The 55822-nt window shown below is 73.0% G+C and carries 55 protein-coding genes and 1 riboswitch (2 of these 56 cut by a window edge); of the genes, 25 read left to right on the top strand and 30 right to left on the bottom strand.

What is annotated here, in order from left to right:
- The 4 genes from gltB to HP550_RS21295 form a co-directional block, all read left to right on the top strand.
- Positions 1–2477, top strand: the 3' portion of a protein-coding gene (gltB, locus tag HP550_RS21310) for a glutamate synthase large subunit (RefSeq protein ID WP_175349681.1). It extends 2089 nt beyond the left edge of the window; the window shows 2477 of its 4566 coding nt (coding positions 2090–4566); its start codon lies beyond the left edge, outside the window; its stop codon occupies positions 2475–2477.
- Positions 2470–3936, top strand: coding sequence for a glutamate synthase small subunit (locus HP550_RS21305; protein WP_175349680.1), 1467 nt, complete (start codon positions 2470–2472; stop codon positions 3934–3936). Before gltB ends, HP550_RS21305 begins: the two co-directional genes overlap by 8 nt.
- A 95-nt stretch (positions 3937–4031) precedes the next feature.
- A complete protein-coding gene (gene pyk / locus HP550_RS21300) occupies positions 4032–5468 on the top strand; it encodes a pyruvate kinase (RefSeq protein ID WP_175349679.1) in 1437 nt (478 codons plus the stop codon).
- 234 nt (positions 5469–5702) lie between these two features.
- Positions 5703–6011 (top strand): hypothetical protein, encoded by a 309-nt coding sequence (locus HP550_RS21295; protein ID WP_175349678.1) that lies wholly within the window; start codon positions 5703–5705, stop codon positions 6009–6011.
- Here the strand turns inward: HP550_RS21295 and HP550_RS21290 are convergent.
- Complete coding sequence (locus HP550_RS21290) at positions 5986–6588, bottom strand: TetR/AcrR family transcriptional regulator (RefSeq protein WP_175349677.1); 603 nt, start codon at positions 6586–6588, stop codon at positions 5986–5988. The two genes, HP550_RS21295 and HP550_RS21290, sit on opposite strands and share 26 nt — an antisense overlap.
- A gap of 111 nt (positions 6589–6699) precedes the next feature.
- Between HP550_RS21290 and HP550_RS21285 the strand changes: the two genes are divergently transcribed.
- The 4 genes from HP550_RS21285 to HP550_RS21270 all read left to right on the top strand — a co-directional run bounded on the left by HP550_RS21285 (position 6700) and on the right by HP550_RS21270 (position 12026).
- Complete coding sequence (locus HP550_RS21285) at positions 6700–7059, top strand: cupin domain-containing protein (protein ID WP_175349676.1); 360 nt, start codon at positions 6700–6702, stop codon at positions 7057–7059.
- A 5-nt stretch (positions 7060–7064) separates the two neighbouring features.
- Complete coding sequence (locus tag HP550_RS21280) at positions 7065–7448, top strand: nuclear transport factor 2 family protein (protein ID WP_175349675.1); 384 nt, start codon at positions 7065–7067, stop codon at positions 7446–7448.
- Positions 7449–7487: 39 nt separating this feature from the next.
- Positions 7488–10322 carry an AfsR/SARP family transcriptional regulator gene (locus HP550_RS21275; protein WP_175349674.1) on the top strand — a complete coding sequence of 945 codons (2835 nt, stop codon included), beginning with the start codon at positions 7488–7490 and terminating at the stop codon, positions 10320–10322.
- Between the two features lie 69 nt (positions 10323–10391).
- Entirely contained in the window at positions 10392–12026 is a 1635-nt protein-coding gene (locus HP550_RS21270; protein ID WP_175349673.1) for an MFS transporter, read from the top strand.
- 5 nt (positions 12027–12031) lie between these two features.
- Here the strand turns inward: HP550_RS21270 and HP550_RS21265 are convergent, their stop codons facing one another.
- Positions 12032–13168, bottom strand: a complete 1137-nt coding sequence (locus HP550_RS21265) for a class I SAM-dependent methyltransferase (RefSeq protein WP_175349672.1) — start codon at positions 13166–13168, stop codon at positions 12032–12034.
- 80 nt (positions 13169–13248) lie between these two features.
- Entirely contained in the window at positions 13249–14004 is a 756-nt protein-coding gene (locus HP550_RS21260) for an alpha/beta hydrolase family protein (RefSeq protein ID WP_175349671.1), read from the bottom strand.
- A 51-nt stretch (positions 14005–14055) separates the two neighbouring features.
- Here HP550_RS21260 and HP550_RS21255 point away from each other — a divergent pair, with 51 nt between their 5' ends.
- On the top strand, positions 14056–14637 hold the full coding sequence (locus tag HP550_RS21255) for a DinB family protein (RefSeq protein ID WP_175349670.1): 582 nt from the start codon (positions 14056–14058) through the stop codon (positions 14635–14637).
- On the opposite strand, the gene HP550_RS21250 is transcribed toward HP550_RS21255, so the two are convergent.
- The 5 genes from HP550_RS21250 to HP550_RS21230 form a co-directional block, all read right to left on the bottom strand.
- The gene (locus HP550_RS21250) at positions 14624–14950 is read right to left on the bottom strand and encodes a hypothetical protein (protein ID WP_175349669.1); all 327 of its coding nucleotides are present in this window, start codon (positions 14948–14950) and stop codon (positions 14624–14626) included. The two genes, HP550_RS21255 and HP550_RS21250, sit on opposite strands and share 14 nt — an antisense overlap.
- A 36-nt stretch (positions 14951–14986) precedes the next feature.
- The gene (locus tag HP550_RS21245) at positions 14987–15349 is read right to left on the bottom strand and encodes a hypothetical protein (RefSeq protein WP_175349668.1); all 363 of its coding nucleotides are present in this window, start codon (positions 15347–15349) and stop codon (positions 14987–14989) included.
- A 35-nt stretch (positions 15350–15384) separates the two neighbouring features.
- Positions 15385–16056 (bottom strand): hypothetical protein, encoded by a 672-nt coding sequence (locus tag HP550_RS21240; RefSeq protein ID WP_175349667.1) that lies wholly within the window; start codon positions 16054–16056, stop codon positions 15385–15387.
- A 42-nt stretch (positions 16057–16098) separates the two neighbouring features.
- Complete coding sequence (gene gtfA, locus HP550_RS21235; RefSeq protein WP_175349666.1) at positions 16099–17604, bottom strand: sucrose phosphorylase; 1506 nt, start codon at positions 17602–17604, stop codon at positions 16099–16101.
- A gap of 85 nt (positions 17605–17689) precedes the next feature.
- On the bottom strand, positions 17690–18124 hold the full coding sequence (locus tag HP550_RS21230; RefSeq protein ID WP_343048312.1) for a MarR family winged helix-turn-helix transcriptional regulator: 435 nt from the start codon (positions 18122–18124) through the stop codon (positions 17690–17692).
- 70 nt (positions 18125–18194) lie between these two features.
- Between HP550_RS21230 and HP550_RS21225 the strand changes: the two genes are divergently transcribed.
- Together HP550_RS21225 and HP550_RS21220 are read left to right on the top strand one after the other, a co-directional pair.
- Positions 18195–18821: a maleylpyruvate isomerase family mycothiol-dependent enzyme gene (locus HP550_RS21225; protein WP_175349665.1), complete on the top strand. Its 627-nt coding sequence runs from the start codon at positions 18195–18197 to the stop codon at positions 18819–18821.
- 11 nt (positions 18822–18832) lie between these two features.
- On the top strand, positions 18833–19207 hold the full coding sequence (locus HP550_RS21220) for a DUF1304 family protein (protein ID WP_175349664.1): 375 nt from the start codon (positions 18833–18835) through the stop codon (positions 19205–19207).
- A gap of 6 nt (positions 19208–19213) precedes the next feature.
- On the opposite strand, the gene HP550_RS21215 is transcribed toward HP550_RS21220, so the two are convergent.
- The 8 genes from HP550_RS21215 to HP550_RS21180 all read right to left on the bottom strand — a co-directional run bounded on the left by HP550_RS21215 (position 19214) and on the right by HP550_RS21180 (position 26469).
- On the bottom strand, positions 19214–20536 hold the full coding sequence (locus tag HP550_RS21215) for an NAD(P)/FAD-dependent oxidoreductase (protein WP_175349663.1): 1323 nt from the start codon (positions 20534–20536) through the stop codon (positions 19214–19216).
- Positions 20537–20584: 48 nt separating this feature from the next.
- Entirely contained in the window at positions 20585–21511 is a 927-nt protein-coding gene (locus HP550_RS21210) for an RNA polymerase sigma-70 factor (RefSeq protein ID WP_343048311.1), read from the bottom strand.
- A gap of 16 nt (positions 21512–21527) precedes the next feature.
- Positions 21528–22268, bottom strand: a complete 741-nt coding sequence (locus HP550_RS21205) for an SDR family oxidoreductase (RefSeq protein WP_175349662.1) — start codon at positions 22266–22268, stop codon at positions 21528–21530.
- 81 nt (positions 22269–22349) lie between these two features.
- Positions 22350–23594 (bottom strand): YibE/F family protein, encoded by a 1245-nt coding sequence (locus HP550_RS21200; RefSeq protein ID WP_343048310.1) that lies wholly within the window; start codon positions 23592–23594, stop codon positions 22350–22352.
- A gap of 31 nt (positions 23595–23625) precedes the next feature.
- Positions 23626–24546, bottom strand: coding sequence for a S1C family serine protease (locus HP550_RS21195; RefSeq protein ID WP_175349661.1), 921 nt, complete (start codon positions 24544–24546; stop codon positions 23626–23628).
- Between the two features lie 61 nt (positions 24547–24607).
- Positions 24608–25423, bottom strand: coding sequence for a class I SAM-dependent methyltransferase (locus HP550_RS21190; RefSeq protein ID WP_175349660.1), 816 nt, complete (start codon positions 25421–25423; stop codon positions 24608–24610).
- Between the two features lie 92 nt (positions 25424–25515).
- Entirely contained in the window at positions 25516–25656 is a 141-nt protein-coding gene (locus HP550_RS21185) for a hypothetical protein (protein ID WP_175349659.1), read from the bottom strand.
- 84 nt (positions 25657–25740) lie between these two features.
- Positions 25741–26469, bottom strand: a complete 729-nt coding sequence (locus tag HP550_RS21180; RefSeq protein ID WP_175349658.1) for a DUF72 domain-containing protein — start codon at positions 26467–26469, stop codon at positions 25741–25743.
- A 96-nt stretch (positions 26470–26565) separates the two neighbouring features.
- On the opposite strand from HP550_RS21180, the gene HP550_RS21175 reads away from it, so the two are divergent.
- The 5 genes from HP550_RS21175 to HP550_RS21155 all read left to right on the top strand — a co-directional run bounded on the left by HP550_RS21175 (position 26566) and on the right by HP550_RS21155 (position 29452).
- Entirely contained in the window at positions 26566–26829 is a 264-nt protein-coding gene (locus HP550_RS21175; RefSeq protein WP_146845046.1) for a GlsB/YeaQ/YmgE family stress response membrane protein, read from the top strand.
- A gap of 199 nt (positions 26830–27028) precedes the next feature.
- The gene (locus tag HP550_RS21170) at positions 27029–27829 is read left to right on the top strand and encodes an SDR family oxidoreductase (protein WP_175349789.1); all 801 of its coding nucleotides are present in this window, start codon (positions 27029–27031) and stop codon (positions 27827–27829) included.
- Positions 27830–27868: 39 nt separating this feature from the next.
- The gene (locus HP550_RS21165; protein ID WP_175349657.1) at positions 27869–28051 is read left to right on the top strand and encodes a hypothetical protein; all 183 of its coding nucleotides are present in this window, start codon (positions 27869–27871) and stop codon (positions 28049–28051) included.
- A 19-nt stretch (positions 28052–28070) separates the two neighbouring features.
- Complete coding sequence (locus HP550_RS21160; protein ID WP_175349656.1) at positions 28071–28259, top strand: hypothetical protein; 189 nt, start codon at positions 28071–28073, stop codon at positions 28257–28259.
- A 59-nt stretch (positions 28260–28318) separates the two neighbouring features.
- Positions 28319–29452 carry an alpha/beta hydrolase gene (locus tag HP550_RS21155; protein ID WP_175349655.1) on the top strand — a complete coding sequence of 378 codons (1134 nt, stop codon included), beginning with the start codon at positions 28319–28321 and terminating at the stop codon, positions 29450–29452.
- Here the strand turns inward: HP550_RS21155 and HP550_RS21150 are convergent, their stop codons facing one another.
- The 4 genes from HP550_RS21150 to HP550_RS21135 form a co-directional block, all read right to left on the bottom strand.
- Positions 29453–30352 carry an ABC transporter permease gene (locus HP550_RS21150; RefSeq protein ID WP_175349654.1) on the bottom strand — a complete coding sequence of 300 codons (900 nt, stop codon included), beginning with the start codon at positions 30350–30352 and terminating at the stop codon, positions 29453–29455.
- Positions 30342–31067, bottom strand: a complete 726-nt coding sequence (locus tag HP550_RS21145) for an ABC transporter ATP-binding protein (protein WP_210768395.1) — start codon at positions 31065–31067, stop codon at positions 30342–30344. Before HP550_RS21145 ends, HP550_RS21150 begins: the two co-directional genes overlap by 11 nt.
- A 62-nt stretch (positions 31068–31129) precedes the next feature.
- A complete protein-coding gene (locus tag HP550_RS21140) occupies positions 31130–32254 on the bottom strand; it encodes an ABC transporter substrate-binding protein (protein ID WP_175349652.1) in 1125 nt (374 codons plus the stop codon).
- A 386-nt stretch (positions 32255–32640) separates the two neighbouring features.
- Positions 32641–33132 (bottom strand): GNAT family N-acetyltransferase, encoded by a 492-nt coding sequence (locus tag HP550_RS21135; protein ID WP_175349651.1) that lies wholly within the window; start codon positions 33130–33132, stop codon positions 32641–32643.
- Between the two features lie 129 nt (positions 33133–33261).
- Positions 33262–33382, top strand: a riboswitch (SAM riboswitch).
- Positions 33383–33635: 253 nt separating this feature from the next.
- On the opposite strand from HP550_RS21135, the gene HP550_RS21130 reads away from it, so the two are divergent.
- The 9 genes from HP550_RS21130 (at position 33636) to HP550_RS21090 (ending at position 42848) form a co-directional block, all read left to right on the top strand.
- Positions 33636–34790: an LLM class flavin-dependent oxidoreductase gene (locus HP550_RS21130; RefSeq protein WP_175349650.1), complete on the top strand. Its 1155-nt coding sequence runs from the start codon at positions 33636–33638 to the stop codon at positions 34788–34790.
- Positions 34790–36169: an NtaA/DmoA family FMN-dependent monooxygenase gene (locus tag HP550_RS21125; RefSeq protein ID WP_175349649.1), complete on the top strand. Its 1380-nt coding sequence runs from the start codon at positions 34790–34792 to the stop codon at positions 36167–36169. Before HP550_RS21130 ends, HP550_RS21125 begins: the two co-directional genes overlap by 1 nt.
- Positions 36170–36206: 37 nt before the next feature.
- On the top strand, positions 36207–37028 hold the full coding sequence (locus HP550_RS21120; protein ID WP_175349648.1) for a DUF1684 domain-containing protein: 822 nt from the start codon (positions 36207–36209) through the stop codon (positions 37026–37028).
- A complete protein-coding gene (locus tag HP550_RS21115; protein ID WP_175349647.1) occupies positions 37025–37594 on the top strand; it encodes a GNAT family N-acetyltransferase in 570 nt (189 codons plus the stop codon). The genes HP550_RS21120 and HP550_RS21115 overlap by 4 nt, the downstream gene beginning before the upstream one ends.
- Complete coding sequence (locus HP550_RS21110; protein ID WP_175349646.1) at positions 37591–38634, top strand: amino acid ABC transporter permease; 1044 nt, start codon at positions 37591–37593, stop codon at positions 38632–38634. The genes HP550_RS21115 and HP550_RS21110 overlap by 4 nt, the downstream gene beginning before the upstream one ends.
- A complete protein-coding gene (locus tag HP550_RS21105) occupies positions 38631–39395 on the top strand; it encodes an amino acid ABC transporter ATP-binding protein (protein ID WP_281362272.1) in 765 nt (254 codons plus the stop codon). The genes HP550_RS21110 and HP550_RS21105 overlap by 4 nt, the downstream gene beginning before the upstream one ends.
- 26 nt (positions 39396–39421) lie before the next feature.
- Positions 39422–40426 carry an ABC transporter substrate-binding protein gene (locus tag HP550_RS21100; protein WP_175349787.1) on the top strand — a complete coding sequence of 335 codons (1005 nt, stop codon included), beginning with the start codon at positions 39422–39424 and terminating at the stop codon, positions 40424–40426.
- Positions 40427–40521: 95 nt separating this feature from the next.
- On the top strand, positions 40522–41685 hold the full coding sequence (locus tag HP550_RS21095; RefSeq protein WP_175349645.1) for an FAD-dependent oxidoreductase: 1164 nt from the start codon (positions 40522–40524) through the stop codon (positions 41683–41685).
- Entirely contained in the window at positions 41682–42848 is a 1167-nt protein-coding gene (locus HP550_RS21090) for an LLM class flavin-dependent oxidoreductase (protein WP_175349644.1), read from the top strand. The genes HP550_RS21095 and HP550_RS21090 overlap by 4 nt, the downstream gene beginning before the upstream one ends.
- 100 nt (positions 42849–42948) lie before the next feature.
- Here HP550_RS21090 and HP550_RS21085 read toward each other — a convergent pair whose 3' ends face one another.
- The 10 genes from HP550_RS21085 to HP550_RS21040 all read right to left on the bottom strand — a co-directional run.
- The gene (locus HP550_RS21085) at positions 42949–43491 is read right to left on the bottom strand and encodes a flavin reductase family protein (protein ID WP_175349643.1); all 543 of its coding nucleotides are present in this window, start codon (positions 43489–43491) and stop codon (positions 42949–42951) included.
- Positions 43488–44057, bottom strand: coding sequence for an NADPH-dependent FMN reductase (locus tag HP550_RS21080; protein ID WP_175349642.1), 570 nt, complete (start codon positions 44055–44057; stop codon positions 43488–43490). The genes HP550_RS21085 and HP550_RS21080 overlap by 4 nt, the downstream gene beginning before the upstream one ends.
- Before the next feature lie 210 nt (positions 44058–44267).
- Entirely contained in the window at positions 44268–45656 is a 1389-nt protein-coding gene (locus tag HP550_RS21075) for a UDP-glucose dehydrogenase family protein (protein ID WP_175349641.1), read from the bottom strand.
- Entirely contained in the window at positions 45656–47200 is a 1545-nt protein-coding gene (locus tag HP550_RS21070) for a glycoside hydrolase family 26 protein (RefSeq protein WP_175349640.1), read from the bottom strand. The genes HP550_RS21075 and HP550_RS21070 overlap by 1 nt, the downstream gene beginning before the upstream one ends.
- On the bottom strand, positions 47193–48755 hold the full coding sequence (locus HP550_RS21065; RefSeq protein ID WP_175349639.1) for a glycosyltransferase: 1563 nt from the start codon (positions 48753–48755) through the stop codon (positions 47193–47195). Before HP550_RS21065 ends, HP550_RS21070 begins: the two co-directional genes overlap by 8 nt.
- 390 nt (positions 48756–49145) lie before the next feature.
- A complete protein-coding gene (gene ggt, locus HP550_RS21060; protein ID WP_175349638.1) occupies positions 49146–50921 on the bottom strand; it encodes a gamma-glutamyltransferase in 1776 nt (591 codons plus the stop codon).
- Between the two features lie 72 nt (positions 50922–50993).
- Complete coding sequence (locus HP550_RS21055) at positions 50994–51440, bottom strand: rhodanese-like domain-containing protein (protein WP_175349637.1); 447 nt, start codon at positions 51438–51440, stop codon at positions 50994–50996.
- Complete coding sequence (locus HP550_RS21050) at positions 51437–51946, bottom strand: cupin domain-containing protein (protein ID WP_175349636.1); 510 nt, start codon at positions 51944–51946, stop codon at positions 51437–51439. Before HP550_RS21050 ends, HP550_RS21055 begins: the two co-directional genes overlap by 4 nt.
- A gap of 247 nt (positions 51947–52193) precedes the next feature.
- Positions 52194–55157 carry a PQQ-dependent sugar dehydrogenase gene (locus HP550_RS21045; RefSeq protein WP_175349786.1) on the bottom strand — a complete coding sequence of 988 codons (2964 nt, stop codon included), beginning with the start codon at positions 55155–55157 and terminating at the stop codon, positions 52194–52196.
- A gap of 81 nt (positions 55158–55238) precedes the next feature.
- Positions 55239–55822 carry the 3' portion of an EamA family transporter gene (locus HP550_RS21040; RefSeq protein ID WP_175349635.1) on the bottom strand. The gene runs 388 nt beyond the window's last position, so 584 of the gene's 972 nt are visible here — the last part of the coding sequence; the start codon falls outside the window, past its right edge; the stop codon is at positions 55239–55241.

The following is a 55822-nucleotide window of genomic DNA, read 5'->3' as shown; positions in this document are numbered from 1 at the left end:
ACCTGGCGCGGCACGGCTACCTGCCCGGCGTCGCGCCGGAGAAGGCGGTCGCCAACCTGATCAAGGCGCTCGGCAAGGGCGTGCTCAAGGTCATGTCCAAGATGGGTATCTCGACCATCGCGTCCTACCGCGGCGCGCAGGTGTTCGAGGCCATCGGGCTCTCGCAGCCGCTGGTGGACAAGTACTTCACCGGCACCACCAGCCGCCTCAGCGGCATCGGGCTCGACGTCATCGCCGCCGAGGTGGCCGCGCGGCACGCCGACGCCTACCCGGCGAGCGGCAACCGGCAGGCGCACCTGCGCCTCGCGGTCGGCGGCGAGTACCAGTGGCGTCGCGACGGCGAGGACCACCTGTTCGACCCCGAGACCGTGTTCCGGCTCCAGCACTCGACCCGGACGCGGCAGTTCGACGTGTTCCAGCAGTACACCAACCGGGTGGACGAGCAGTCGTCCCGGCTGATGACGCTGCGCGGCCTGCTGGCGTTCAAGGACGGCGAGCGCCCGCCCGTGCCGCTCGACGAGGTGGAGCCGGTCAGCGAGATCGTCAAGCGGTTCAACACCGGTGCCATGTCGTACGGGTCGATCTCCATGGAGGCGCACGAGACGCTCGCGATCGCCATGAACAGCATCGGCGGCAAGTCGAACACGGGTGAGGGCGGCGAGGACCCGGAGCGCCTGCACAACCCGGCGCGCCGCTCGGCCATCAAGCAGATCGCCTCAGGCCGGTTCGGCGTGACCAGCGAGTACCTGACCAACGCCGACGACATCCAGATCAAGCTCGCCCAGGGCGCCAAGCCGGGCGAGGGCGGTCAGCTGCCCGGCAACAAGGTGTACCCGTGGATCGGGCGGACCCGGCACTCGACGCCCGGCGTCGGGCTCATCTCGCCGCCGCCGCACCACGACATCTACTCGATCGAGGACCTGGCGCAGCTGATCCACGACGCCAAGAACGCGAACCCGCGCGCCCGGATCCACACCAAGCTCGTCAGCGAGTTCGGCGTCGGGACCATCGCGGCGGGCGTCGCCAAGGCGCACTCCGACGTGGTGCTCATCTCGGGTCACGACGGTGGCACCGGGGCCAGCCCGCTCACGTCGCTCAAGCACGCGGGCACGCCGTGGGAGATCGGCCTGGCGGAGACCCAGCAGACGCTCGTGCTGAACAACCTGCGCGACCGCGTGGTCGTCCAGGTGGACGGTCAGCTGAAGACCGGTCGCGACGTGGTCATCGGCGCGCTGCTCGGTGCCGAGGAGTTCGGCTTCGCCACGGCCCCGCTGGTCGTGTCGGGCTGCATCATGATGCGCGTCTGCCACCTCGACACCTGCCCGGTGGGCGTCGCCACGCAGAACCCCGAGCTGCGCGCACGGTTCACCGGCAAGCCCGAGTTCGTGGTGACGTTCATGGAGTTCATCGCGCAGGAGGTCCGGGCCCTGCTCGCCCAGCTGGGCTTCCGCACGCTGCTGGAGGCGGTCGGCCACGTCGAGCTGCTGGACACCCGCGCGGCGATCGACCACTGGAAGGCCTCGGGCCTCGACCTGGCCCCGGTGCTCGCCGTGCCGACGCCTGTCGCGGGCTCGGAGCTGCACCGCACCAAGGACCAGGACCACGGCCTCGACCGCGCCCTGGACAACCGGCTGATCGCGCTCGCGCAGGACGCCCTGGAGCGCAGCGAGCCGGTCCGCATCGACCTGCCGGTGCGCAACGTGAATCGGACCGTCGGCACGATGCTCGGTCACGAGGTGACCAAGCGCTTCAGCGGTGCCGGCCTGCCCGACGACACGATCGACGTCACGCTCACGGGCTCGGCGGGTCAGTCGTTCGGCGCGTTCCTGCCCCGCGGCATCACGCTGCGGCTGTTCGGCGACGCCAACGACTACGTCGGCAAGGGCCTGTCCGGCGGGCGCATCATCGTGCGCCCCGACCGCAACGCGGCCCTGTCGAGCGAGCACAACGTGGTGGCCGGCAACGTCATCGGCTACGGCGCGACCACCGGGCAGATCTTCCTGCGCGGGCTGGTGGGCGAGCGCTTCGGCGTCCGCAACTCCGGCGCCACGCTGGTGGTCGAGGGCGTGGGCGACCACGGCTGCGAGTACATGACCGGCGGCACCGTCCTCGTCCTCGGCCGGACCGGCCGGAACTTCGGCGCCGGGATGTCGGGCGGCACGGCCTACGTGCTCGACCTGGTGCCCGAGCTCGTCAACACCGACGCCCTGCGGACGAACGAGCTGGCCCTCGACCCGCTCGACGACGAGGACGCCGCGCTGGTCGAGCGCCTGCTGCGAGCGCACCTCGACGAGACGGGCTCGCCCGTCGCCGCGCTGCTCCTCGAGGACCTCCCGTCCACGCGGGCGCGGTTCACGCGCCTGCTGCCCACCGAGTACGCCCGCGTCCGCCGCGCGCTCGCCCAGGCCGAGGCCGACGGTCTCGACCCGGCTGCTCCCGGCGTGTGGGACCAGATCCTGGAGGTGGCACGTGGCTGACCCCCGTGGCTTCCTGAAGGTGCGGGACCGTGAGCTCCCGCCCAACCGCCCCGTCGAGGTGCGTCTGCGTGACTGGAAGGACGTGCACGAGCACCTCCAGGACGGTCAGCCGTACCTCAAGGAGCAGGCGGGCCGGTGCATGGACTGCGGCATCCCGTTCTGCCACAACGGCTGCCCGCTCGGGAACCTCATCCCGGAGTGGAACGACCTGGTGTGGCGCGGCCAGTGGTCGGACGCGATCGACCGCCTGCACGCGACCAACAACTTCCCGGAGTTCACGGGACGCATCTGCCCCGCACCGTGCGAGTCCAGCTGCGTGCTGGGCATCAACCAGCCGCCGGTGACCATCAAGAACATCGAGGTCTCGATCATCGACGAGGCCTTCGCGCGCGGGTACGTGACGCCGCAGGTGCCGCAGCGCCTCACCGGGCACACGGTCGCGGTCGTCGGCTCCGGCCCGGCCGGCATGGCCGCCGCGCAGCAGCTGACGCGGGCCGGGCACACGGTCGCCGTGTACGAGCGCGACGACGCCATCGGGGGTCTGATGCGCTACGGCGTGCCCGACTTCAAGCTCGAGAAGATCCACATCGACCGCCGGCTGGCGCAGATGGAGGCCGAGGGCACGCGGTTCCGCCCGGGTGTCGAGGTGGGCCGCGACGTCACGTGGCCGCAGCTCCAGGCGCGGTACGACGCGATCGTCATCGCCACGGGGGCCACGGTCCCGCGCGAGCTCACCGTGCCGGGCAAGGAGCTGGGCGGCGTGCACGTCGCCATGGAGTTCCTGCACCAGGCCAACGCGGTCGCGGCGGGCAAGCCGGTGCCGGACCAGATCACCGCCGAGGGCAAGCACGTCATCATCATCGGCGGCGGCGACACCGGCTCGGACTGCCTCGGCACCGCGCTGCGCCAGGGCGCCGCCTCGGTGACCACTCTCGCGATCGGCAAGCGACCGCCGGAGGACCGCCCCGCGCACCAGCCGTGGCCGACGGACCCGATCCTGTTCGAGGTGTCGTCGTCGCACGCCGAGGGCGGCGAGCGGGACTACCTCGCCTCGACCGTCGAGTTCGTGGGCGACGAGTCCGGGAACGTCCGCGCCCTCCAGCTGGCCACGACGCAGTACCTGTCCGACGGCCGCCGCGTGCCGACGCCGGGCACGGAGCGCGAGATCCCCGCGGACCTGGTGCTCGTCGCGATGGGCTTCACCGGGCCCGAGATCGACCCGCTCACCGCGCAGATCGGCATCGAGCTCACCTCCCGCGGGCTGGTCGCGCGCACCGACGACTACTCGACGACCGTCCCGGGCGTCTTCGTCGCGGGGGACGCCGGCCGCGGTCAGTCGCTCATCGTGTGGGCGATCGCGGAGGGCCGCGCGGCCGCCGCCGCCGTCGACACCTACCTGTCCGGCAGCACGGAGCTGCCCTCCCCGGTCACCGCCAGCACCGTGGCGTTGCGCCCCTGATCCCCACCTGACCGCGGTCCTCTACCGGCCGGCCAGGGTGGTCGGACGGGACTTTCGGTCCGACCCAGAAACAACGGAAGGCATAGGCTCGCTTCATGCGTAGAGCAAAGATCGTCTGCACCATCGGCCCCGCCACAGAGTCCGCGGAGCAGATCCAGGCCCTCGTCGACGCCGGGATGGACGTGGCGCGACTGAACCGCAGCCACGGCTCGACCGAGGTCCACAAGGCGGTGTACGACAACGTCCGCGCCGCCGCGCAGGCGTCCGGTCGCTCCGTCGCGGTCCTCGTCGACCTCCAGGGTCCGAAGATCCGCCTCGGCCGGTTCATCGAGGAGAAGCACGACCTCGCGGTGGGCGACACGTTCACCATCACCACCGAGGACGTCCAGGGCACCAAGGAGCTCGTCTCCACCACCCACAAGGGCCTGCCCAACGACGCCCGCGTCGGTGACCCGATCCTCATCGACGACGGCAAGGTCCTGGTCCGCGTGACCGCCGTCGAGGGCCCCCGCGTGGTGACCCGCGTCGAGGTCGCCGGCCCGGTGTCCAACAACAAGGGCCTCAACCTCCCGGGCGTGGCCGTGTCGGTCCCCGCGATGAGCGACAAGGACGAGGAGGACCTGCGCTGGGCCCTCAACGTCGGCGCGGACATCATCGCCCTGTCGTTCGTGCGGTCCGCCGCCGACTACGACGACGTGCGCCGGATCATGGAGGAGGAGAACCGGGTCCTCCCGGTCATCGCCAAGATCGAGAAGCCGCAGGCCGTCGAGAACCTCGCGGAGATCATCGCCGCGTTCGACGGCATCATGGTCGCCCGCGGTGACCTGGGCGTCGAGCTGCCGCTCGAGCAGGTCCCGCTGGTGCAGAAGCGCGCGGTCGAGCTGGCCCGCCGGGCAGCCAAGCCGGTCATCGTGGCCACGCAGGTGCTCGAGTCCATGACGACGAACCCGCGGCCCACCCGCGCCGAGACGTCGGACTGCGCCAACGCGGTGCTCGACGGCGCGGACGCGGTCATGCTCTCGGGCGAGACGAGCGTCGGTGACTACCCGATCGAGACCGTGCGGACGATGGCCCGGATCATCGAGGCGACCGAGGACATGGGCCGGGAGCGCATGGCTCCCCTCGGCTCCACCCCGCACACCCGCGGTGGCGTGATCACGCGGGCCGCCGCCGAGATCGGCGAGGTGCTCGACGTCAAGTACCTGGTGACGTTCACGCAGTCGGGTGACTCGGCCCGCCGCATGTCCCGCCTGCGCTCGAACATCCCGCTGCTGGCCTTCACGCCGGCGGAGGACGTGCGCAACGTGCTCTCGCTCAGCTGGGGTCTGCAGACCTACCGCGTGCCGTCCGTCGACGACACGGACGCGATGGTCAACCAGGTCGACTCGACCCTGCGCGCCAACGGTCTCGCGGAGATCGGCGACTACGTCGTCGTCGTCGCGGGTGCCCCCGTCGGCGTCGTCGGCTCGACCAACTCGATCGTCGTGCACAAGATCGGCGACGAGGAGACCTCGAGCGGCCGCATCGCCTGACGCACGCCCCCGCACCACCTCGATCGGCCCCGGCGCACCGCGCCGGGGCCGATCGGCGTTTGCGGCCCGGGGACCCGAGCGGTCGACCCGGCGATCCCGTCGGCGCGCAGTCGCGGGGGACCCGATCCCCGCGCTCGTCGTGCTGGCCGTGGGCGACGGCCGCAGCAGAGCCACATCCTGGAGGAGTTCGCGGAGCTGCTGGAGCCGAACCCCCGCGCGACCAAGCGGTTCCTCATGGCCTACAACGTGGCCTTCGCGGCTCGCCTGACCGAGCTGGAGCCGCTGGAGCCCAAGACGCTTGCCCTGTGGACCGTCGTGACGACCCGGTGGCCCGCGCCCGCCGAGTGGATCCGCGGCGAGCTCCCGGACGGGGACCTCTCGCCGGTCGACGAACCGGGGCACCCGAGCGGGCTGCTCCTCGACCCCCAGGTGCGGCTGGTGGTGGGCTCCGACAGGGGTGGTCCACTCGACCGTGCGCGCGTGCTGCGGTGCTGCGGCTACGTCACCGAGCCCGGGCTCAGGCCAGCGACGCCGCCCCCGTGACGTCGGCGAGCAGGCGGCCGGCGGCGGTCTCGAAGCGCACCGGGTCCCCGTGGGAGCGGGCGACGAGCATGGCGCCCTCGAGGCCGCCGACGATGATGCGGGCGGCCTCGTCCGACGGGCCGGTGAGCCGCAGCGCGCCCTGCGCCCGGCCGGCGTCGAGCACCTGCTCGAGCCACGTCTCGTTGTCGTCGAAGAACGCGGTGACCGCCGCGCGCATGGGCGCGGGGAGCGTGGGGTACTCCGCGGCGAGCATGCCGCACAGGCACATCCGCTGGTCGCGCAGGACGTCGGTGTAGAGGGCCACGTAGGCGTCGAGCTTGTTGCGGGCGTCGTCGGGGCGGTCGGCGATCGAGACGAGAGCGGCGGCGAACCGCGCGGCGTAGCGGCGGATGAGGGCCTCGCCGAGGTCGGCCTTCGTCGCGAAGTGGTAGTGCAGGCTCGGCTTGGCGATGCCCAGCTCCGCGGCGACGTCGGCGTAGCTGAACCCGTTGAAGCCCCGCGTCTGGACGAGCCGCTCGGCGACGTCGAGGATCCGCGTCCGGGTGTCCGCTGTCGGTGGGGCGTCGATCGGGGCCATGACTGCATCCTCCGTCGGGTGAGAAGCGTTGACACCTACCTACTAGAAGGTCAGGATATCAGGAAGGGCCATACCGGGGCAGATCGCCCCGCCGACGAGGAGGTCGGACCGATGCAGGAGACAGCGCACAAGACGTTCCAGGCACCCGACGAGACGCGGGCTTTCCCGCACGGCAGGGCCGAGATCATCACGGTGGGAGACAGCGAGGTCGGCCGCCTGGCGTTCGAGCCGGGTTGGCGGTGGTCCGTCGACGTCCAGCCGATCGCGGGCACGCCCAGCTGCGAGGCGCCGCACTTCCAGTACCACGTGAGCGGTCGGATGGGGATCCGGATGGACGACGGCACCGAGATGATCGCCTCCGCCGGTGACGTCACCTCGCTGCCGAAGGGCCACGACGCCTGGGTGCTCGGGGACGAGCCCGTGGTCGTCGTCGACTGGTACGGCGCGAGCGACTACGCCAAGCAGCGGTGAGCCCGATGAGCGAGAGCGAGAACCGGGCCGTGGTCGAGCGGCTCATCCAGTGCCTCAACGACCACAAGATCGAGGTGATGGACGACCTGTTCCACGAGGACGCGGTGATGGACTGGCCGCAGTCGGGCGAGACGATCGTCGGCGGGGACGCCCGTCGCGCGGTCTACGGCGCGTTCCCGGTGCTGCCGACGATCACGCCCCGGCGGCTGCTCGCGGCGGGTGACCTGGTCGTCGCCGAGGCGACGTTGGACTACGACGGCCCCGTGTTCCACAGCACGTTCATCTTCGAGCTCCGCGACGGGAGGATCGCGCGGGAGACCGCGTACTGGGCGGAGCCGTTCGACCCGCCTGCGTGGCGCGCGCAGTGGGTGACGCTCGACGGCACATAAGGGCGGACAGTGGACAAACCGGCCTCGTAGCATCGGCGCATGGAGGTCGGGGTGCTCGGCCCGCTCGAGCTGCGCGAGGACGGCAGGACCGTCGAGGTGCTCGGGACCCAGCAGCGTGCGCTTCTCGCGGTGCTGGTGGCTCGTCGCGGCCGCGTCGTGCCCGCCGAGGTCCTCGTCGAGGCGCTGTGGGGGGAGGAGCCCCCGCGCACCGCGACCCACACGCTGCACACCCACGCCTCCCGGCTCCGCCGCTCCCAGGGGGTCCCCCTGCGGGCGGTCGACGGGGGGTACCTGCTGGAGCTCGAGGCGGAGCGGGTGGACGGTGCCCGGTTCGAGGCGCTCGTCGCGGGTGCGGCCGCTGGTCCCGCGACGGAGGCGGTGCGGCTGCTCGAGGAGGCGCTGGCGCTCTGGCGGGGCCCGGCGTTCGGTCGGGCGGCCGACCTTGTGGCGGTGCGCGGCGAGGCGCTCCGGCTCGACGAGTCACGGTCCGCAGCCCGCGAGCAGCTCGCTGCCGCGCTGCACGCCACCGGGCGCGCGGCCGACGCGGTGGCGGTCCTCGAGGCCTTGGTCGCGGACGAGCCCTATCGCGAGACCGCCTGGGCGCAGCTCGCCCGCGCGCTGACGGCGGCGGGCCGGCCCGCCGACGGCGTCGCCGCGGTGGCCAGGGCGAGCGCGAGCCTCGACGAGCTCGGGCTGCGGCCGTCGGCCGACCTGCGGGCCGCTCAGCAGGAGGCGCTGCGGGGCGGCCCGGCGCGGACGACCGCGCGCCCCTCGCTCCCCGTGCCCGCGTCGACGCTGGTGGGTCGCGACGAGGACGTCGCCGCGGTGGACGCCCTCGTCGGCACCGAGCCGCTGATCACGCTGCTGGGTCCGGGAGGCGTCGGCAAGACGCGACTGGCCCTGGAGGTCGCCCGCCGCCGGGCGCAGCGGCACCGGTCCGGGGTGCGGCTGGTGGAGCTGGCGACCCTCACCGACGGGGCGGCGGTGCCGGCCGCGACCGTGGCGGCGCTCGAGCTGTCGGGGGAGGGCGGCACGACGTCGACCATGCTGCGTCGCGCGGGCACGCTGGACCTGCTGGTGGTGCTGGACAACTGCGAGCACGTCATCGAGGCGGTGGCCGCGGTCGTCGAGGACCTGCTGGCCGCCGGGGGACCGCTGCGCGTGCTCGCGACGAGCCGGGAACGGCTCGAGGTGGCCGGTGAACGGGTGCACGCCGTGGCGCCGCTGGCGGTCGACGGCACCGACCCGGCGGCGCGCAGGCTGTTCGTGGAGCGAGCCCGGGCCGCGGGCGCGTGGACGACCGACCCCGAGCCTGCGGACGTGGACCGGGTGGTCCGGGAGCTGGACGGTCTCCCGCTCGCGATCGAGATGGCCGCAGCCCGGGCAGCGACCGTGGGTCTGGCCGACCTCGGGGACCAGCTGGAGGTCGATCTGGCCCGCCTCGAGCACCCGGGCCGGGGGTCGGCCGCGCGGCACCGCACGCTCGCGTCGGTGATCGCCTGGTCCTCGGCGCTGCTCGACGACGCCGAGCGCACGGTCCTCGCCGACTGGCCCGTGTTCGCCGGGCCGGTGCGCCCGGCCGACGCGGCGGCGGTGCTCGAGGCGGCCGCAGAGGTCCCGGACCGCCTCGTGCGGCGGTCCCTGCTCGCGCTCGACGTGCGCGACGGCCGCACGCGGTACCGGATGCTGCACACCGTGCGCTCCGCCGTGCTCGACTCCGCCCCCGTCCGGCCGGCGCTCCGGCGGCGGCACGCCGAGTGGTTCCTGGACGTGGCGCGCCAGGCCGACGCGGCCCTGCGCACGTCGGCCGAGCCCGAGGCCTGTGCGCTGCTGGCCGCCCAGGTAGCGGACCTGCGGGCCGCGCACGCGTGGGCCAGGAACACCGACCCCGCGCTGGCGGCGCGGCTGTCCGGGGCGCTGCACGTGCACGCCACGGGCACGATGAACGACGAGATCCTCGGCTGGGCCGCGCGCCTGGGTCCGGTGCTCGCCGACGACGACCCGCAGGGCGCCGCCGCGCAGGTCTCGGTCGCGGCGCGGCTGGTGGTCGGCGGCGAGCTGCGGGCGGGGGAGCACCGGGCGCGCCGGGCCCTGGAGGTGGCCTCCGACGACCGCGTCCGGATGACCGCCCTCGAGGTGCTGGGCGACGTGGCGCTGTACGACGGTCGGCTCGACGACTCGGCGGCGCTCGGCCTGCGCGTGGTCGAGCTCGCCCGGTCGCTGGGTGACCCGCACTACGTGATGACCGGGCTGAGCTACCCGATCCTCTGCGCGTCGTACGGCGGCCGGTACGACGAGGCGCGCGAGCTGCTGGCCCGCACGCGGGAGGAGATGGACCGGTTCCCGGACCTGGGGCCGACCGTCCTGGGCAACCTCGCCTACACGGCGGGCGAGATCGAGATCGAGCACCGCCCGGCGGTGGCCCTCGCGCACCTGGAGCGGGCGACGACCCTGGCCGAGCAGTCCGGCTGCACCTTCCTCGGCGGGGTCGCGCGTGTGTCGGCATCGTCGGTCCGCGCCCGGCACGGCGACCCGGCGGCCGCGATGGCCGCCTTCGACGAGGTGGTCCGCTGGTGGTTGGTGCGCGCGAACCGCACGCACCTGGTCACGACGCTGCGCAACCTCGTCGACCTGCTCGAGCGGGTCGGTGCCGACACCGCGGCCGCCGAGCTGTGGGGAGCGGTGGTCCTCGGGGGCGGGTCGGTGAGCTTCGGCGCCGAGCGTGCCCGGCTCGACGGTGCGCGCGAGCGTCTCCAGAGCCGGCTCGGGGCGGACCGGTTCGCCGAGCTCGCCGACGTGGGGGCGACGCTCGACCCGGAGACCGCGGCGCGGCACGCGTTGTCCGCGATGGCGTCGGGGCCCGCCGGGGCGTAGCGGTCGGCTCCTTGGTGGTGGTAGTCCTGGACAGCCCGGCAGCCCGCCGGAGAGGGGACACGGTGACCGATGGCCTCTCGCACCCGCGGGGCAGCGGGCCTCGTCCTGTTCACGCTCGCGACCGCGCAGTTCCTCATGACGCTGGACAGCTCGGTGATGAACGTGTCCATCGCGCAGGTCGCCGCGGACGTCGGGACCACCGTGACCGGCATCCAGACCGCCATCACGCTCTACACGCTGGTCATGGCGACCATGATGATCACCGGCGGCAAGATCGGGAGCCTGATCGGGCGGCGCAAGGCCTTTGCCATCGGCTGCGTGATCTACGCCTGCGGGTCGTTCGTCACCTCGATCGCCCAGAGCCTGCCGGTGCTGATCCTCGGCTGGTCGGTGCTCGAGGGCCTGGGCGCGGCGCTGATCATGCCCGCGATCGTTGCGCTGGTCGCCTCCAACTTCGCGAGCTCCGAGCGCCCGAGGGCGTACGGCCTGGTCGCGTCGGCCGGCGCGATCGCCGTGGCCGCGGGGCCGCTGATCGGCGGGTTCGTCACCACCTACTGGACCTGGCGCTACGTGTTCGCCGGCGAGGTCGTCCTGGTCGTCGGCATCCTGGCGCTCACCCGAAAGATCGCCGACGCCGAGCCGGAGGAGCGGTTCCGCCTCGACCTCGTCGGCTCCGCGCTGTCCGCCCTCGGACTCGGGCTCGCGGTGTTCGGGGTGCTCCGCTCGGGGGAGTGGGGCTGGGTGCTGACGCGCCCCGGCGGGCCGTCCTGGTTGGGACTGTCGCCCACCGTGTGGCTGGTACTCGCCGGCCTCGTCGTGCTCCGCCTGTTCGTCGCGTGGGAGCACCACGTCGCTGCGGCGGGCCGGGAGCCGCTGCTGCGCCTGGACCTGCTCCGGAACGCCCGGCTCGTCGGCGGACTGACGATGTTCTTCTTCCAGTTCATGATCCAGGCGGGACTCTTCTTCGTGGTCCCGCTGTTCCTGTCCATCTCCCTCGGCCTGACGGCGCTCCAGACCGGTGCGCGACTGCTGCCGCTGTCGGTGTCGCTGCTGATCGCCGCGGTTGGGATCCCGCGGTTCTTCCCCCGGGCCTCGCCCCGCGAGGTCGTGCGCTGGGGCCTCGCGGCGTTGCTGCTCGGCATCGTCGTGCTCATGGGCGCGCTCGAGGTGGGCGCCGGTGCCGAGATCGTCACGGTGCCGCTCCTGCTCGCCGGGTTCGGGGTCGGCGCGCTCGCGTCGCAGCTCGGCGCGGTCACGGTCTCGGCGGTGCCGGACGAGCTGAGCGGTGACGTGGGCGGCGTGCAGAACACGATGACCAACCTGGGCGCGTCGCTCGGCACCGCGGTGGCCGGCTCGATCCTCATCGCCACCCTGACGTCGACGCTCCTGACCGGGCTCGGCGACAACCCGCAGGTGAGCGCGGAGGTCACGGCCACGGCCGAGGTGCAGCTGGCCGGCGGTGTGCCGTTCGTGTCCGACGCCCAGCTGCAGACGGCGCTCGGCGAGGCCGGTCTCCCGCCGGACGAGGTCACGGCGATCACCGAGGAGAACGCGGCAGCCCGGATCGACGCGCTGCGCGCGAGCCTCGCCGTGCTGGCGATCGTGGCTGCGCTCGCGCTCTACTTCTCCCGGCTGATCCCCACGGTCCCGGTGGGCGCCGAGCCGGTGGCGGCTGCGTCACCACCACCGGCTCGTCGCACCTGAGACCGCTAGAGCCGGAGGCGGTAGAACCGGAAGAAGTCGTGCTCCACCGGGAGGATCTCGACCGCCGAGAACCCCGCCGCCCTGGCGTACTCCGTGAGCACGCTCGGCCGCATGACCGTGCCCGTGCCCACCCCGCCCGGGGTCGACAGCCCGTCGGGCAGGCAGCACAGGATCGAGAACCCGTAGAGGAGCCTCTCGGTCAGGTCGCCCGGTGCGGCGAACGTCTCGCCGGCGCGCTCGTCCATCACCAGGACGTAGCCGTCGTCGCGGACGATCTCCCGCATGGCCTCGAGGACGCCGACCGGGTCGGGCATGTCGTGCACGCACTCGTACGCCATCACCACGTCGAAGTCCCCGGACCGGGACTCGCGCAGGTCGGCGGCGTCGACGGTCGAGAACGTGACCCGGTCGTCGACGCCGTGCGCGCTCGCGTGCCGACGGGCGGCCGCCACCGACGGCTCGTCGACGTCGAACCCCTCGAACGTCGCCGACACGAACCCGCGGGCGAGCCCGATCGTCGACCAGCCCTCCCCGCTGCCGATGTCCGCCACGCGGGCAGGCCCGCACAGGCGCGAGTGGAGCTCGGGCAGCGCGGGCACGATCTCCTGCGCGAGCTGGTGCAGGAACAGGGGCCGGTTGAACGCGGCCTGCGCGGTCCGGGCGTCGGGTCCCAGCTGGGCCCAGCTGACGCCGCCGCCGTGGCGGTACGCCTCGACGAAGTCGTCGAACCGGCGGCCGGCCGCCACCGCGAACCCGGCGAGCGGGGCGGTGTGCGCGGGGCTGTCCGCGTCCGTGAGCACCTCGACGGCCCCCGGTGCGACGTGGAACCGACGCTCCGTGGGTGCGGCGGCCTCGTCGTCGACCAGGACGTATCCGGTCACCGCCTGCTGCTCGAGCCACTCGCGGGCGTAGCGCTCCTGCGTGCCGGTGCGGTACGCGAGCTCGACGGACGTGAGCGGTCCCTCGTCGATCAGCGCCTGGTACCAGCCGAGCGTGCGGCCCAGGTGCAGTGCGAGGACCTCCATCGCGCCGAGCGTGGCCGCGACGACGCGCGTCGAGAAGACCTCCGCGTCGGCGTCGGGGGCGGGTGTCTCGAACAGGTCGCTCATGCCGGCGGTGCTGGTCTGCGTGGTCGTGCTCATGGTTCCTCCCGGTCGGGTGCTGTGTGCGTTCCGCCAGGGTGCCGAGCGGTCCTCGCAGATCGCTCGCAGCCCGCTCGCGCTCAGCGCAGGACGTCCCGGAGCGACTCGAGGACGACAGGCCAGGCTCCCGACGCCGGGTCGATGAGCTCGAAGTGGCCGGCGTCCGGCACCTCGACCACGCGGACGCCGGTGCGGTCCCGGTAGCCGTGCGCGACGCTCACGGGGACGGTGTCGTCGAGCAGTCCGTGCACGACGACGGTGGCAGCCGCGGGGGCGCCGAGCGTGCCGGGGTCCGTCGCCGCGAACCGGGCGGGGACCGTGGCGGGCGTGCCACCCAGGAGCTCGGCGACGGCACCGCGGCCCAGGCCCAGCCGGTCGACGGCGGCCAGGTCGGCAGCAGGCGCCAGCGCGACGACCCCGCGGACGCGCGGCGGCCGGGCGGCTCGACCGGGGGCGTCGGTGGGCAACCGGTCGCGCAGCGCGGCCCAGAGCGCCAGGTGCCCGCCGGCCGAGTGCCCGACGTACGCGACGGAGTCGAGGTCGACGCGGTCCACGAGCTCCGCCTCCACGGCGTCGACCGCGGCCGCGACGTCGGTGAACGTCGCGGGCCACCCGCCGCCGCCCCCGACCCTGCGGTACTCGACGTTCGCCACCGCGTACCCCCGCGCGGTCAGGTCGTCGGCGACGACGCGCAGGTGCAGCCGGTCGTACGCGACCCGCCAGAAGCCGCCGTGCAGCAGGACGACGAGCGGGGGACGTGCCGCGCCCGTCGGGAACGTCAGGTCGACGACCTGCTCGGGGAGCGTTCCGTAGCGCAGGGTCTCGGGATCGGCCATCGACGGACAGTACCCAGGGACAGCACCGACGGGTCACGGCATAGTGGCGGGATGGACGACAAGGCGACCCTGCACCGCTACCTGCGCGCGCAGCGCACCAGCCTGCTCAGCAAGCTCGACGATCTCGACGAGTACGCGATCCGGCGGCCGATGACGCCGACGGGCACCAACCTCCTGGGCCTCGTCAAGCACGTGGCCAGCGTCGAGCTCGGCTACTTCGGCGAGGTCTTCGGCCGTCCGCCCGACCGCGAGCTGCCGTGGTTCGCCGACGACGCCGAGGTGAACGCCGACATGTGGGCGGCCCCGGACGAGACGCGCGAGGAGATCGTCGCGCTGCACCGCTACTCGGCCGAGCACAGCGACGCGACGATCGAGGCGCTGCCGCTCGACGCGCTCGGGGACGTGCCGTGGTGGGGGGAGAAGCGCCAGGTGACGCTGCACCAGATGCTCGTGCACATGAGCGTCGAGACCGCACGGCACGCCGGGCACGCGGACATCGTGCGCGAGCTGATCGACGGTGCGGTCGGCAGCCGGCGCGACGACCCCAACATCCCGGCCATCGACTGGCCGGCCTACCGCGAGCGGCTCGAGTCCGCCGCGCGGCAGGCCGGTCAGGCGGCTACACGTCCGTGAACTCGCAGGTGATGACGAAGCGGATCTTCTTGTCGAACGTGTAGGTGCGGTCGCCCTCGTTGGCGTCGCCCAGGTCGCTGACGAAGTACGTCTTCCCGGTCTTGATCACCACGAACGCCACCGGCGACGGCTTGGTGTAGGTGCGTACGCCGTGGCCGACGGCCGCCTTGGTGCAGTCGTAGACGCCGCCGTACTCCCACGTGGTCGGGTCGTCCCTCGGGTCGGTGGGACAGGCTGCGGCCGACCCGGCCGAACCGAGCACCGCGGCTCCGGCGAGCGCGACGGCGATGAGTGACGAGCGTGGACGAACCATGGAGTGCCCCCTCATGACGGACGGGCACCGCGCTGGTCACGGTGTCCGATTTGTCCACGTTAGGGGCTGGAGCGGTCGGTCGAGAACGTGGTCGGCGGGCGATTCCGCGGATTCACCCGCCAGGGCGTCCTGGCGGGAGCGGCGCAGCAGCCGGATCGCGAGGACGGCGAGCGGGATGTTGACCATCGCGGGGACCCCGACCCACAGGGAGCCCGTGAGCACGGCGTACGTCGCCCACAGGCTCTCCGTGACCAGCAGCACCACCTGCGTCGTGATCGAGATGCCGCCGAGCGCGGTCGCGTCGTTCCGGTGCCGCCACAGCCGCACAGCCTGCGGGCACCACAACGTCAGGGAGCCGGCGGATGCCAGCAACCCGACGTACTCGACCGTGGCGCTCATGCACTCCAGGGGTGCGCCACGCCCGGCGAGATACCTCAGCCCGGCCGGGGCGGCTCGGCCGGGCGGCCGCGTGCGGGGGTGAGCAGGATGGCGATGCTCAGGACCAGCACCCAGGCGGGGAACAACAGCTGCGCCCACTTCTGCGTGCCGGCGACCAGCAGGAGCACGAGCGCGACGGCGTAGCCGCTGAACGGGACCCAGCGCGGGACGGCCGCGGTCCGCAGCGCGACGGTGCTCACCGAGAGCGTGAACACGGCGGCCATCCGCATCGCGTACACCGACACGAGCGCCTCCGTCGCGCCGCGCCCGAAGGTCCAGATCCCCGCGTCGAGGCGCTCGCCCGGGATCATCTCGACGAGGCTGGTGACGGTCACGGCCCCTTGGAAGAGCATGCCGAGGAACAGCAGGCCGCTGCCGAGGAAGACGGTGGAGAAGAGCCGATCCTCGACCTCTCCCAGCTGGTCACGGACGACGCCGATGAACCAGAGGAACGCGATGCCGGCGAACGGCACGAGGTTCAGCGCGGTGCGGATCAGGGTCTGGCGGCGCGGGTCGGCCTCGAGCTGCTCGAGGCTCTCTCCGGCCACCGCGACCCGCATCATGGCGAGCGCGGCGACGAGCAGCACCCCGAAGAGGATTCCCGCGACCGCCGCGGACCGCCGGCTGCGCCATCGACGAGCGGTCACCCCCGACCCCGGGGCGGTCATCTGCCCATCCTGGCGGCGGGCCCGGCGGCGGACCGAGGTCGGCTACGCACGAGGGGGAGCGGCCAGCAGGTCGGACGTGCGACCCGAGGCGCCGTCGGCGGTCGTCCACCCGATCGTGGCGGACGCGTCTGCCAGGTCCACGGCGAGGTGGGCGGTCGCGGCGGGCTCGGCGACGCCGCGGCGGGTCATGCGCAGCACCGAGCCGACGAGCTCGACCTCCACGCCGCCGTCGAACGCGGGCAGGGTGTTGCGGAACCGGCACAGGTCGAGCAGCGCCGCCACGACGGGCCGGGCGAGCGCCGACTCGACCTCCGCGGGGGTGTAGTGGTGGCGGTTGATGTCCCGGCCCACCCCGGTGCGCGACAGCAGGTCGAGGTCGTTGCCGCCCGCGAGCGCCCCGACGTAGTAGACCTGCGGGACGCCAGGTGTGAAGAGCTGGATGGCGCGCGCGGCAAGGTAGGCGTGGTCGTCGCCACCGAGTGCGTCGTAGAACGTCGAGTTCACCTGGTAGAGGTCGAGGTTCGACGCCGCAGCTCCCGTGGCGCGCTCCGACGCCCCGCCGGTGCGCGCGTGGATGCCGTGCACGAGCGCGTCGACCTGCGCGGGCTCCAGCAGGCCCGGCCGCGGTGGCTCGCCGGGCTGGACCGTCTGGTCGGGGCCGACGTCGATGACGCCGATCCCGTCGTGGGTGTCCAGCACGGTGACGGAGTTGGCCGGTCGCTCGGCCATCCAGCGCGCGAGCACGGTGCCGTCGCCCGTGTAGAGCGCGTGCAGCACGAGCGGGGGCAGGGCGAAGTCGTACACGAGGTCGACGGACCGGCCTATCTCGATCTGCCGGCGGAAGTACGAGTGGACCTCGACCAGCACGTCGACGCCCCGCGCACGCGCCTGCCCGGTGAACTCCTCGATGAACGCGAAGGTCTCGGGCGTCATGAAGCACGTGGTGCCGGGGGTCTTCACCGCGTACCCGACGGCATCGAGCCGCACGAGCGTGACGCCGGCCCCGGCGACCGCGTCCAGGATCGACGTCAGGTAGGCGGTGCCGGCGGGGGAGCGGACGTCGATGTCGATCTGCTGCGGCGTGAACGTCGTCCACACGTACCGAAGCCGGTCGCCGAGCCGGATCGGGGTGAACGGGAGACCCGGGCGCGGCCGGTAGATCCGCGTGAGGTCCTCCTCGGTGGCGCCGTCGGGGAACACCGAGGACATGGTGAGGAACATGCCGGCGTGCGGCGACGCGTCCCCGCGCGCCCGCGCGTCGCCGAAGGCCGCCGACTCGGCGGACACGTGGTTGACGATCAGGTCGACCACGGTGTCGTGCGTCGTGGCGAGCTCGCGGACGTCGTCCCAGCTGCCCAGGCGCGGGTCGACGGCGGTGTGGTCCACCGGGTCGAACCCCGCGTCGGCGCCGTCGTACGGCGTGAAGAACGGCAGCACGTGCACGCCGCCGAACGCGCCCGCCAGCGGGCCGCGGAGCAGGCGCGTCAGGCCCGGGAGGTCGCCGCCCAGGCGGTCGGCGTACGCGATCAGCTGCACCTCGTTGCGCATCGGACCGTCCTCGTCGATGCCCGCACGCCGTCGTGGCGGGACACCTCGTTCCTACCGCGCGCGGCGTCCGAGCGAAAGTGGGACGTCAGGCGTACGGGTCCGTGATCTCCCGGAGCCGGAGGAGGGTCTCGCGCAGGGCGCCCATGCGCCGCGAGCCGAGGTGCCTCTCCCACTCGGCCTCGACCTCGGCGACGACCTCCGCTGCGGCCGCCTGCGCCGCGGATCCGCGCGACGTGATCCGGACCAGCCGCGCCCGCCCGTCCGCGGGGTCGGGGCCTCGTCGGACGTACCCGGCGCGCTCGAGCTGGTCGACCAGGAAGCCGGCGGTCTGCTTGGTCACCTGGGCCTGCTCGGCCAGGTCGGTCAGGCGCGTGCCGTCCGGCCCGATCCGCTGGAACACCCTGGCCTGCGCGAGCGTGACGTCGTCGAAGCCGGCCTCGGCGAGGGCAGCGAGCACCCGCGCCTCCATGGCCCGGTAGGGGAGGAAGAGCAGCAGACCGACGGTGGGCCCAGACGGCACGGGGACTCCTTGACGATGGTCAGTCTCTCTGTCTAATCTCGTCAGAGTACCGTACTAACGGAGGCGCGGGATGGACCGGGACGAGGTGTGGCGCACCGTCGGCTCCGAGCGCGCCGCGCTGGGGTCGCTGCTGGGCACGCTCGACGACGCCGCGTGGGCGACGCCGTCACTCTGCGCGGGCTGGACGGTCCGCGACGTCGCCGCGCACGTGATCTCGTCGCCGCAGGCGACCCCGGCGGACGTCCTGCGGTCGCTCGTCCGAGCGCGGGGCGACTTCGACCGTGCCATCGACGCCGAGGCCAGGCGCTGGTCCCACCGCCCGACGGCGCAGATCGTCGAGGACTACCGCAGGTTCACCGGGTCCCGCCGGCACCCCGTCGGCACCACCTACGTCGACCCGCTGCTCGACGTCCTCGTCCACACCCAGGACATCGTCGTCCCGCTGGGTCGTGCGCACCCCATGCCGCCGGAGGCGGCCGCTGCGGCCGCGACGCTCGTGTGGCGCCGGTCGTTCCCGTTCCACGCCCGCCGGCGCCTCGCGGGGCACCGGCTCGTCGCCACCGACGTCGACTGGTCGGCAGGCGAGGGGCAGCCGGTGGAGGGGCCCATCCAGGCGCTCCTCCTGCTCCTCACCGGTCGCACCGCCGCTGTCCGGCGGCTCCCCGGGACCCCGGTCCCGCAGCTCGCCCTCCGCTGAGGAGTCCGCTCATGAACGCGTTCGCTCAGGTCGTCGCCCTGCTGGTCTCGCTGGTGCTCGTCGTCATGTGGGTCCTGGAGACCTTCTTCCACGACCGCCCGTCCCTCTACCCGATCTTCCTCATCGAGCCGCAGGACGTCCCGGCGGTGCGCATGTGGGCGATCAACGTCGGCTTCTACAACCTGTGCTTCGGACTGGCCGGCCTGCTCGGGCTCCTGCTCCTGCACGTCGGTGACCCCGCGGTCGGCCGAGCGCTGGTGCTCGTCGTCTGCGCCAGCCACGTGCTGCTCGCCGTGGTCCTGTACGTCTCCGAGCGCCGGCTCTGGCTCAGCTCGCTCGGCGAGGGCGTCCCGGCGCTGGCCGTCGTCGTCGCCACGCTGGCGTGACGTCGGCTAGCGCGGGCGTGGCACCCCGCCGGTGACGAACGCCTCGCGCGGTCGTTGGACGCTCGCCAGCGAGACGATGTCCCGACCGAAGACGAACGAGGCCACCCAGACCGCCAGCACGCGAACCTTGCGCTCCCACGTCGGGACGGCGAGCACGTGATAGCCCCGGTGCAGGAGCCAGGCCGGGAAGCCCGTGATCACGATCCGGCGGTACTGGAACACCCCGCGACCGAGCCCGAGCGTCGCGACCACCCCGAGGCTCTGGTGCACGTAGTCCTTCGGTTCCCTCCCGCGCAGGACGGCGGTGATGTTCGCGGCGAGGTGCTTGCCCTGGCGCACCGCGTGCTGCGCGTTCGGGACGGTGCGCGCGCCGGGGGTCCCGACGGCGACGTCCGGCACCGCGGCGTCGTCCCCGGCGGCCCACGCGTCCGGGACGGCCGCGGCCTCGGTGCCGATCCGGAGGTCCGCCCGCACGCGCAGGAAGCCGCGCTCGTCGACGGGGAGGTCGGTGTGCTGGGCCACCACGGGGTTGGCGGCGTTGCCCGCGCTCCACACGATGAGCTCGGAGTCGAACTCCTGGCCGGTGGAGAGCACCACGTGCCCGTCGACGGCCGAGACCAGCTGGGTGTTCAGGTGCACGTGGGCGCCGCGCTCCTCGAGCGAGCGCACCACCCAGCGTCCGGGGCCGTCGGTGACCTCGGGCAGGATCCGTCCCGCGGCCTCGACCAGGTGGAAGCTGAGGTCGGCGAGCGTGAGCTCCGGGTAGGAGTCGAGCAGGGCTGTGGCCAGCGACAACAGCTCGCCGAACCCCTCCACGCCCGAGAAGCCGCCGCCGACGAACGTCACGGTCAACAGCCGCTGCCGCTCCGGTCCGGGCGGCAGGACGGAGGCGCGGTCGAAGGCGGTGAGCAGCTTGTCGCGGATGGCCACGGCCTCCTCGACGTGCTTCATGCCGATGGCCTGCTCGGCGATCCCCGGCACGGGGAACTTGCGCGTGACCGCGCCGGCGGTGATCACGATGACGTCGTAGCCCAGCTCGACGTCGTCCCCGTCGGCGGGACGGAACCGCAGCGTGCGCCGCGCGTGCTCCACCCGGGTCACCTGGCCGGCGACCACCTTGGAGCGGCGCAGGTGCCTGCGCAGCGAGACGGCGGCGTGCCGGGCCTCGACCGACCCCGCCATCACCTCGGGCAGGAACGGCTGGTACGTCATGTACGGGCGCGGGTCGATGACGGTGATCTCCGCCTCGTCCGGGCGCAGCTTCTTCTCCAGGTTCCAGGCGGCGTAGAAGCCCGCGTAGCCACCGCCGACGATCACGATCCTCTGCATGTGTGTCACACCTTCTCGACCGCGCAGCGTGCCGGAACGTGACAGAGGTCAGGCCGCCGGCGCGAACCGCCGCATCTTGCTGGGGCTGACCTGGATGAACACCCGCTCGATCCCGCGCGCGGAGCCGGCGAGCGTGACGATCGCCTGCGGGCTCCCGTCGGCCGCCGTCACCAGCAGCGCGGTGCCGCCGTTGGCCTCGACGATCCGCAGGGTGGAGTCCTGCCAGTACTTGCGCAGGATGTTGTCGAGGAACGTCACCGTGCGTGCGGTGCCGACCAGCTCGACGCGCGAGGCGTGCACCTCCCCACCGCCGTCGGGGCGGACCACGACGTCGTCGACGAGCAGGCGCTCGAGCCCGTCGAGGTCCCCGACCCGCGCGGCCGCCACGAACGACTCGAGGAGCCGGCGCTGCTGGGCCGGCGAGGCGGGCGCGGACCGCTCGGAGTCCAGGTGCTCGCGCGCGCGCCGGGCGATCTGCCGCGCGTTCGCCTCCGAGACGTCGAGCACGTCGGCGATCTCCCGGTAGGAGTACCCGAAGGCCTCGCGCAGCACGTACGCGGCGCGCTCGGTCGGGCCGAGCTTCTCGAGGAGCAGCAGGACGGCCGTCTCGAGCGCCTCGGCCCGCTCGGCCCCGAGAGCGGGGTCCGCGCTGGTGTCCACCGGCTCGGGCAGCCACGGTCCGATGTACGTCTCGCGGCGGGCGTGCGCCGAGGTCGTCGCGTTGATCGCCAGCCGGGTGGTCGTGGTGGTGAGGAACGCCGCGGGGTTGCGCACCCCGCGGCGGTCCGTGCCCTGCCAGCGCAGCCAGGCGTCCTGCACCACGTCCTCGGCCTCCGCGACGCTGCCCAGCATCCGGTAGGCGATGCCGAACAGCCGCGGGCGCACGTCCTCGAACGCGCTCACGTCCGTGTCGGGGACGTTCGCGTTCCACCCTGCGGCGGGTGCGGCGGTGTTGTCGGCGGTGTCGCTGGCCACCGTCACAGGCTAGGGGTCACCGAGCCATCCAGTCCTCGAGCCGCGTGCTGCCCAGCACGGCGGCGCCCAGCGGGACCAGCGTGTCCTCCTCCAGCACCGCACCGAAGTACGTCGCCGCGGGGTCGGTCACCACGTCGCGCGGGTCGCTCCGCGCGGTGAGGACGCGACGGCCGAGGTCGTCGAGACGGAAGCGTTCGGGTCCGGCGACCTCGACCCGCCCGTTCCTCGGCTCGCCCAGGGTGACGTCGCGCAGGGCGGCGGCCACGTCGTCGGCGGCCATCGGCTGGATGAGCACGTGCGCCAGACGGACGGTCGCGCCGTCGGTCGCGGCGTCGAGGATCCCGGCGACGAACTCGAAGAACTGGGTGGCGTGCACCAGCGAGTACGGCACCGAGGAGCTCTCGATGAGCTTCTCCTGCGCGATCTTGGCGCGGAAGTACCCGCTGTCGGGCAGCCGCTCGGTGCCCACCACCGACAGGGCGACGTGGTGCCGCACCCCGGCGACGGCCTCGGCCGCGAGCAGGTTCCGCGTGGAGGTCTCGAAGAACTCCAGGACGGCCGCCGGCTCGAACGACGGCGAGTTCGACACGTCGACGACGACCTCGGCGCCGACCAGCGCCTCGGCCAGGCCCTCGCCGGTGAGCGTGTTCACGCCGGTACCCGGGGAGGCCGGCACGGCCTCATGGCCCTGGGCGGAGAGCAGTGCGACGAGCTTCGAGCCGATCAGCCCGGTCCCTCCGATGACGACGACCTTCATGACGTGACCTCCCGTTGTCGGTGCCCGGCGACCCGCCGGCCGCACGTTCGACCGGACAGCGCGCCGAGACGTGACAGGTGGTCAGTGGACGTGGCTGTGGCCGGTCGCCGGGCGCAGGGTGTCGGCCGGTTGCGCGAGGGCGACGCGCGCGGCGATCGCGGTGGTGAACGGGATCGCGAGGATCAGTCCCATCGCGCCGGCCAGGGTCCGCACGATCTCCTGCGCGAACTCCCCGCCGGTGAGCGTCTGGGCCAGCGGCAGGCCGTAGATCTGCAGCAGGAGCAGCACCGGCAGCGACGCCCCCGCATAGGCGAACGCGATGGTGTAGATCGTCGAGGCGATGTGGTCCCTCCCGATCCGCATCCCCCCGGTGAACAGACCTCGCCAGCTCGCCCCGGGGTCGGCGGCGCGCAGCTCCCAGACCGCCGACGCCTGAGTGATCGTGACGTCGTTGAGCACGCCGAGGCCGGCCAGGACAACGCCGCAGAGGAACACCCCGCGCAGGGCGGAGGCGCCGTTGTCACCGAGCAGGGCCGCCAGCCGGAAGTCCTCCTCGGAGGTTGCGCCCGACAGGTGCGCCGCGTGCGCGCCCAGCGCCCCGAGCGCACCGACGAGGACCAGCCCCGTGAGAGTGCCCAGCAGCGCGGTGCTGGTGCGCAGCGAGAACCCGTGGGCGAGGTAGAGCACGATCGCCATGATCACGGCGGACGCACTGAGGGCGAGGACCACGGCGTCCTCGCCGGCGATGAGCCCGGGCAGGACGTACTGCCAGAGCACGACGAAGGCGATGACCAGGCCCGCGATCGCGCGCAGCCCGCGCCACCCCGCCACCAGCGCGGTGACCAGGACGAACGCGAGGGCGAGCGTGGCCAGCGGCACGCCGCGCGCGAAGTCCGACCAGGCCCACGCCTCCGGGGCGCCATCGGCGGCGGGGTAGTGCTGGACGACGATCCGCGTCCCGTCCGGCACGTCGTCGGCGGTGATGGTCGAGGTGGCCCACCCCTCGATGTCCGTCCCGGACTGCGCCCCGGAGACCACCGTGGCGAGCACGCGCAGGCACTCCACCCGATCCGGCTGCGAACCGTCGGGCAGGCGGTCCTCGACGGTGGACTCGCACTGCTCGGTGCGCGTGCCGGTGACCTGGGCGGTCACGTGCTCGACGTCCACGTCCACGAGCCCTGCCCGCTGACCGGTGGGTTCGGTGTCGTGCGGCCACGTGAGCGCCATGCCGACGACCGCGGCCAGGAGCAGCGGCCCGAGAGTCAGGGCGAGAGCGCGGGTGGCGCGAGGTCGGACACGGGGACGCCGGTGCTCAGGTGCGCTCACGCCGACGATTGTGCGGCACCGGACGGCCTGGTCAGGGCAGCGCGAGCTCGCGCGGGAAGACCAGCACGTCGACCAGGGCGCCGTTGCGCCACACCGTGACCTCGATGCGCCGGTCGATCGCGTCCTCGACCATGAGCTTCTGCACGGCGGTGGCCGTCACCACGCGGCTGCCGTCGAGCTCGACCACGATGTCGCCCCGGTGCAGGTCGGCCTGGGACGCGGGGCTGCCGGGGGAGACACCGGAGATCTGGAGCCCGGTCGGTGAACCGAGCCGCTCGACGAGGTGCGGCGGCAGCGGCACCTGGGTGCCGGCGATGCCCAGCCACGCGCGACGCACCCGGCCGTGGGTCATCAGGGTCGTGATGATCTCCCGCGTCGTGGCGTTGATGGGCACCGCCAGGCCCACGCCGATCCCCGCCAGCGCGGTGTTCACGCCGACCATGCGCCCGCGGCTGTCGGCGAGCACGCCGCCGCTGTTGCCGGGGTTGAGCGCCGCGTCGGTCTGCACCACCTCGTCGACCACCCGGCCGGCCGCCGTCGGCAGCGACCGGCCCAGGGCAGACACGATCCCGGCGGTGACGCTCCCGGCCAGCCCGAGCGGGTTGCCCAGCGCGATCACCAGCTGACCCACCCGCAGGGTCGCCGCGTCGCCCAGGACGACGGGTGCCGGCACGTCCCCGCGGGTCAGCAGCACCGCGAGGTCGGACAGCGGATCGCGCCCGACGACGTCGGCACGCACGGTGGTCCCGTCGGTGAACGCCGCCTCGGCACCCGTGGCGCCCGCGACGACGTGGGCACTCGTGAGCAGGTACCCGTCGGTGGTGATCACGCTGGCGCTCCCGGCACCCGTGCCGCGCGCGGTGCGCACGCTCAGGCTGGCGACGCTCGGCAGCACCGTCTCCGCGACGGTGACGACCGTGCGGGAGTACGCGTCCAGGGGCTCCTCGTCCATCCCCGCTACAGCGACGGGGACGGTCGCGATAGTCCCGCGGTTCACTGCGGGCGTACGCGCCTTACGGCCGGACGCCCAGCGTGTGCCGCACCTCCTGCACGAACGTCACGGTGCCGGCCGCGTCGCGCTGCCGGTCGATCTCGGCGAGCACCTCCTCGCGCAGCCGCGCGTGGTCGCCCTGCGGTACGGCCTCCCACATCGACCGCTGGCCGTGCGACCACGAGAACGCCAGGAACTGCTCGGGGTCGTGGAAGACCGCGCTGACCTGGTCCGGGACGGTGCGGACCTGTGCCAGGCCCGCCGTGGAGAGCAGCCGTTCCATGCCGGCGTCGGAGGAGTACGGGCCGCGCAGCCCACGGGCGCGTGCCGCGACCAGCTCGGCCGGCAGGTGCGGCTCGAAGAGCCGGTCGACCGCGGTCCATCCGGGGTCCTTCTCGCCGAGCGTCGTCACGCCCAGCCGTCCACCACTCACCAGGAGCTCCGCCCACGACCCGAGTGCGGCGGCCGGGTCGGGCAGGAAGAAGATGACCAGGCTCGCCGCGACGACGTCGAACGACGAACGGGGGAGGTCCGGCGACCCGGCGTCGCCGATCCGCACGTCGACCTGCGCGAGGTGCGCGAGGTCGCGGGCGGCGAGCTCGACCATCCGCGGGGCGAGGTCGATGCCGAGGGCGAACCCGCTCGGTCCGACCCCGTCGGCCAGGGGTCCGAGAGCCGCCCCGCGGCCGCAGCCGACGTCGAGCACCCGTTCACCGGGCCGCGGGTCGAGCTCGGCGACCAGCCGGGCCGCGATCGGTCCCGCCCACGGCACGCCGACGGACTCGTACGAGTCGGCGGCGCGGTCGAAGACGCCGACGATGCCGTCCGGGGTCGCCATGGATCCAGCGTGCCAGCCCCGGGGGCACGCCCACCACCGGGCGCGAACGAGGCGCCGAGCCCCTCAGGGCGCGACGCCTCGCTCGTGAAGGCCTAGCTGCGCTCGGCGTTCTCCTCGTCGATGCCGTCGGCCTTGATCTTCTCGGCGTCGGTCTCCTCGACCTCCACCTCCACCTCGTGGATCACCGGGCTGTCGTCACCGGTGTCGTGGACGATCCTGTCGTCGCTGCTCATCTCGACCTCCTCGTCGCGGCGTGTGCGAGAGGCGAGCGTAGGACGGGTCCGGCCCCGGCGCGCGGTGGCAGGAGTAGCCCCAGGTCAGACGCCGAGGATCCAGCGCAGCGTCCGGGCATTGTGCACCGCGTGCCCGCCTCCGTCGTTGTTGAAGTAGACGAGGACGTCGTGCCCTGCGGCGGACCACTCGCGGACCCGGTCGGCCCACCAGCGCAGGTCGTCGTCCGAGTAGGACCCGCCGTAGAGGTGCTCGTGATCGGGCCCGTGCAGGCGGACGTAGACCGTCCGGGCGGTCGCGCGCAGCACGCACGGCAGGTGGGCGCCGCTCATCACGACGGAGGCGGCGTGGTGCCGCTCCAGCAGGGCGAACACGTCGTCGTGCTGCCAGGACGGGTGCCGCAGCTCGACGGCCACCCGCACCCAGTCCGGCACCGAGCCCAGGAACCAGTCCAGCCGGGCGTCGTCGCGCGGGTGGTCGGGCCGCAGCTGCACGAGCAGCACCTCGCGACGGTCGCCCAGCTGGTGCCACGAGCGCGCCATGCGCTCGGACCAGCCCTCGGGCGCGTACAGCCGCTTGGCGTGGGTGAGCCCGCGCGACGCCTTCACCGACATCCCGAACCCGTCGGGGAGCCGACGCCGCCAGCCGGCGAACGTCGTGTCCCGCGGCCAGCGGTAGAAGCTGGCGTTGAGCTCGACGGTGTCGAACTCCCGCACGTAGCGGCCCAAGCGCTCCCACGACGGCAGGCCCGGCGGGTACAGCACGTCCTCCCAGTGGTCGTACGACCAGCCGGAGGTGCCGATGCGGATGCTCACGCCGGGTGCCTTTCGTTTCAGCGCGCGTACCGGGCGAAATGACCCTAGATTCACTCGTCGCCCTACCTGACGACCCAACACACCGAGGAGTTCACCATGACCCCCGCAGGCATCATCTCCGCGATCATCATCGGCGCCATCATCGGCGTGCTCGGCCGGCTGCTCGTGCGCGGCAAGCAGAACATCTCGATCCTGGTGACCATCATCGTCGGCATCGTCGCAGCGCTCCTGGGTACCTGGCTGGCCGGCCTGGTCGGGGTGCAGACGACGGACGGCATCGACTGGATCGAGCTGCTGTTCCAGGTCGTCCTCGCGGCGATCGGCGTGGCGATCGTCGCCGGCTCGGGCCGTCGCCGCTGACGCAGCCGCACGAGAGCGGCCCGCCGTCCGGCGGGCCGCTCTCGCGTTCCCGGGGTGCACGCACCCCGACCCTGGATGACGATGGTGCGTGGCCGAAGCAGCCGGCGCACGCGGCGAGCCACCCGCAGGAGCAGACGTGAGCCAGCAGGACCAGCAGTTCCCCGCGCAGCAGCAAGAGCCCCCAGGGCTCACCGCACCGATGAGCCCGACCCCCGACCACGGGGAGTCGAGCTACGAAGGCCACGGCCTGCTGACCGGGCGCCGCGCGCTCATCACCGGCGGCGACTCCGGCATCGGCCGCGCGGTCGCCATCGCCTACGCCCGCGAGGGTGCTGACGTCGCCGTCGTCCATCTGCCGCAGGAGCAGGAGGACGCCGACGAGACCAAGCGGTGGGTCGAGCAAGCCGGCCGGACGTGCGTGCTCATCCCCACGGACCTGACCGACGAGGCGTCCGCGCGGGGGGCCGTCGCGACGGCGGTGGCCGGGCTCGGTGGTCTCGACATCCTGGTGAACAACGCGGGGTTCCAGATGGCGCGGCGGGAGTCGATCGCCGACATCACCTCGGACGACCTGGACCGCACGTTCAAGACGAACCTCTACGCGCTGTTCTGGGTCACCCAGACCGCGCTGGAGCACCTGGGGGAGGGCGGCGTGATCCTCAACAACTCCTCCATCCAGGCCTACCAGCCGTCGGAGACGCTGCTGGACTACGCGTCGACGAAGGCCGCGATCAACAACTTCACGGTCAACCTGGCTGCCGAGGTGGGCTCGCGCGGGATCCGGGTGAACGCGGTGGCGCCAGGCCCGATCTGGACCCCGCTGCAGCCGGCGACCCAGTTTCCGGAGAAGATCGAGAAGTTCGGGGCGGACGCCCCGCTGGGGCGTGCCGGCCAGCCCGCCGAGGTCGCGCCTGCGTTCGTGTTCCTCGCCGCCGACTCGACCGCGTCGTACGTGTCCGGGACCGTCCTCGGTGTCACGGGCGGCAAGCCCGTCTTCTGAGGCACGGTCCGCACTCCACCCCGATGACCGGAGGTCACCATGTGGGCATTCCTGTTCAAGCGCGTCCGTCTCTTCCTCGTCGCCGCCATCCTGCTGCCGGTGATCGCGTCACTGGCACGTCGGTTCGCGGAGCGCCTCGAGCAGAACGGCCCCACCTTCGGCTCGCGGGGCCTGCACGTGATCGAGGGGACGGCCCGTCGGGCCCGTTCGATCTTGTCCTGACCAGCTGGAGGTGTGTGCGATGAGCAACCCGATCCCCGACCCCGGCCAGGTGCCGGACGAGCCGAACTTCACTGACGTGCCGAGCGATGACCCGGTCGACGACCCGATGCCCCCGGACGTGCCCGAGACGCCCGACATCCAGGCACCGCGGGACACCCCCGACAGCATCGCCCCCGGCGACCTCGGTTCGATCGAGCCGCCCGACTGACGTCTGCGCGTCGGAGGCCGCCCTTCCGCTCGGCTCTGCCGTGGCAGGACACTGAGCGGGTGGTCGACAGTCCCGTGCCACCGCCGGCCAGCTGCCCGATCGGGTGGCAGCCTCAGGCGCTCGCGCCCGTGTTCTGGGGAGTCCGCTCGCTCGGGCCCGCGGACGGTGCGCCGGTGGACCTGCGGATCTTCTTCCCGAGCCTCGACGGCGCGGTCGAGTCGGCGCCGCTGCTCGAGGGGTGCGGCCGGTACCCGCTGATCCTGTTCGCGCACGGGCACTGCCAGCAGGACACCGACCACTACCTGCGCTGGTTCCTCATCCCGGCGTTCCTGGCGCGCAGCGGCTACGTGGTCGTCGTGCCGCGGCTGGCGGGCAACGCGGGCGGCAACAACCCGTCCGTGCCGGGGCACCCGGACGAGGCGACGCTCGACGCGGTGCTGACCTGGGCACGCTCCGGGTGGGAGCACGCTGACGTGCTCCTGCCGCCGCCGGCCACCGGCGTCATCGGGCACAGCTTCGGAGCGATGCTGGGTGCCCGCTTCGCGGTCGGCCGCCCGGTGAGCGCCTACGCCGGGCTGAGCGGCGGGTGGCAGGACTGGTTCGGGGCCGAGCCGTTCCCGCTGCCGTTGCTCGACCTGCCGACGCTGCTGATGTGGGGCCTCAGCTTCGACCTGTTCAGCCAGCTGACGGAGGCGCAGTGGCAGGCGATGCACCGGCCGCGGCACCGGGTCGTGTTCGACGAGGGCGAGCACTGGGACTACCTGAGCGCCCAGATCGACCTCCCGTGCCGTCCGGGGAGCGGCTCGTGCTCGGAGATCGCCGCCGCGACGGCGGACCTGGTGACCATGTTCTTCGCCCGCTACCTCCCGCCGGAGCTCGCGACGAACCTCGCCGTCGAGGTGCCGTCGTCCCTGGTGCCCCCCGACCTCGACCTCACGCCGGAGCAGGAGTTCTTCGCCGGCGGCTTCCTCGGCGGCTTCCACCGGCTGGGCAGCCACCCGGAGTGCGGCGTGACGGTGTCGTCCGACAGCGAGCGGCTGCTGGCCAACCGCCGCACCCGCGAGACCCACTCGCTGGACCACCCGTGCGCGTGGGTGTCCAAGATCGCCGCCCGCAACCGGTGGCCGGTGGGCGCCCGACCCGCCGGCTACCACTGGTGCGACATGTGCTTCCCGAGCCGCGCGGACGGCTGACTAGCGCGATGACGCCTGACCGGTGAGGCCGCGGGAGTGCAGCACGTGCCGTTCGAGCGGCGCGAAGACCACGAGCTCGATGACGATGCCGACCAGGAAGATGAGCCCGATCGAGGCGATGACCAAGGACATGTCGCTGGTCACCCGGCCGAGGTCGAGGATCTGACCCAGCCCGGTGCCCAGGCCGGTCTGCACGATGAGCTCGGCGGCCATCAGGGAGCGCCACGCGAAGGCCCAGCCCTGCTTGAGCCCCCCGAGGAACCCGGGCAGCGCGGCCGGCAGGAGCACGAAGCGGATCCGCGTCCAGCCGGTGGCGCCGAGCACCTGGCCGACGCGCAGGTACAGCGGCGGCACCTGGTCGGTGCCGGCGAGCAGCCCGTTGACGATCGACGGGACGGCGCCGAGCAGGATGACCGCGTACATGGTCGCGTCGGTGAGCTGGAACCAGATGATCGCGGCCGGCACCCAGGCCACCGACGGGAGCGACTGGAGTCCGGTGATGATCGGGCCGAACGCGCGGCGCAGCAGCGGGGAGGCGGCCAGCGACACCCCGATCGCCACGCCGACGACGACCGACATCGCGAAGCCGACCGCCGCCCGCTGGACGCTCAGGGTGACCGCACGCCACGCGGACCCGTCCTGGATCGTGCCGAGGAGCGTCTGCCACGTGTCCGCGGGGCTGGGCAGCGCGTACGGGGGCTTGAGCTCGAGCTGGTAGGCCACCTGCCAGACGACGAGGATCGCGCCGAGCGCGGCGAGCACCGGCCAGATCGCCCGCCACGCGGCTGCCCACGCGGAGGTGTGGACCGTCTCGATCGGGGTCTCGAGCGCGTCGAGCCCGGCGGCGAGGTCGTCGTCGGTCGTCCTGCGGGTGGGGGGTGCCGTCGTCTCAGTGGCCATGGCGGGCGATCTCCTGTCGCAGGTCCTCGGTGATCTCGGCGCTGAGCCGGGACACGTCGGGGTCTTCGATGCGGCGCGGCTGGGGGATGTCCACCGACCACTCGCGGGCGACGCGTCCCGGACGCGACGAGAGCAGGACGACCCGCTGCCCGAGCCGGACCGCCTCGCGGACGTTGTGCGTGACGAAGATGACCGCACGACCCGTCTCTCGCCAGATGCGGGTGAGCTCCTCGTGCAGCACGTCGCGGGTGATGGCGTCGAGTGCCGCGAACGGCTCGTCCATGAGGAGCAGGTCGCCCTCCTGCGCGAGCGCCCGCGCCAGTGCGACGCGCTGCCGCATCCCGCCGGACAGCTCGTGCACCCGCTTGGGGCCGGCTCCGTCGAGCCGGACGAGAGACAGCAGCCGCTGGGCCTCCTCGCGCCGCTCCGCGCGGGGGATGCCGCGCAGGCGCAGGGCCAGCTCGACGTTCCCCGCGGCGGTCAGCCACGGGTAGAGGGCCGGCTCCTGGAACATCAGCGCGGGCCGCCCGCCGGGCACCTCGACGGTGCCGGAGACGGGCTTGTCCAAGCCGGCAACCAGGGAGAGCAGCGTCGACTTGCCGCAGCCGGACGCGCCGAGCAGGCAGACGAACTCGCCGGGCGCGACGGTCAGGTCGATGCGGTCGAGGACGGGGGGTCGCGACGCCTCGCCGAAGTGCTGCGTGACGCCCCTCAGGCGCGCCGCGACGGCGGCCGGGGCAGTGGTGCCCTGGCCGCCGACCGCCGTCACGGTGCTCGTCACTTGCCCGCCGCCCCGAGGCCGCCGTCGTCGACCGGCTCCTGGTCGTTCTCCGCGAGCACCTCGTTGAGCAGGGTCAGGTCGTAGATCCCCTGGAGGTCGGTCTCGTCGGACGTCCCTGCGGCCACCGCATGGTCGGCCGAGGTCTGCAGGCTCGAGGCGATCGGGTCGAGCGTGATCCGCAGGTTCCCCCAGGCGCGGTCCAGCACCTCGGCCGACAGCGGCTTGCCGCTCAGCTTCTCGATGACCGTGTTCGACAGTGTCTTGGCCTCGTCGGGGTTCGCCGCGATCCACTCCGACGTCGCGTACTCGGCCTCGAGCAGCTTCTTCACGGTGCCGGGGTACTTCGAGAGGTACTCGGTGGCGACGATCAGGTGCGTGGTGACGAAGTCGCCGTCGGGCCACAGGTCCTTCTCGTCCAGCAGGACGTGCGCGCCGGCGTCGACGACGAGGCGGGACGCCCACGGCTCGGGCAGCCACGCGCCGTCCAGCTGGCCAGCCTTGAACAGGTCGAGCGTCTGCGAGTTCTCCTGCGGCGCGATCGTCACGTCGCTCTCGCCGCCGGTGAGCGAGGTCTTCAGGCCCTCGTCGGCGAGCCAGGCGCGCAGCGCGACGTCCTGGGTGTTGCCCAGCTGGGGCGTGGCGAGGGTGGTGCCGACGAGGTCGTCGGCGGAGTCGATGCCGTCGCGGACCACCAGCTGCGCACCGCCCGACGTGGCACCGGAGACGATCCGGATCGCCTCGCCGTTCGACTTCGCGAACGCGTTGATGGCCGGGTTCGGACCGATGAACGTGGCGTCGATGGCCCCACCGAAGAGCGCCTCGACTGCGGCCGGGCCGGCGTTGAAGATCGAGGTGGTGAGCGTCGTGTCGCCGAGGGCCTCCTGGTAGGTGCCGTCGTCGACGCCCACGAGGGCCACGGCGTGCGTGAGGTTGGCGAAGTAGCCGAGCCGCAGCTCGGGAGCCTCGGCGCCGGCGGTCGGAGCGGCGGACGGGTCGGTGCCGGCGTCGGCGGTCGTGTCGTCGGCCGCGGACGAGGAGCAGGCTGCCAGCGAGGCGGCGAGTCCGGCGGCGAGCAGGACGCGGAGGGCGGAGGCGGTGCGGCGTGCGGGACGGGCGGTCATGTCAGGTCCTTGGGGGTCGCGGAGGGTGCGGGGCGGGCGGTCGTCATGGACGACATCGCGGCGCCGGCTCGGTCCGCGAGGGCCGGGCGACAAAGATCTGGGTGGACGCCATGAGGGCGTTTCCTCCGCGGGGGACGGGGGTGGTGGCACGCGCGTCACGCCGTGGGCCGTCGCACATCGACGGGGCCGGGCGTCGAACGCTCGGCCGAGGACGGGGGCCGCGTTCAGACGTTCCGCGGACAGCAGGGGCGCGCGGAAGCCATGACGACGTGACAGCACGTCGAGGCGGCGCGGCGGGTCTGCATGGGACGAGAATGACCGCCTCGCGGCCGTGGGAACAGGGCCGTCTCTTATTCTGGACACGGCAGGTCGGAATACGAGACGTTTCAGCGATGCCCGTCGAGCGTGAGCCGGTAGAACGCGCTGTGCGGGTCGAGCGCGTAGTCGGCGAACGGCGGGCAGGCGACGAACCCGGCGCGTTCATAGAGACGGCGCGCGGGTGCGAAGTACTCCTGCGTCCCGGTCTCGAGGTGCACGGTCCGCAGGCCGCGCTCCGCCGCCGCGTCCAGGACGTGCGCGAGCAGCGCCGAACCGACGCCTCGGCCGCGCGCCGCGGTGGCGGACCGCATGGACTTGAGCTCGCCATCCGTGGGTCCGAGCTGCTTGAGGGCCGCGCAGCCGAGCAGGGTGCCGTCGGCCGCGCGGGCGGTCCAGAAGGTGATGCCGGGGGCCGCGAGCGCCGTCGGGTCGAGGGCGTGCACCGACTCGGCCGGCGAGGTGGCATGCATGTCCGCGAGATGCTCCCCGAGCAGGGCGAGGACGTCCGGGCGGGTCGGGTCGTCGGTGTCGATCGTGACGTCGGTGGTCGTCGAACCCATCCGCGCGCGTCCTTCCTCGTTCCCGTCAGGATGCCCATCGTCGCACTGGACGAATCCATCCCACCATCTGGACTTTCGGCGCGGATCGTTGACACGCCTTCGTCTTATGCCTACTTTCCCGACCTGTTAGGTCATGAATTCCAGCGACAAGCCCCGGCTCGCTGGGTGGCAACCCTCCTGCGTGTGGGGTGCCCCGGGTGACGACCTGGTCCTGCACGAGCGATCGGCTCGTGCCCGACAACGACGCAGCGCCCGCCAGGCGGGTACGAAGGGACGCACGATGAGCTCGGACGGACGGCCGACGACGGCTCTCTGGATCCTGCGCCCGTGCTGTCCCGGCGCCTGTTGTCGCTGACGACACCTCCCGCCTGGCCGGCCCCGACCGGCACCTGAGCGACCGAGCCGCGGGTTCCCGCGCCGCTCTGCACCTACGCCTGCACCCCCGTGCGCCGCATCGTCGTGCGCCGGGGCGCGCCCTCACGACCGAGAACGGAACCTTCCCCATGGCCTTTCCGACGACCCCCCGCCAGCTCCACCTCGGCGTCGACCTGAGCGACGCCGGCGCGCACCCCGCCGCCTGGCGGACCCACGGCTCGCAGGGGCAGCGCCTGTTCGACGCCGAGCGCCTCCAGCACCTCGTCGAGGTCGCCCAGCGCGGCACCCTCGACCTCGTCGTGCTCGACGACTCGTTCTCGCTCCAGCCGTCCCGGTCCACCACGCTGCGCGGTCGGCTCGACGCCGCGCTCGTCGCCGCACGACTGGCGCCGCGTTCGCGGGGGATCGGCCTGGTCCCGACCGTCGCCACGACGCACACCGAGCCGTTCCACGTGTCCAAGGCGATCGCGACGATCGACCACGTCAGCGGCGGTCGGGCGGCCTGGCAGGTCAGCTGGACCACGGACGAGCAGGACGCGGCGCACGTCGGCCGCGGCCCGGCGCCCACCGAGGCCGACGCGGTCGCCGAGGCCGAGGAGGCCGTCGAGGTGGTGACCGCGCTCTGGGACAGCTGGGAGGACGACGCCGAGATCCGCGACCAGGCCACGCACCGCTTCGTCGACCGGGCCAAGCTGCACTACGTCGAGCACGACGGCGTGCACTTCGCCGTGAAGGGGCCGTCGATCACACCGCGGCCGCCGCAGGGTCAGCCGCCGATCGTCGTGCGGGTGGGCTCGGACGCCTCGTTCGGCCTGGCGGCGCGGCACGCCGACGTGGTCCGGATCAGCGCGACCGACCGCGACGAGGCCCTCGACCTGCGGCTCCGGCTGCGGGCAGCGGCGGCTGCGGCGGGTCGGGAGCCGGGCGACCTGCGCGTGCTCGTCGACGCGTTCGTGGTCATCGGCCCGGACCGGGCGAGCGCCCGCGCCCGCCTCGACCTGCTCACGGAGCTCGAGGGCGTCGAGTGGGACACCGGCTCGCTCACGCACGTCGGCACGGCTCCGGAGCTCGCCGAGACGTTCCTCGACTGGTCGGCGGTCGGCGCCGCGGACGGCTTCGTCGTGCGGCCGGCGTCGCTGCACACCGACCTCGACGTGCTGGCCGACGGCGTCGTGCCGCTCCTGCGCGACGCCCGGGCGTTCCGCGATCGCTACGCGGGCCCGACCCTGCGGGACCAGCTGGGCCTTGCCCACCCGGCCAACCGCTACGCGGCGATCGCCTGATGGCGCCGCGCAAGCAGATCCACCTCGGCGTCCACTTCCCGGGCGTCAACAACACCACCGTGTGGAGCGACCCGCGGTCCGGCAGCCAGATCGACTTCGCGTCGTTCGAGCGCCTCGCCCGGCGCGCCGAGGCGGCCAAGCTGGACTTCTTCTTCCTCGCCGAGGGGCTGCGCCTGCGCGAGCACAAGGGTCAGATCCACGACCTGGACGTGGTCGGCCGGCCCGACACGCTGCCCGTGCTGGCGGCGCTCGCCGCGGTTACCGACCGCCTGGGGCTCGCCGGGACGATCAACACGACGTTCAACGAGCCGTGGGAGCTGGCCCGCCAGTTCGCGACGCTCGACCTCCTCAGCGGCGGCCGTGCGGCGTGGAACCTGGTGACCAGCAGCGATGCCTTCACGGGCGAGAACTTCCGTCGCGGAGGGTTCCTGCCGTACGAGGAGCGGTACGAGCGAGCGGCCGAGCTGGTCGCGGTCGCCCGGAAGCTGTGGGACTCGTGGGACGACGACGCGGTGATCGCACACGCCGGCTCCGGGCAGTTCGTCCGACCCGGTTCGGTGCACGAGGTGCGCCACGAGGGCAAGCACTTCCAGGTGCGAGGCGAGTTCACCACCCCGCGCGGCCCGCAGGGGCATCCCGTGCTGTTCCAGGCGGGCGACTCCGCCGACGGGCGCGACTTCGCGGCGGCCACCGCGGACGTGGTGTTCTCCGCACACTCCACGTTCGAGGCGGGTCAGGCGTTCTTCACCGACGTCAAGGGGCGCCTCGAGGCGCACGGTCGCGGCTCGGAGGAGCTGCTGATCCTGCCGGCGACGACCGTCGTGCTCGGCGACAGCGCCCAGGAGGCCGCCGAGCGGTCCCGCCAGATCCGGTTGCAGCAGGTGCCGGGGCCGACGGCCATCGCGTTCCTCGAGCAGGTGTGGGGACGTGACCTCACCGACCACGACCCGGAGGGACCGTTGCCCCGGATCGAGCCGGATGTGGAGAACCTCGACATCACGCGCGGCCGGGTGCGGCACGTGAAGGACCCCCGCACGATCGCGGCTGCGTGGCGCGAGCTGGCCGACGCGAACGGGTGGTCGATCCGCCGGCTCGTCATCGAGGTGACGTCGCGCGGCGGCTTCGTCGGCACCGCCACCCAGGTGGCGGACGCGATCGACCGACACGTCCAGGAGGACGCGTCGGACGGCTTCATCCTCGTGCCGCACCTGACCCCCGGCGGCCTGGACGACGTGCTCGACCAGGTGGTGCCGCTGCTCCAGGAGCGCGGCTCGTTCCGCACCGACTACGCGGGCACCACCCTGCGCGACCACCTCGGACTCACCCGCCCGGCGCCCCGCGCCACCCGCTCCATCGCCGACCGCGCACTCGTCGGCTGACCCCCACCACCGCACCGCCGCTCGAGAGGAGCACCCGATGAGCACGCTCACCACGGACCCGACCACCGACCTGCTGCGGTGGCGCACGGAACGGGAGACCTTCCTGCGGAGGCCGCACGGCTGGCTCAGCCTGGTGGGGCTGCACGCCCTGACCGCCACCCCGTCGACCGTCCCAGGCCTGCCCGGTCAGTGGTGGACCGACGGCGCCGATGTGTTCGTCCGGGCGGGCGCCGGCCTCACCGACCCGGAGACGCGGGAGCCGCTCGACGGCACCTGGCGACGCACGGTCGGCGAGGGCCTGTCGGCGCTGGTCGCGACGTTCGTGCCGGAGGGTCGGACCGACGAGGACCGGGTCGTGGTCGAGCTGGTCCGCCGCACCGGCCGGCTGCACCTGCGGACTCGTGACCCGCGGGCCGCCTCCCGGGTGGACTTCGTCGGCCTGCCGACCTTCCCGTACGACCCGGCCTGGGTGCTCGACGTCCCGGTGCGCTGGTACGACAAGCCCGTCGAGGTGACGGTCGGTGCCGCGCAGCACGGGCTCGTGCACCACGTGCGGCTGGTGGGCGAGATCGACGTCGAGCGCGAGGGCGTCGTGCACACCCTGCGCCTCACCGCCGGCCACGCACCCGGCTCGGCCGGCGTCCTGTTCACCGACGAGGCCGAGGGTCTGGCGCCGTGGCGCGTCCTGAGCGTGGACGTGGATCCGTCGGCGGACACGCTCCGCATCGACCTCAACCGCACGATCAACCTCCCGTACGCGTTCAGCGACTTCGGCACGTGCCCCGCGCCGGTGCAGGGCAACCATCTGCCGTTCGCGGTGCGGGCCGGCGAGCGCGACCCCCGCGGCGGCGTCTCGTGACCGCCCCGAATCCCACGCTCACGGTGCGTTGGACGGCTCTGTCCGACCCGCTGGTGCGCCCGCTGCTGGACGAGCTGGCGTACGAGTACGCGACCCGGTACCAGGGCATCCTCGCCGTCGACGAGATCCGCGCGGAGATGGAGCACTACCCGGCGCACGAGTTTGCGGACCCCGACGGCGGTCTCGTCCTGCTGCTCGAGGACGGCGTGCCGGTGGCGGGCGGGGCGTTCCGGCGCCGCGTCGAGCCCGAGCTGGGCGACGCCGACCGTCGCCCGCGCTCCGACGGTCGCGACGAGGCAGGTGTGCCGACCGTCCCCACCGCGGAGCTCAAGCGGATCTGGACGCACCACGCGCACCGCCGCCGCGGCCTCGCGTCGCGCGTCGTCGTCGAGCTCGAGCAGCGCGCCGCCACCCTGGGCTACCCGCGCCTCTACCTGACCACCGGTCCCCGCCAGCCGGAGGCCGTGGGTCTCTACCTGCGCACGGGCTACACGCCCCTGTTCGACCCGGCGGCCGAGGCGACCGGCCCGCTGCCGTTCGAGAAGTGGCTGGAGGTGGCCCCGTGAGCGTCTTCCAGGACGAGTCCCGGCTGCTCGCGCCTCCGCCCGTGCTGCCCGCCCGCGAGGCCTCGACGCTCGCCGGGCTGCGCGTGGTCCCCGCACGGCACCCCGGCCGCTGGGTGGCCACCGCGGTCGTGGCGGTGCTGCTGGCCATGGTGGTCAGCTCGCTGGTCACCAACGACCGGTGGCAGTGGTCCGTGGTCGCGCAGTACCTGACGTGGCCGTCCGTGCTCACCGGGTTGTGGGGGACGCTGCGGCTGACGTTCGTCGCCGCGCTCATCGGGTTCGGGCTGGGCACGGTGCTCGCCCTGATGCGGCTGTCGCGGTCGCCCCTGCTGCGCTCCGTGGCGTGGGGGTACACCTGGGTGTTCCGGTCGGTGCCGCTGATCCTCCAGCTGCTGCTCTGGTACAACCTGGCCTACCTCTACCCGGTGCTCTCGTTCGGCATCCCGTTCGGGCCCGCGTTCACCGAGGTGGATACCCTGTCGATCGTCGGCAAGTTCGGTGCCGCGGTGCTCGGGCTCGGGCTGTCGCAGGCGGCGTACTCGGCCGAGATCGTCCGCGCAGGCATCCTCGGCGTGGACCAGGGCCAGCACGAGGCGGCCGCCGCGCTCGGCATCCCGCGGGCCCGTCAGCAGCTGCGGATCGTGCTCCCGCAGGCCATGCGGACCATCGTGCCGACGTCGATCAACGAGATCATCGGCCTGGTCAAGGGCACGTCGGTGGTCTACGTGCTGGCCTACGGCGAGCTGTTCTACACGGTCGGCGTGATCTACGGCCGCAACCTCAAGGTCGTCCCGCTGCTCATGGTGGCCGCGGTCTGGTACCTCGTCGTGACCACCGTGCTCACGGTGGCGCAGTACTACCTGGAGCGGAACTACGCCAAGGGCGCCCTGCGCACGCTGCCCCCGACGCCGATCCAGCGGCTGCGCTGGACCGTGCTGGCCACGACCAGCCGCCTGACCGGCCGCGAGCTGCCCGCGCACGTCCCACCCGCCTACGCCCCGCGGGCCGGCCACCTGTTCCGGACGGGGGCCGACCGATGACCGCCGGGCTGGTCGAGGTGCACGGCGTGCACAAGAGCTACGGCACCCTCGAGGTCCTCTCCGGCATCGACCTGGTGGTGCAGCCGGGCGAGGTGACCGTCGTCATCGGTCCCTCAGGCTCCGGCAAGTCGACGCTGCTGCGGGTCATCAACCACCTCGAGCGCGTGGACAGCGGGTTCGTGGCGGTCGGCGGCGAGGTCGTCGGCTACGAGCGTCGTGGCGACACCCTGCGCGAGCTGCGTGAGAAGGATGTCCTGCGCCAGCGCACCCGCATCGGCTTCGTGTTCCAGAGCTTCAACCTGTTCCCGCACCTCACCGTGCTGGAGAACCTGGTCGAGGCGCCGGTGCACGCCCAGGGCCGTCCGCGGCGCGAGGTCGAGGCCGAGACGCGCGTGTTGCTGGAGCGCGTCGGGCTGTCCGACAAGGCCGACGCGCGTCCCCGGCAGCTGTCCGGCGGGCAGCAGCAGCGCGTCGCGATCGCGCGGGCGCTGGCCACCAAGCCGGAGGTCCTCCTGTTCGACGAGCCGACCTCCGCGCTCGATCCCGAGCTCGTGGGCGAGGTGCTCGACGTCATCAAGACGCTCGCGCACAGCGGCACCACGCTCGTCGTCGTCACTCACGAGATCGGGTTCGCCCGTGAGCTCGCGGACACCGTCGTGTTCATGGACGGCGGCCGGATCGTCGAGCAGGGACCGCCGCAGCAGGTGCTCGACCACCCCCGGCACGCCCGCACCAAGGCGTTCCTCGACAAGGTCCTCTGACCACCCCACCCCGAAGAGAGAAGATGATGTCCACCACGTACCGCCGCCCGTCCCGCACCCGGCTGCTCGCCGCGCTCGTCTTGACCCCCCTGCTCGCGGGGCTCGCTGCCTGCACCTCGAGCGCCGCGGACGAGCCCGGTGGCGGTGACCTCCAGGAGGCTGCCAAGGCCGCCGGTCTGACCGTCAACACCACCGCGGACCAGGACCGCATCCACACCACCGAGTCGGCCGAGGCGATCGCGCTGCTGCCGGAGGCGATCACGGAGAAGGGCACGCTGACGGTCGCCGTGAGCGCGTACGTGGCGCCGCTGGCCTTCCTGGCCGACGACGAGAAGACGCCGATCGGCAACGAGACCGACATCGCCCAGCTGGTGGCCGACGCGCTCGGGCTGGAGCTGAAGCACGAGGTCAAGGCGTGGGCCGACTGGCCGCTCGCCGTGCAGTCCGGCGCCGTCGACGCGGTGATCTCGAACGTCACGGTCACCGAGGAGCGCAAGGAGCTCTACGACTTCTCGTCGTACCGCAACGACCAGCTGGGCTGGCTGGTGCGGGCCGACAACGAGGACCTCACCGAGATCTCCGAGCCGAAGGACATCGCCGGCCTCACGGTCGCGGTGGGCTCCGGCACCAACCAGGAGAAGATCCTGCTGGCGTGGGACGAGGAGAACAAGGCCGCCGGGCTCGAGCCGGCGAAGGTCGAGTACTTCGAGAACGACGGCGACACGATCCTGGCGCTCCAGTCGGGCCGCATCGACACGTCGTTCGGCCCGAACGCGACCGCCGCGTACAAGGCAGCAGTCTCGCCGGAGGACTTCAAGGTCGTCGGCACGCTCAACGGCGGCTGGCCCGCCACCGCGCAGATCGCGGTCGGCACCCTCAAGGGCAACGGCCTGGCGCCGGCGGTGACCGCGGCGCTCAACCACGCGTTCGACGACGGCTCCTACACCAAGGTGCTCGAGCGGTGGGGCCTCCAGGACGAGGCCATCGCGAAGTCCGAGACGAACCCGCCCGGTCTGCCGAAGACAGACTGAGCGCACAGACGAGGCGGCTGGGGGAGTCGCCTCACCCGGCCGGCTGGGTGCACGGGGGTCGCCCAGCCGGCCGACCCACACGAACGGGAGAGCAGATGAGTGAGCACATGGACCACGTCGTCGTCGGTGGCGGGGTCATGGGCGCGGCGACCGCGTGGCAGCTGGCCAGGCGCGGCGCGCAGGTGGTGCTGCTCGAACGGTTCGGCCGGGGACACGTCCAGGGCGCCTCGCACGGAGCGTCCCGGATCTACCGGAACACCTACGCCCGGGCGGAGTACCTGGACCTGGCGCAGGAGGCGTTCGGCCTGTGGCGCGCGCTCGAGGACGAGGCGCCGGCCGTCGGCGACCTGCTGGAGCTCACCGGCGGGGTGAGCCAGGGGTCGCTCGCGTCGCGGGAGATCGCGCAGGCGTTCGCCACGCGCGGGATTCCGCACGAGTGGCTGTCCGCCGACGAGGCGCACGAGCGCTGGCCCGGGCTGGCATTCGAGGGCGATGTGCTGCACGAGTCGAGCACCGCAGGGCGCTTGCACGCCGACCGCGCGGTCGAGGCGTTCCTCCAGGCCGCGGTCGCAGCCGGTGCGCGCGTGCTGCACGAGACCCCGGTGCGGGCGATCGAGCAGCGCACCGACGGGGTACGAGTCGTCACCGACACCGGTACCTGGCTCGCCGAGAACGTCGTGGTGGCAGTCGGCGCCTGGACGTCCGGGCTGCTCGGGCGCGAGATCGACCTCGCCGAGAAGCTCGTCGTCACCCAAGAGCAGCCGGCGCACTTCGCCCTGCGACCCGACGCGCCCGACGAGCACCTGTGGCCCTCGTTCACGCACGACCCGGTCGCTCCGCACCCCTGGCCGAGCGGTGTCTACGGCCTGGCCACCCCGGGCGAGGGGATCAAGGTCGGCTTCCACGGGGTCGGTCCGCGCACGGATCCCGACCACCGGACCTTCACCCCGGAACCGGAGCAGCTGCGTCTCCTGCGCGAGTACGTCGCCCGGTGGGTGCCCGGCGCCGACCCCGACCACCTGGTCCCCATCTCCTGCACGTACACCACCACCCCCGACCACGACTTCGTGCTCGACCGGCGCGGGCGTGTGGTGGTCGCCGCCGGGTTCTCCGGCCACGGCTTCAAGTTCGCGCCGGCGCTCGGGCGCGTTCTGGCCGACCTGGCGCTGGAGCCGCCGGACGCCCCCGTGCGTGCGGCGCACCCGGCGTTCGCGGCTGCCCGACTCGCCGCCCTGACAACCACGGAGGACCTCGCATGACCACGAACGTCCCGCTGTCCATCCTCGAGCTGGCCACGGTCGGCGTCGGCCAGAGCGGCGCGGACGCCCTGCGCGCGACGCTCGACCTGGCCGTCGCCGCCGACCATCTCGGCTACCGCCGACTGTGGTTCGCCGAGCACCACCTCTCGCCGGGCGTCGCCTCGGCGGCCCCGGCGGTGCTCGCGGCCCTCGCCGCGGAGCGCACGCGCCGCCTGCGGGTGGGCTCGGGCGCGGTCCTGCTGGGGACGACGAGCCCGCTGGTCGCCGCCGAGCAGTTCGGGAGCATCGCGGCGCTGCACCCCGGACGCGTCGACCTGGGACTCGGCCGCGCGTTCTCGCCGCCGCCCGAGGGGTTCGTGGCCCCGCCGCGCACCGAGGCCCGTGACGTGGACGGGCTGCACGTGCCCGGCACCCCGCCGATCGACTTCCCCGACTCGGCGCTGCGGGCAAGGCTGCTCGCGCAGCAGGAGGTGGTCGGGGCCAGCCGCTCCGGCCAGGACTTCCGCGCCGAGCTGGAGCTCGTCCTCGGTCTGCTGGCGGACACCTACGTCGACGGCGCCGGGCACTCGTACGTGAGTCCGCCGGTGGCCGGTGCAGCGTTCGACCTGTGGGTGCTGGCGTCCAGCGGTGGCGAGAGCGCGCGGGTGGCAGGTGCGCTGGGTCTCCCGCTCGCGGCGAACTACCACGTCAGCCCGTCGAACGTCCTCGGCACCGTGGAGGCGTACCGCGCGGCGTTCCGGCCGGGCGTGCTCGCGGAGCCGTACGTCGTGGTGTCCGCCGACGTGCTCGCGGCCGAGACAGCCGAGCGCGCGCAGCATCTGGCGGACCCGTACGCGGAGTGGGTCCTCTCCATCCGGCGGGGTGCCCAGGGCGCGATCGCCTATCCGGAGCCGGGCACCACGACACCGTGGGACCGGCGCAGTGCGGCCGAGCAGGACGTGCTGCGCGACCGGATCGACACCCGGGTCGTCGGTACGCCCGACGAGGTCGCGGCCGGGCTGTCCACCCTCCAGCGCGTGACCGGCGCCGACGAGCTGCTGGTGACCACCGAGACCCACGACCCTCGCGACCGCGTGCGCTCGTTCGAGCTGCTCGCCGACGTGTGGGGTCTGCCCGCCGCCGCGTCGCGCGACGCGGCCGACCTGGTGCTCGCGGGCGCCTGACCCACGGTGCCGGACGGAGCCCACGTGCCCGCCGAGAGCCCCGGCGCCTGAGCACACGGAAGCCCCCGCCGGTTCCACCGGCGGGGGCCCGAACGTGCCCTCAGATCGCGGTGTGCGGGCCGATCCGGTGGTAGCTGCGGTCGTGGTAGACGAGCGGCGTGGTGTCGTCCGACGTCCCGTGCTCGAGGGCGCGGAGCGAGACCAGGTAGCTGTCGCCCACCGGGGTGCGCTGGAGCACCCGCCCGCGGACCCAGGACACGGCGCCCTCGATGACCGGCTCGCCGGTGCCGAGGTCGTACCAGCCGCCGGCCTCGAACCGGTCGATGCCGCTGGTCGCGAACCGCGCGGACACGTCGTCCTGGTCCGCGGACAGGAAGCTCACCGTGAGCGTGCGTGCACGGGACAGGGCCTCCCACGACGACGACGTCGACGCCAGCGAGAACGCGAGCAGCGGGGGAGCGGCGGAGACCGAGATGACCGAGGTCGCGGTGAAGCCCACGCGGCGCTCGCCGTCCCGGAGCGCCACCACGGCGACGCCCGCGGGGTGCTGCCGGAACACCTCCTTGTACTGCTGGGGCGACAGCTGGGGCTCGTCCTGGTCGCGCAGCAGGCGGTCCAGGGCGTGCAGCGTCTCGGCGGTCATGCGCGGGCCGCCTCGAGCGCGGTGGGTGCACCGGCGACCAAGGTGGTCAGTGCCGCGCCGCCGTCGGCCCACCACCGGTCCACGACCGGCTGCGGGTCGGTGAGCTGGTGCTCCACGAGGGTCAGGGCGCGGGTGGGGACGACGGCGCCGAGCTCGACGAGCAGCGGACGCAGGTGCACCTCGCCGACCAGCGCGTGCGCGGGGTTGCCCGAGACGACGACGGGCACCGCGATCACCCCGGTCAGACCGCCCGGGCCGTACAGGTCGAGGAACGCCTTGAGCAGCCCCGTGTAGGAGGCCTTGTAGACCGGTGTCGCGACGACGAGCACCGTGGCGTCCGCGACCGTGCGCAGCGCCGCGTCCGCGGTCGGGTGGGACTGCGCCAGGATCTCCGCGGCGAACCCGGCGAGCTCGACGGTCTCGACCGGCTCGACCGAGCCGAGCAGCCGGGCCGCCTCCTCGCCGATCCGCACCGCCGCCGCGGTGGTGCGCGAGCCCGTCCGCGGGTTGCCGGACAGCACCACCACCCGGGCTCCGGTGTGCTGCGGCGACGTCAGGTGGGTCATGGCTGGTCCCTCGATCTCGGTTCAGGTGAGCCCGCCGCACGGTCCGCGCGGGTTCGCTGAACCGGGTATAGCAACAATCCCGACTTGACCAGAGGGTTTGGTCGACTTTCTTGCATGGCGGACCGGATGCACGCCCTGCGGACGGCCGGACGGCCCCGACGCGATGCGCCGGGGCCGTCCGTTCGTGCAGGTGGTGCGACCACCGAGGGGTCAGGCGGCGGCGCGCCCGAGCCCGCGGAACGACCAGCCGGCGTCCCGCCACCGCGCGGCGTCGAGCTTGCCGCGGGCGTCGATCACGGACGGGTTCTTCGCCAGCGTCGCCAGGCGCGCCGGCTCCGCCGTGACGAACTCGTCCCACTCGGTCAGGACGAGCACGACGTCCGAGCCCTCGACGGCCTCGTCCACGCCGGTCGCGTAGCCCAGGGTCGGGTAGCTGGCGCGCGCGGTGTCCCCGGCCTCGGGGTCGTAGACGGTCACCTGGGCGCCGCGCAGGTGCAGCGCCGCGGCGACGTTGAGCGCCGGGGAGTCGCGGACGTCGTCCGTGTGCGGCTTGAAGGCCGCGCCGAGGACGCCGATCCGCCGGTTCAGCACCGATCCGCCGCAGGCTTCGAGCGCGAGCTCGATCACCCGCGAGCGCTGGCCCATGTTGATCTCGTCCACCTGCTGGAGCAGGGCCGAGGCCTGGTGCGCGCCGAGCTCGTTGGCCCGGTGCATGAGGGCGCGGATGTCCTTGGGCAGGCACCCGCCGCCGAACCCGAGACCGGCGTCGAGGAACTGCCGGCCGATCCGGATGTCGTGCCCCAACGCGTCGGCGAGCACCTTGACGTCGGCTCCGGCCGCCTCGCAGACCGCGGAGATCGCGTTGATGAACGAGATCTTGGTGGCCAGGAACGCGTTCGCGCTGACCTTGACCAGCTCGGCGGTCGGCAGGTCGCAGACCACCACGGGGGAGCCCTCGGCGATCGGACCGGCGTAGACGCGGCGCAGGAGCGCCTCGGAGTCGGCCGTCGTGCCACCGAGCACGATGCGGTCCGGGTGCAGGGTGTCGGCGACGGCCTTGCCCTCGCGCAGGAACTCCGGGTTCCACACGAGCTCGGCCCGCACGCCGGCGGGCGCCGCCTGGGCAACCAGCGTGCGCAGCCGCGCGCCGGTCCCGACGGGCACCGTCGACTTGCCGACGATGAGCGCGTCGTGCGTGAGGTTCTGCGCGATCGACGTGGTGGCCGCCTCGACGAAGCGCAGGTCGGCGGCGTGGCTGGTCTTGGACTGCGGGGTGCCGACGCACACGAAGTGCACGTCCGCCCAGCCCACCGCCTCGGCCACGTCCGTCGTGAACCGCAGGCGGCCGGTGGCCAGCTGCTCGGCGAGGAGCTCGGGCAGCCCGGGCTCGTAGAACGGGACCTTGCCGGCGGTGAGCATCGCGACCTTGTTCGGGTCGGTGTCCACGCCGACGACCTCCATGCCCAGCTGGGCCATGGCCACCGCGTGGGTGGCGCCGAGGTAGCCGGTGCCGAGGACCGCGATCCGCGGAGCGGGGGCCTCGGGGTCGAACGGCGAGCGGGGGAACAGCTCGGTCAGGTCGATCTGGTTCTCGGTCATCACGGCTCCTGGGTGGTGGTGGGGGCGAATCCGGCGGCCGGGTCGGTCACGCCGTCGACGAACGCCTGGAGCGAGTCCGCACGGGACTCGATGCGCCAGTCGTTGGTGACGAGCTGGCCGCCGCTGGTGGTGGTGACGGTGTGGTTGAACCAGGCGAACCCGCGGACGTCCGAGTTCTCCGGTCGGGCGAGGGCGTCGAACAGGTCGGCGATCCAGGCCGGCTTGCTGCCGCCGACCTCGGACGCCCCGATCTCCGCGAGGAAGATCGGCTTGGTGGTGATCGACCGGAGCTGGTCCAGCGACCGGCCGAACGTGTAGTCGAACGTCGGCGTCTGGTCCGCCTTGTACGGCGGCCGGAAGTAGCCGGAGAGGCCGACCCAGTCCACGTACTCGTCGCCCGGGTACAGGCTGCGCATGTACGTCGCGTCGTCCTTGGCGTAGGACGCGAGCGAGTTGACGATGTTCGGGGCCCAGACCCACAGGACGTACTCGTTGGCGCCCTCGGCCTCGAAGATGTCGTGCACGTGCCGCCACATGGCCACGTAGTCGCCCTCGCCGTTGCCGTTGAGGGAGTCCCCGTCCCAGGTGCGCTCACCCCACGGGTACCAGTCGCCGTTCATCTCGTGGTCGAGCCGGATGGCCAGGGGCAGGCCCAGGGCCGCGATGTCCTTCGCGTACTGGTGCAGGTAGTCGTCGTACGCGCCGCCGATGATCGTCGGGAGCGAGTAGGCCGGGTCCTCGGACTCGTTGTTCGCGGCCTTGAGGGGACGTGACTCCCACGTGAGCATCGGGAGCATGCCCTTCTCCCAGGAGCGGGTGACCGCGTCGGGTCGGAACGGTCCGTCCCAGCCCTGGAAGTACCCCGCGATGGTGGGGGCGGTCCCCACGTTCGCGGAGACGCTGTCGAGCTCGGCCCAGTTGAAGGGCGACTGCGGCGTGTAGAGGCCGAACTGGCGCTTCTCGGACGCCAGCAGCTCGGACAGTGCCGGGGCGGTGGGCTTGACGACGGGCGCGGGGCTCGACGGCTGCGGGGCCGTGCCCTGGGCGCTCGCCCGTGCTCGCGCGGCGTCGGCCTCGGCCTGGTCCGCCCGGACGGCGGCCGACTGGGCCTTGCCCTTCGCGGCGGCCGCGGCACGCTCTGCCGCCGCCTTGCCCTGCGAGCGCGCCGCGGCCGCGACCCGCTCGGCCTCGGCCTTCTGGGCGCCCTCCGCCGCGGCTGCCGCCTGCTCGGCGGCGGCCTTGGCCTTGCCGCCCTCGGAGGCCGCCTTGCGCTCGGCCGCGGCCTTCGCCTGCGACCTCTCGAGGGAGTCGACCTCGTCCTCGCGTGCCTCGAGCGAGTTGCGGAGCTCCTCGTTCTCGGCGGCCAGCCGGATCTCCTTCGCGCTGGCCTTCACGGTGCTGGGTGCAGCCACCGACGGTGACAGCCAGACGCCGGCAGTGACGGCGACGAGCGCGAGCGCGATGCCGGCCGCGCCGAGGCGCTTGCGGGGTGACGGGCGGATGGCGCGGGACCACCAGTTTGCGGGTTCGATGTGCTCAGACATAGACCAAGGCCTCCAGGGCGAAGAGGGTGAGCGCGATCGCGTAGGGGATCGCGGCCAGCGGGTTGAGCCGGCGGCGCCGGGCGCGCGCCGGGGCGGGTGCGGGTCCCGCGGGTGCGGGCGCCACGGCGGCCGCCTCTGCGGGGGCGTACGCGGCGCGGCGGGCGCGGACGGGGCCGGTCTCGGAGAGGACCGTGCGGTCCGGCGACGCCAGGTACTGCGTCGGGACGACGCCGACGGGGGCGCGGTCGACCAGGTCGGCCGGCCCGGCGGGCGCGCTCTCGAGCTGGGCGATCAGGTCGTCGCCGCCACCACCGGAGTACGCACCGGCACGCGTGCCCCAGCCGCTGGCGTGAGCCATGCGCAGGAACCCGAGCAGCCGGATCGGCATGAGGAACAGCGTCGAGACGATGATGAACACGGGCAGCCGCAGGAAGTCTGACGGCTTCTCGTGCAGGTGGCGGATCTGCCGGATCGCCATGGAGAGCACGGACGACACGACCATGGTCACGACGACCCACACCCAGCCGGACAGCCCCGTGTACGTGTGCAGGATCGCCTGGTACAGGTTGACGCCGGTGCCGGACACGGCCCGGTAGATCCAGCCCGCGATCGTCCCGAAGAGCAGGAACGGCAGCAGGATGTCGGCGACGAAGAAGACCGCCAGGAGCGGCGCGTGGCCGACCATCCAGGGGAGCATCCGCAGGGTGTTGTACTGGCTGCCGCGGGCCCAGCGGAGCTGCTGCTTGGCCAGCTTCCTCACCTGGAGCGGGGCGTCCGTGTAGACGAGGCTCGTGTACTGGTACACCGACCGGTAGCCGGCCTTGAGTGTGAGGTTGGTGAGCGTCCGGTCGTCGGACACCTCGAGGAACACGCCCATGAACTTCTCGTGCATGAAGTCGTCCATGACCTGGACCAGGATGTGCCGGCGGAACGCGATGGTGCGCCCCGGGAGGCAGCCCACCTGGCCCAGCGCGGACTGCGCGGGCATGGAGTAGAGCGCCCGGGTGTTCTCCAGCCAGTCCGCCCAGCGCGTGATCCAGGACCGCTCGGGCTCGAGGATCCGCTGGCGGGTGGTCGCGCCACCCACGGACGCGTCGGCGAACGGCTTGACCAGCTCGGACAGCGTGCCGTCGGTCCAGACGGTGTCGGAGTCGACCAGCACCGTGATCTCGCCGCGGGACATCTCGGTGCCGATCTTGACGGCGTTGCGCTTGCCGGGGATCGGCGTGTGCACCCAGCGCACCAGGGGAGCGAACTCGTCGCTGATCTCCTGGAGGGGGACGTTCACCGCTCCGTTGATGACGACGATGACCTCGTCGGGTCGCTGCTCGACGATGCGCGTGAGCACGTCGCGGAACAGGTCCAGCGGCTCGTCGACGACCGGGATGACCACGCTGGTGGTGCCGTGGAACTCACCGGTGAAAGGCTTGTAGCGCCGTGACAACAGCACCTTGATCAGCCACAACGCCCAGATGACAGTGGAAAACAATGCGAACAGATAGAACTCTGACTGGCCCTCGAACATGTGCCGGAGCTGTAGGACGAATACGAACATGAGCGGTACCCCGCTGATTCGGTCGACGGATCGGGTGTACTGACCGGCGCCGTCGACGATCAAGCGAAGACGACGAGGGGTGCGCGGGTAGGCGCTTTCCTCGCGTCGAATGCCACGTATGAGCCCTGATGGGCACGGAGTGACGGGATGGCTGCCCCTCCTCACGAGGGGCTCTGAGCGAGCGACGCCGGAACGACCACCTCGTCAGAGGGCCGCGGGCGAGCTCGATGAAACGACCGTACCAGGCGGTAACGGAGGAATCAGGCGGACGACTGTCCAGGAGTGACTGCGGTCACCGGCATTGTTGCAACAATGCCCCACAATAGTCCGAATTGCCCAGGGCAATTTTACGTGGATTTTACGTGGACCGATGTGCGCCGCGAGGCGCCGTCAGGGCCGGTGCACGACCGCGGCACTGCCCCCGCCGCGTCGCGTGGGCTCCGCGACCGCCAGCAAGGAGCCGTCGTCCCGGTGCTCGATCGCGGTGGCCGCACCGATCTCCGGGTTGTCGGCGAACGTGTGCCCCAGCGCCTGGAGCGGTGCCCGGTCGAACCCGGGCTCGGCCTGCACCGCGGCGGTGTTGCGCTGGGTGGCCCGCGGGGCGGCGACGGCTTCCTCGAGGGTCATCCCGAGGTCGAGACGGTTCACCAGGACCTGGAGGACGGTCGTGATGATCGTCGACCCACCCGGCGACCCGAGCGCCAGGAACGGGGAGCCGTCGGCCAGGATGATGGTCGGCGCCATCGAGCTGCGCGGCCGCTTGCCGGGGCCGGGCAGGTTCGGGTCTGTGCCGTCCTGCGTGTCGGTGAAGTTGAAGTCGGTCAGCTCGTTGTTCAGCAGGAACCCGCGCCCCGGCACGACGATGCCGTTGCCGCCGAGCGACTCGATGGTCAGCGTGTACGCGACCACGTTGCCCCAGCGGTCCGCGGTGGTCAGGTGCGTCGTGGACTGGCCGTCCGAGCCCTCGGTGCCGGCGGCCGCGGGCACGGGGCATCCGGTGTAGTCGCCGTCCGGCGTCCCCGGCGCCACAGGCTTGGTCAGCGCGGTCGCGCCGACCTGGCAGGCGCGTTCGGCGGCGAACCCGTCCGAGAGCAGCTCCCGGAGGGGCACCTCGACGAACGCGGGATCACCGACGAACCGGTTGCGGTCCGCGAAGGCCAGGGCGCTCGCCTCCAGGTAGCGGTGCAGCGTCTGGGTCCGGTCGGCTGTCGCCGGGAGCGCCTCGAGGATGTTGAGAGCCTCGCCCACGGTCGAGCCGCCCGACGACGGAGGAGCCATGCCGTAGACGTCGAGCCCGCGGTAGGAGACCAGGGTCGGCTCGCGCAGGGGCGCCACGTAGGCCGCCAGGTCGGCGCGCTCCAGGAGGCCGGGGCGGACGACCAGCGGGCTGTGGCGCCGTACGGGCGGGCGCTGGACCGTCGTGACGATCTCGCGGGCCAGGCGTCCCGTGTAGAGCTCGCCGACGCCCTTGCGTCCGAGGAGGTCGTAGGTGTCGGCCAGGTCCGGGTTGCGGAACACCGACCCGACCGTCGGCAACGCACCCCGGCGCAGGAACAGGTCGGCGGACGACCGGAAGGCGGAGAAGCGCGTGACGTTGGCCGCCGTCTGGTCCACGAACGTCTGGTCCACCACGAAGCCGCGCCGGGCCACGTCCGTCGCACCGCGCAGCGCCGTGCGCAGGCTGATCGACCCCCACTGGTCGAGCGCCGTCTGCCACGTCGCCGGGGTCCCGGGAACGCCCACGGACAGGCCGGAGGTGACGGCGTCGGCGGGCGGGATCGGCACGCCGTTCTCGACGAAGGAGTCGCTGCGCATCGCCAGGGGTGCGGTCTCGCGCCCGTCGATGGTGTGCACCGTGCCGGACGCCGCGTCGTAGTAGACGAAGAACCCGCCGCCGCCGATGCCGGAGGAGAACGGTTCGGTCACACCGAGCGTCGCCGCGGCCGCGACGGCGGCGTCGACCGCGTTGCCGCCACGCCGCAGCACGTCGATCCCGACGCGCGTGGCGTCGGCGTCGACCGTGGCGACCGCACCCCCCGTGCCCACGGCCACGGGAACCTTGTCCACCGGGCGGGGGTGGGCCGCCGCCGGTGCGGCGCCGGCCGCGAGCGCGAGCGCCGCGACGACGGCGACGACGAGTGGTCGGGGGTGCCTCGACGATCGCATCGGATCTCCTCGGGCGAGCAGACGGGTGACTCCCGGTCTACCACTCCACGACGCCCGCGCCCAGGCCTGTGACTACGCCCGGTGCCCGTGCGCCCCCGCGCCGACCAGTGCGCCGCGTGCCGAGTCCGTCGGCAGACCCGCCGCCGACCACGCGTGGAAGCCCCCGACGACGTCCGTCGCGCGGTGCAGGCCCAGGTCCGCCAGGGCCGCGGCGGCGAGGCTGGACGTGTAGCCCTCGGAGCACAGGACGATCACGTGGATGTCGTACCCGGTCGCCGCCGGGATGCGGTGGGCGCTGGCCGGGTCCAGACGCCACTCGAGCACGTTCCGCTCGATGACGACCGCCTGCGGCACCTCGCCCTCCGCCGCCCGCTGCGCAGCGGGGCGGATGTCCACCAGCAGCGCGCCGCCACGCACGGCCTCCCAGGCGTCCCCGGGTGCGAGGCGGTCAAGGCCGGCGCGGGCCTCGGCCAGCACGTCGTCGATGGTGCGGCGACCGACGGTGTCGACCGTGCTCACTTGTCCGTCTCCGGCTCGGCGGTCTCGACCGTGCGGGTGGGGACGAGCCGGCCATCGGGGGTGCTCGCCCAGTAGGTCATGCGGGTGAGCCGGGTGGAGTACGCGTGGATGCTCACGGCCGGCTCGGTGCCGGTGTTGAGCACGTCGTGCAGCTCCCCGGGGTCCACGGTCTGCGTCTGCCCGGCGGGGAAGTCCTGCGGCACCAGGCGGCCGTCGCGCTGCGGGCGGATCTCGGTCAGGGTGCCCGCGGCGATGGTGAACGCGGCCGCGGACGCGCCGTGGTCGTGCAGCTCGGTGCCTTGCGACGGCAGCCACGTGAGGAGCCACACGTCGACGTCGGGCGGCCCGTCGAGGCGGGTCCACCAGCGCCCGGTCTCCTCGAAGCGGACCAGGGGCTGCCACAGCTCGGGCCGCGCCGCGAGTGAGCGGGTCAGGGCGCTGAGCTCGGACACGCTCAGGGGTGCGGGGGTGGTCAGGGCAGGGCGGGGGGACAGGTCGATGCTCATGGTCGTGCCTCTCGGGGGTGCGTCGTCGACGGGCCTGCTGTCCGGCGTGAGCCGGGGGAGCGTCAGTGCTGCTGACAGCGGGCCGGACAGGAACGCAACGCGAGGGCGCCACGACGGGACGGGAGCGGGGTGACGCGCGTGGCGGTCATCGGGTGCTCCTTCCGGTCGGGTCGTGGCCGGGCACAGAGCAGCACGCCTCCGAGGGGGTGGTCAAGGGTTCGGTCGAGACTCTCGGATGCTGGACGGCTCAGAGCAGCCGGACCTCGAGGAAGGCGAGCTTGTTGTTGGCCGCACCGGTGCCGTTGGAGAGGGTCAACCGCCGGTCGGTGACCGTCACGGTCGCGGTGGCGTCGAGCCAGCGCTGCGCGGACGTGGTCGTCCCGCTCACCACCAGCACGTTCTCGGCGAGCAGCCGGACCGTCGACCCGAACGCCGTCGGGTCACCCGCGACGAGGCGCACGCTGTAGGTGCCGTTGGGCACCGACAGCTCCCATCGCGCGTTGCTGTTCGGGGCGAGCTGGAGGAACGCCAGCGTGTCGTAGCGCTGGTCCGGCGACAGCGCCGAGTTGCGGTCGCGCATGGCCGAGGAGTTGTCCGCGTTCCAGCCGTAGCTCAGGCCCGACGCCCGCTTGCCGTAGACGGCGCCGGTGTCGGGCGCGTACCCGGGGTGCACCGGCGTCGCGACCGGCTGCATGTTCACGGCGTAGAAGGGTCGCAGGCGTTCGGCCGGCACCAGCTCCTGGGCCTGCGACGTGCTCGACCAGCGCAGCTGCGCCACGGCGTTGCCGGTGCCCTCGAAGTACTCCAGCACGATGGGGACGGCGACCCCGGCCGTGAGCGTGATCGTGCCGCTGTCCACCCGGCTGGCGTGGACGGTCCACGCGTCGATCACCCGCGTGCCGTTCACCCACAGGCGCACCCCGTCGTCGGACGTCGTGGAGAACGTGTAGGTCTGCGAGTAGCGGGGGATGACCGAGCCGCTCCAGCGCACCGAGTACGTGTCGGCGCCGATGCCGGAGACCGGCGCGGCGGTGCCCCAGGAGAACCCGACGGTCGGGTCGAGCCTGTTCACCGTGGCGCCGGTGAAGTCCTGGTTGTCGAAGTAGGCGCCCTGGAGCCCCCGCAGCGAGAAGGAGGCGGTCATCGTGGCCGCGGTCGACGGGGTCGTCCAGGTGCGCGACGCCACGGTGGACCCGTCGGACCAGCGGTTGAAGCCGTACGGACGCCCGGAGGCATCCGTCTGCGCCGCCGCGGACAGCTGGAGCGCGAAGCCCGCCCAGGAGGTGACCGTCGTCGGCCCGGTGACCGGGAGGCCGTTTACCACGATCGTCCGGCCGGCGGGGGAGGTGGCGAGCGTGACCGCCACCTTGCGCGGCTGGAAGTCCCGGACCACCGTCGTGGAGACGCCGCCCGAGTCCGTCGCGGTCAGGCTGATGCGCAGGAAGCTGTTGGCGGCCGCCGCGAGGTCCTCCGGTCCGGGCGCGACGACGTCGATCCCGGTTCCGGTGACCGGGCCGAGGAACGGGTGCGTGTGCTGGTCGTGCACCCGCAGCACCGTCCAGCTGAGCCGTGCCGACGGCAGCGTGCCGTCCTGGGCGTCCGTCGCCGAGCCGTCCAGCCGGAACGTCTCCCCGACGGAGAACGTGGCACCGGCGGCCGGGGACGCGATCGTCGCGACCGGTGCGGTGTTGCCCGAGCTGATCGTGACGCTCACGGGCGCGGACACGGCTCCGGCCGGGTCGCGCGCCTGCAGGCTCACCGTCCACGTGCCGGCCGCGTAGGTGTGCGCGAGGGTCGGGGTGCTCGTCGTCGCGTTCGGGGACCCGTCGCCGAACGTCCACAGGTAGGTGAGCGCGTCGCCGTCGGGGTCGCTGCTCCCGGAGCCGTTCAGGGTGGTCGTCAGCGGCGCGGCGCCACTCGAGGGCGATGCCGTCAGAGCCGCGACGGGCGTGCGGTTGGCGGTGCCGGTGTAGCTGATGCGGTGGATCTCGCCGCCGTTCACGAAGGTCGTGTAGTACAGCGCCTGCGTGCTCCCGGACGGTCCGAACTCCAGGTGCACGGCGCCGCCGAGACCGGTCGCCAGGTCGGTGCTCGTGCCGCCGGTGAGCGTCATGACCTTGCCGCACACGTAGTCGGCGAACACGTACGCGGTGTCGTAGGACGCGGGCCAGGCGCCGTTGGGCACGAACGCCCCGCCGGTGATGGAGCCGCAGCCCGCGTCGCGGTTGTAGTCGAAGAGCGGGTCGGTCATCCCCGCGGGCGTGGGCGTGCCGCAGTTGGTCGCCGACCCCGTCTGCGCGCAGTGCCCCTCGCGCAGCGGCCAGCCGTAGTCCGCACCGCTCAGGCCGGTGTCGATCTCCTCCCACACGTTCTGGCCGACGTCGTTGATCCGGAACGAGGTGCCGGCCGCGTCCGGGTCGAAGGCGAACCGGAACGGGTTGCGCAACCCCCACGCGAACGTCTCGCGGCAGATCGACCCGGCCGGGGCAGGGGCGAGCCGGCAGCTGGCCGAGCCGGTGCCGAGGAACGGGTTGCCGGCCGCCGGTGCACCGGTGGTGCGCTCGACCCGCAGGATCTTGCCGTTGAGGATGTTCCGGTCGCGCGCCGCGTCGTTGGCGCCGCCGCAGCCGCTGTTGCCCGCGTAGTCGCAGCCGCCGTCGCCGGTGGACACGTACAGGAAGCCGTCCTTGCCGACGTGCACGTCACCGGCGTTGTGGTTGCCGGCCGGCGTGTAGATGCCGTCGAGCAGGATCGTCTCGCTTGCCGGGTCCACCACGTTGTTGTCGCCGAGGACGAACCGGGACACGCGGTTGGTCGGAGCCCCGGCAGGGTTGCCCGTGGTGCTCGTCGGGCAGGCCGTGCTGGTGCCCCGGGCGGTGTAGTAGAGGTAGATCGCGCGGGTGCCCGGGTCGGGATCGACGGCGACGCCGAGCAGCCCCCGCTCCGAGCTGGTGCAGAGGCGTGCGCTGAGGTCGAGCGCCGCGGTGGTCAGCAGCGCCCCGGCAGCCGTGCGGACGCGCAGCCTCCCGTTCTTCTCCGTGATCAGCATGCGACCGTCGGAGGTGAAGGCGATGGCGGTGGGGGAGGAGATGCTCGCGACCAGCGTGTCGCTGAACCCGGGGATGACCGCGGCCGCGGCCGGTGGCGCGGCCGTCGTCGTGAGGCCCGACACGAGGAGGGCGAACAGGCCGACAAGGCCGAGTCGCCGCATCCGGATCGACATTGATCCTCCAGCACCGCTCCGCGGCGGTGACTTCCGAGGATGCTCCGGGTGCGCCCCGGCGCGCAACGGTCAGCCGGCGCCGACCTCGGCGACGGGCCGTGGGCGCGGCTCCGCGGTGACCGGCTCGGGTACGTCGGTCCCGCGCCGGACCAGCGCGATGCCGGCCACCACGAGCACCATCCCGGCGACCTGCAGCGGCGCCGGCACCTCACTGACCAACAGCCACGCGAGCAGGACGGCGACGAGCACCTCCGACAGGGCGAGGAAGGACGCGAGCCGCTCGCCGAGCAGCCGCACGGACAGCGCGCTCACGCCGTACGCGAACGCGGTCGGCACGGTGGCGACGACGAGCAGCGGCACGATCCAGTGCACCTGTGCACCCAGCAGGTCCACGCGGACGTCCGGCGCGGCCAGGGGGAGCACCCCCACGGCGGCCACGAGGGCGACGGTCAGCGCACCGACCGCCATCCCAGCGCCCGCCAGGCTGATCGCCGGCAGCTCCGTGCGGCGCCCCGTGAGCGCGAAGTACGCGGCGTTGCCCACCGCGGAGACCAGCGCGAAGGCGAGCCCGACCGGGTCCAGCTCGAGCGAGCCGGTGAGGTCGAGGACGAGGACGAGGCCGCCGGTGGCGAGCGCCGCCCCGGCGAGCGTCG

This window comes from Cellulomonas humilata (assembly GCF_013359775.1).
Lineage (GTDB): Bacteria > Actinomycetota > Actinomycetes > Actinomycetales > Cellulomonadaceae > Cellulomonas > Cellulomonas humilata.
This window is presented reverse-complemented; position numbering and strand designations above follow the sequence as displayed.

Bases quoted from the DNA above. Each gene is read 5' to 3' on its own strand.
- pyk (WP_175349679.1), top strand. From the start codon at position 4,032: ATGCGTAGAGCAAAGATCGTCTGCACCATCGGCCCCGCCACAGAGTCC.
- HP550_RS21295 (WP_175349678.1), top strand. From the start codon at position 5,703: ATGGCCTACAACGTGGCCTTCGCGGCTCGCCTGACCGAGCTGGAGCCG.
- HP550_RS21290 (WP_175349677.1), bottom strand. From the start codon at position 6,588: ATGGCCCCGATCGACGCCCCACCGACAGCGGACACCCGGACGCGGATC.
- HP550_RS21285 (WP_175349676.1), top strand. From the start codon at position 6,700: ATGCAGGAGACAGCGCACAAGACGTTCCAGGCACCCGACGAGACGCGG.
- HP550_RS21280 (WP_175349675.1), top strand. From the start codon at position 7,065: ATGAGCGAGAGCGAGAACCGGGCCGTGGTCGAGCGGCTCATCCAGTGC.
- HP550_RS21275 (WP_175349674.1), top strand. From the start codon at position 7,488: ATGGAGGTCGGGGTGCTCGGCCCGCTCGAGCTGCGCGAGGACGGCAGG.
- HP550_RS21270 (WP_175349673.1), top strand. From the start codon at position 10,392: ATGGCCTCTCGCACCCGCGGGGCAGCGGGCCTCGTCCTGTTCACGCTC.
- HP550_RS21265 (WP_175349672.1), bottom strand. From the start codon at position 13,168: ATGAGCACGACCACGCAGACCAGCACCGCCGGCATGAGCGACCTGTTC.
- HP550_RS21260 (WP_175349671.1), bottom strand. From the start codon at position 14,004: ATGGCCGATCCCGAGACCCTGCGCTACGGAACGCTCCCCGAGCAGGTC.
- HP550_RS21255 (WP_175349670.1), top strand. From the start codon at position 14,056: ATGGACGACAAGGCGACCCTGCACCGCTACCTGCGCGCGCAGCGCACC.
- HP550_RS21250 (WP_175349669.1), bottom strand. From the start codon at position 14,950: ATGGTTCGTCCACGCTCGTCACTCATCGCCGTCGCGCTCGCCGGAGCC.
- HP550_RS21245 (WP_175349668.1), bottom strand. From the start codon at position 15,349: ATGAGCGCCACGGTCGAGTACGTCGGGTTGCTGGCATCCGCCGGCTCC.
- HP550_RS21240 (WP_175349667.1), bottom strand. From the start codon at position 16,056: ATGACCGCCCCGGGGTCGGGGGTGACCGCTCGTCGATGGCGCAGCCGG.
- gtfA (WP_175349666.1), bottom strand. From the start codon at position 17,604: ATGCGCAACGAGGTGCAGCTGATCGCGTACGCCGACCGCCTGGGCGGC.
- HP550_RS21225 (WP_175349665.1), top strand. From the start codon at position 18,195: ATGGACCGGGACGAGGTGTGGCGCACCGTCGGCTCCGAGCGCGCCGCG.
- HP550_RS21220 (WP_175349664.1), top strand. From the start codon at position 18,833: ATGAACGCGTTCGCTCAGGTCGTCGCCCTGCTGGTCTCGCTGGTGCTC.
- HP550_RS21215 (WP_175349663.1), bottom strand. From the start codon at position 20,536: ATGCAGAGGATCGTGATCGTCGGCGGTGGCTACGCGGGCTTCTACGCC.
- HP550_RS21205 (WP_175349662.1), bottom strand. From the start codon at position 22,268: ATGAAGGTCGTCGTCATCGGAGGGACCGGGCTGATCGGCTCGAAGCTC.
- HP550_RS21195 (WP_175349661.1), bottom strand. From the start codon at position 24,546: ATGGACGAGGAGCCCCTGGACGCGTACTCCCGCACGGTCGTCACCGTC.
- HP550_RS21190 (WP_175349660.1), bottom strand. From the start codon at position 25,423: ATGGCGACCCCGGACGGCATCGTCGGCGTCTTCGACCGCGCCGCCGAC.
- HP550_RS21185 (WP_175349659.1), bottom strand. From the start codon at position 25,656: ATGAGCAGCGACGACAGGATCGTCCACGACACCGGTGACGACAGCCCG.
- HP550_RS21175 (WP_146845046.1), top strand. From the start codon at position 26,566: ATGACCCCCGCAGGCATCATCTCCGCGATCATCATCGGCGCCATCATC.
- HP550_RS21170 (WP_175349789.1), top strand. From the start codon at position 27,029: ATGAGCCCGACCCCCGACCACGGGGAGTCGAGCTACGAAGGCCACGGC.
- HP550_RS21165 (WP_175349657.1), top strand. From the start codon at position 27,869: ATGTGGGCATTCCTGTTCAAGCGCGTCCGTCTCTTCCTCGTCGCCGCC.
- HP550_RS21160 (WP_175349656.1), top strand. From the start codon at position 28,071: ATGAGCAACCCGATCCCCGACCCCGGCCAGGTGCCGGACGAGCCGAAC.
- HP550_RS21150 (WP_175349654.1), bottom strand. From the start codon at position 30,352: ATGGCCACTGAGACGACGGCACCCCCCACCCGCAGGACGACCGACGAC.
- HP550_RS21140 (WP_175349652.1), bottom strand. From the start codon at position 32,254: ATGACCGCCCGTCCCGCACGCCGCACCGCCTCCGCCCTCCGCGTCCTG.
- HP550_RS21135 (WP_175349651.1), bottom strand. From the start codon at position 33,132: ATGGGTTCGACGACCACCGACGTCACGATCGACACCGACGACCCGACC.
- HP550_RS21130 (WP_175349650.1), top strand. From the start codon at position 33,636: ATGGCCTTTCCGACGACCCCCCGCCAGCTCCACCTCGGCGTCGACCTG.
- HP550_RS21125 (WP_175349649.1), top strand. From the start codon at position 34,790: ATGGCGCCGCGCAAGCAGATCCACCTCGGCGTCCACTTCCCGGGCGTC.
- HP550_RS21120 (WP_175349648.1), top strand. From the start codon at position 36,207: ATGAGCACGCTCACCACGGACCCGACCACCGACCTGCTGCGGTGGCGC.
- HP550_RS21105 (WP_281362272.1), top strand. From the start codon at position 38,631: ATGACCGCCGGGCTGGTCGAGGTGCACGGCGTGCACAAGAGCTACGGC.
- HP550_RS21100 (WP_175349787.1), top strand. From the start codon at position 39,422: ATGTCCACCACGTACCGCCGCCCGTCCCGCACCCGGCTGCTCGCCGCG.
- HP550_RS21095 (WP_175349645.1), top strand. From the start codon at position 40,522: ATGAGTGAGCACATGGACCACGTCGTCGTCGGTGGCGGGGTCATGGGC.
- HP550_RS21090 (WP_175349644.1), top strand. From the start codon at position 41,682: ATGACCACGAACGTCCCGCTGTCCATCCTCGAGCTGGCCACGGTCGGC.
- HP550_RS21085 (WP_175349643.1), bottom strand. From the start codon at position 43,491: ATGACCGCCGAGACGCTGCACGCCCTGGACCGCCTGCTGCGCGACCAG.
- HP550_RS21080 (WP_175349642.1), bottom strand. From the start codon at position 44,057: ATGACCCACCTGACGTCGCCGCAGCACACCGGAGCCCGGGTGGTGGTG.
- HP550_RS21075 (WP_175349641.1), bottom strand. From the start codon at position 45,656: ATGACCGAGAACCAGATCGACCTGACCGAGCTGTTCCCCCGCTCGCCG.
- HP550_RS21070 (WP_175349640.1), bottom strand. From the start codon at position 47,200: ATGTCTGAGCACATCGAACCCGCAAACTGGTGGTCCCGCGCCATCCGC.
- HP550_RS21065 (WP_175349639.1), bottom strand. From the start codon at position 48,755: ATGTTCGTATTCGTCCTACAGCTCCGGCACATGTTCGAGGGCCAGTCA.
- ggt (WP_175349638.1), bottom strand. From the start codon at position 50,921: ATGCGATCGTCGAGGCACCCCCGACCACTCGTCGTCGCCGTCGTCGCG.
- HP550_RS21050 (WP_175349636.1), bottom strand. From the start codon at position 51,946: ATGAGCATCGACCTGTCCCCCCGCCCTGCCCTGACCACCCCCGCACCC.
- HP550_RS21045 (WP_175349786.1), bottom strand. From the start codon at position 55,157: ATGCGGCGACTCGGCCTTGTCGGCCTGTTCGCCCTCCTCGTGTCGGGC.